Genomic DNA, 57,671 nt, shown 5'->3' with positions numbered 1-57,671 from the left:
AGCTTGCTGGGGGAGGAATTGGATTTATCGCCATCGCCACTATATAAGGCGCCAATCATCGATACAGGCGATCAATGGCGCAGACCACCTATCTCCCGACGCTCAAGCAGCTCCAATATCTCGTCGCGCTCAAGGATCATGGCCATTTCGGCCGCGCGGCCGAGAGCTGCTACGTCACCCAGTCGACGCTCTCCGCCGGCATCCGCGAGCTGGAGACGCTGATCGGCGTGGTGCTGGTCGAGCGGACGCGGCGCGTGGTGCGCTTCACGCCCCTGGGCGAGCGCATCGTCGAGAAGGCGCGGCGGGTTCTGCGCGAGGCGGACGAACTCGGCGACCTGGCCCGTGCTGCGGGGCGGCCGCTCTCCGGCGAGATGCGGATGAGCGTGATCCCCACCATCGCCCCGTTCCTGCTGCCGCGCATCCTGCCCAAGCTGCGCCGCGACTATCCCGATCTGAAGCTCTATCTGCGCGAGGAGACCAGCGGCCAGGCCTGTGAAGGGCTGCACCATGGCCGGACCGACTGCGTGCTGCTCGCCTTGCCCTATGCGTGCGGGGACGTGGAGACGGCGTCGCTGTTCGACGACCGGCTGTTCGTTGCCTTTCCCGATGGCGAGATGGATCCGAGCGCCTCGATCCGCCCGGCCGAGATCGACGAGACGCGGCTGCTGATGCTCGAGGACGGGCACTGCCTGAAGGAACATGCGCTGGCTGCTTGCAACCGCCCGGAACTGCGCGCCGAGGCGACCATGCTCGGCACCTCGCTTCACACCATGGTGCAGATGGTCGACAATGGGCTGGGCGTGACGATGCTGCCCGAGATGGCGGTGGATTCCGGCATCCTCGACCATACTCAGGTCACGGCGCGGCCGCTCGAGGCGGAGAATGCGTCGCGGCGGATTGCGCTGGTGTGGCGCAGGGCGTCGCCCCGCGAGCGCGACTTCCGGCTGCTGGCGGACGTGCTGGCCGAGGCGCGGCCCTGAACGACCGCCTATTCCACGATCACCCGCACCGGGAAATATTCCCAGCAGGATAGCGCGAGCGTCGAGCTGATGCTCCAATAGTGGAAGAACAGATTCTCGGTGCTGCCGATATTCGTCGATGGCGGATTCCTAGCGTGTCTGTCGCTATCCGGATCGTAGAAATAATAGCGATCGATCTGCCGGTCATATTTCCAACGGCCGGCCTTGGTCTTGTCGGACAGGCGCTCGACCAGTGCGGTACCCACCCGCTGCGGAAGCTTCCTTTGTACCGTGAACGCCTCGCCGCGCAGGATGCGGAATTCCTTTTCGTCGGGACGGAGGATGTCCTTCAGATCGGCGCGTCGTGCGCGGATCGGCGGCACGGCGTCGCAGGCGCGCTTTAACTCCTCTTGCGAGGGATGCGAGCCGATCCCGGTGCAGCCAGTCACGGCCCCCAGAAACAGCGCGACGGCCAGGCAGGCGCCCGTCGGCCACGCAAGAGGTGGATATCGGCCCATTGCCGTTCTCCTCAGCTTTCCCAGCGCATCGCCGCTTGCGCATCGCTTTGGCGCGGTTCGACCCAGCCGGCTTCCTCCCCCCGCCATTCGCGCTTCCAGAAGGGCGCGTCGGTCTTGAGCCGGTCGATCAGGAACGCGCAGGCCTCCAGCGCTTCGCGGCGATGCGCGGCAGCGGTGCCGATGAAGACGATGCGCTCACCCACTTCCATCCGGCCGACACGGTGGAGGATGGTCACGCCGAGCAGGTTCCAGCGGTCCATCGCCGCCTCGGCCAGGGTGCAGAGTGCGTCCTCGGTCATGCCGGGATAATGTTCGAGCTCCAGCGCCGTCACCCCGTCATCGCCGCGGACGACGCCGGTGAAGCTCGCCACCCCGCCCGCGCCGCGTTCCTCGAGCGCCGCCAGCTCCAGCGCCAGCTCGATCGGCGCGGGATCGATCGAGACGCGGATCATCCGCCCGTCACCGGCGGGAAGAGCGCGACTTCCCGCGCATCGCCGAGCGGCGCGTCGAACGGAACGAAGCGCTGGTCGATCGCGGCGCGGAGCCGCGCGGGATCGGCAAAGGCGGCAGCGTGGCCAGGGCTGCGGGCGGCGAGCCAGCGGACCAAGTCCGCAACGTCGCGCACCGTCTCGGGTGGATCGACGCGCTCCTGCCCTACCCCCACCGCCTCGCGGACCCAGGCGAAGTAGAGCAGGTCCATCAGCTGTCCATGTGCCGCAGGCCGACGCGCAGATAGTCCCAGCCGGTGATCAGCGTGAGCGCGGCGGCGAGCCAGAAGGCGGCGAGCGCAGTGTCCCACAGCCAGGCGAAGGGCAGCGCCCCGGCAAGGATCAGCCCGCCCAGCGCGACGAGCTGGAGCGTGGTCTTCCACTTGGCGAGGCGCGAGACGGGCAGCGAGACCTGGATGCCGCCCAGGAACTCGCGCAGGCCCGACACGGCGATCTCGCGCACCAGGATCACCAGCGCGGGGATCAGGTGGAGATCGGTGATCACGCCGCGCCCGGCGAGGATCAGCAGCACCGCGGCGACCATGATCTTGTCGGCGATCGGATCGAGAAACACGCCGAGCTTGGAGACCGTCCCCTGCGCCCGGGCGAGATAGCCGTCGAAATAGTCGGTGATGCCCATCAGGCAGTAGAGCGCGAAGGCGACGCCATAGCCCAGCCGCCATTCGGGCCACCAGAGGAACGCCGCGAGGAGCGGAACCGCGAGGATGCGCGAGAGCGTCAGGATATTGGGCAGCGTCAGCATCGGGCATGCTGTACCACCCCACTTACCCTTCCGTCATCCCCGCCCCTTTCGTCTTCCCGCCCCCTCCGTCATCCCGGCGAAAGCCGGGATGACGGAGGGGGGTTATTTCAGCAGCTTGAAGCGGATCGCCTGTCCGCCCCCCGGCGCAAGATCGAGATCGAGCGTGTCGGCGCTGCTCACCATCCGCTTCTCGATCGCATAGGCGACAGGATTCTTCACATAGTCGGCATCGGAGGCGTCACGGTAGACCTGCGCCTCGTATTTCCGGCCCGGCGCGAGGAAATCGAGCTTCACGGGCAGCTTGCGCGCCATCTCGTCGGTGATCGCGCCGAGATACCAGTCGCCGCCGCCGCGCGGCTGGCGGGCGACCACGACATAGTCGCCGATCTCCGACGCCAGCGTCCGCGTCGTCTCCCAGTCGGTCGGCACGTCGAGGATGAACTGGAAGGCGTCGCGATGCTTCTCGTAATTCTCGGGCAGGTCCGCCGCCATGTGGATCGGCGAATAGAGCACGACATATTCGGCCAGCTGCGCCGCGAGCGTCGACTGGTTGCGCTCGGTGAGCAGCGTCTTGCCATGCTCGAGATCGAAGATGCCCGGGGTGAAGTCCATCGGCCCGCCGAGCATGCGGGTGAAGGGGAGGATCGTCAGATGCTCGGGCGGGTTGGTCGGGCGGCCCCAGGCGTTGAACTCCTGGCCACGCGCGCCTTCGCGGCTCACCCAGTTCGGCCAGGTGCGGCGCAGGCCCGTGTCCTTGACCGGCTCATGCGTGTCCATCGCGATATGGCGCTTCGCCGCGGCCTCGATCACCTTGAGGTGATGCCGGACCATGAACTGGCCGGCGAACCACTCCTTGCCGCCTTCGCGATCGAGGATATCGCCCGAATGGCGGACATAGCCGGTCTTCACCGCCGGCACCCCGACCCTGGCGTAGAGATCGAGCGCGTCGTCGAGCTGGTCCTCATAGTTCACCACCGCGCCGGCGGTCTCGTGATGGCCGATCAGGTGGACGCCCTTCGACTTCGCATATGCCGACAGCATCGGCAGGTCGAAATCGGGATAGGATTTGGTGAAGCTGAACTTTTCGCCGTTATCGATCCATTCGCCGTCCCAGCCCTGGTTCCAGCCTTCGACCAGCACGCCGTCGAACCCGTATTTCGCGGCGAAATCGATATAGCGCTTCACATTGTCGTTGTTGGCGCCGTGGGTCGGCCCGCTGCCCCAGGTGGTGCGGTTGAGATGCATCTCCCACCAGACGCCGACATATTTGCCGGGCTTGAACCATTTGCCGATGTCCGGGAGCTTGCTCGGCTCGTTGAGGTTCAGCTCGATTCGACTGTCCGCCAGCGCGCCCGGCGTGGTGCCGATCAGCAGGGTGCGCCAGGGCGTGGTGAAGGGCCCGGTCTTCTTCGCGCCGACGCCGTCGGGCCAGGGCATCAGCCAGGCGGTGAGGCCGCCGGCGCCATCGCCCTGGAGCAGCATGCTCGGGAAATCGACCAGCGCGGCTTCGTGGAACGACAGATAGAGCCCGTTGTCGCCCTTCAGCGTCAGCGGCGTCTCGGCCAGCGTGATCCGGCGCGCGTCGGTCTGGGTATAGAGATATTCGTCGCGCTCCTGGCCCAGGCCCTGATACCACCAGGCCTGGTACGCGCCCTTGGTCCTGAACTGGGTGCGATCCGCCATGACACTCACCTGCCGGCCATCGGGGATGCCGGCATAGGAATAGCGAAAGCCGATACCGTCGTCGAAGATGCGGAAGGTGACCTGCATCGCCCTGTTCAGCGCGGTGTCGCCAGCGATCGTCACGGCGAGCTCGCTATGATGGTCGCGGATCAGGCGCTGCTCGCCCCAGGGCTGCTCCCAGCTCGTGTCCGCGGCGGCGCGGCGGGCATCGGTGATCGCGGTATAGCGCGCCTGGGGCTCGCCGGCGAAGCTGAGGCCGAGGTTCGAAGAAGCGATGACGAGCTGGTCGCCGCGCCTGACTTCGTAGCGCGCCGCCCCATCTTCGACCGAAACACAGACTTCGAGCACCTTGCCCGGCGACTGGGCACATTCGCGGCTCCCGGCAAAGGCAGTGCCGGGCAGCGCGAGCGCAAGGAGCGTGACGAGGGTACGAGAGGTCATCCGGTTTCTTTCCTGTGGGGAGGTCATGACTTGAGGAATGCGGCGCGCAGGCGCTGGCGGAGCGCGGCGCGTTCGCTCGCGCGCATCTCGCCCAGCGGCCCGCGCTGGGAGGGCGGGATATGCGCGGCGCCGTCCTCGGCGAAGACATGGGTTTCGAACATCGCCCGCCAATAGCCGCGCTCGGCGGGCGGCAGCCGGCAATAGGCCAGCAGCGCGGCGAGAAAGACGTCGTGCGGCTGCTCGACGCCCATGGCATCGTCGCCCCACCAATAGTTCACCATCGCGTTGAACGGGCTCAGCGAGGTGACGTGGTGCCACCAGTAGCGCGGCAGGAAGAGCGCATCGCCGGGATCGAGAAACGCGACCCGCGCCGTGGCCAGCGCATCGGCGAAGCGCGGGAAGCGGGCGAGGTCGGGCGCCTCCGGATCGACCAGCGAGAGCGGTGGCGGATTGTCGAGCGGACCTACATAGAGATTGGCCAGCTGATCGGGCGGGAAGAGCAGGAAGCGCCGCCGCCCGGCAAGCACGCAGGCAAGGTTGTGGTCGCGATCATTGTGCGTCCGGGTATGGACCGGGCCGCCGACCCACAGGCGCGGCGCGACGTCCGCCGGGAGCAGCGGCATCGGGTTCTGCGCGACGAAATCGGGCATCTGCACCGCCAGCGGCAGCATCTGGACCGCGACATGGGGCGCGCTGTCCTCGCCGGCGAGGCGCAGGATCCGGTCGAGCGCATCGCTCAGCCGGGCGCTGCGGCGGGTGAAGTTGAACTCGCGCAGGTCCGTGCCATAGCCGAACTTGCCCAGGGTGCGCGCGGGCGCCTCCATCACCGGCACCGGCGCGCCGCGATCGAGCCCCTTGAGATAAGCGGGCAGCTGCCCCGCCTGCCCGGCGGCCAGCGCCGGCCAATGCGCGAACAGGCCTTTCAGGACAACGGGCACCCCAGCGGCGATCAGGTCGGCCAGCCCCGCGGCCGGCGGCGCGGCGCGGGCCGAGACGCGCGGCAGGCCGTCGATCAGGCCCGGCTCGGCGGCGGCGCGGAGCGGCTCAGCCATGGGCAAGCCCGGCGAGATATTCCTCCTGGGTCGGCTGGCGCAGCACCTGCTCGCGCACGAAGCCGAGCATGCGGCGGAACTGGGCCTTCATTTCCTCCGGCGGCACCTGGTCGATCGCGGGCGGCCAGCTTTCGGGCTGCACGCCATGGCCAAGGAAGAGCGCCCGCCAGCTGTCGGGCGGCAGATTCTCCTCCTCGAACGGCGCGAGCTCGGCCCGGGCCCGGAACAGCCCCACGGCGTGGGCAAGATCGGGCGAGACCGTGCCGGCGCGCGCGGCATCCCAAAAGGGGCCGGCATAGCGGGCGAGCGCATAATGCGCGGACTGGAAATCGCGGATGCGGTCCAGCGCCGCGGTGGCCACGCGATTATATTCGTCGCGCTCGGCGGCGAAGCCGGTACGGGCGGGGAAGTTGGCGAGCAGCTGCACCAGCCCGGCCTGAAAGCCGAGCAGGTCGACGCCGTGCACCGGATCGAAGCTGGCGCCGAGCGTGACGACATTGCCGCGCCAGGGCAGGATCGGGCGGCCCGGAACAACCGGCCGAACCACGGCATCCGCAAGGGGCAGGCCCGATGCCGCAGCGGCAGCTGCGAATGCCTCCGCATCGTCGCCATGGGCACTCGACCAGCCATGGGTGACGAAGGTCGCCGGCCGGCCGGGATGCAACGCCGTCCATCCGGCGGGGCCGGCGCGGCACTCGGCATAGACCGGGATGTTCGCGAAGGGCGGCGCCGCGGCGGCGAGCACGCGATCCACGGGGAAATAGTCCCGCCAGCTCAGGAAATTGTCACCCTGCGGCAGCGCGCCGCCGGCATCGACGAGGAGATCGGCCGTCAGCCGGCGCCCTCCGTCCAGATCGAGCGCCGCAACTGCCCCCTCCCCCGGCACGACCACGGCCGAGACGGCCGGATGGACGACCACGCCGTGGCGCACCGCTACCTCGCGCAGCATCCGGGCATAGGGAATGGCCGGCAGGTGATAGCCATAGTCGCAGCGGCCGTAGATCTCGCTCTCTTCGTCGGGCAGCATCAGCCGGCCCTGGCGCGCGGCGGCGGCGGTGAGCGAGAAATCGTCCAGGGGCACGCCCAGGCCATGGGCCCGCGCCTTCACCCAATAGGCGAAGAAGTCGCGCCCGCCGATCTGGGTGCCAGCCGAGCCATAGGCATGAAGGAAGGGCACACTTGTTCCCCGGCGAAAGCCGGGGCCCAGGCTCGACGTCGCCTCGGTCGCGCTTGCCCTCTCCTCCAAACCACTTGCAACTGGGCCCCGGCCTTCGCCGGGGATCTGGTTGGGTTCAATCCGGCGAGGTTCAAGCTCAACGAAGTTCCGCCCCAGAGCCAGACTGCCGCCCGTCACCTGGAGCAGCATGGCCTCGTCGATGCGGAGCTGGTTGTGCAGCGCCTCCAGCGCCGGGAACGTCGCATGGGCGTCCGCCGGCGCGAGCGCGCTGGGCAGCTCCACTGCCTCCACCCGCACGCCCGAAGCGCCGAGCCCGCGCGCCAGCGCGGCTGCGGCGAGCCAGAGCGGGGCGTCGCGGCCCATGACGATCGCGGTAAAGGGCCGGCTCATGCCACCACCGCCTTGTCGTCCGCGGAACCGCGCGGGGCGGAGCAATAGCCATGGATGAACTCGGCATGCGCCGGCAGGGCGGCGGCGTTGGTGGCGATGCGCTCCCGCAGATCCGCCAGGCGCTCGGCCACTTCGTCGAGCGGCGCGCGGTCGGCCAGCCGGTCATGGGCCTGGGGCAGTATCCCCTGCCCCATCAGCACCGCCAGCCAGCTGTCGCGCGAGAACAGGCCGAGCTTGTAGTCCGGCGCGCGGCCACTCGACCGGAACAGCGCGATCTTGTGCGCCAGGCTATCCGGCAGCGCCATGTTGCGCACATGATCCCAGAGCGGCTCGCCGTGGCGCGCATTGGCCGTGTAGTGCAGCACCAGGAAATCGCGGGTGCGGTCGTAATGGATCGCGAACAGCCGGTTGAACTCGGCCGCCAGCCGCGGATCGGGTGGGCCGCCGCCGGGCGCGGGCATCAGATTGGCAAGGTCGGTGACCGCGGCCTGGATCAGGAAGATGCTGGTCGACTCCAGCGGCTCGAGAAAGCCCGACGACAATCCGATCGCGACGACATTCCCTTCCCAGCCCCGCGCCCGGCGGCCGGCCTGGAAGCGGAGCAGCCGGGGATCGGCGAGCGGCGCGCCGTCGATCGCGCCCAGGACCGTCTCATGCGCCTGCTCCTCCGAGCAGAAGCTGCTCGAGAAGACATAGCCGTTGCCGATCCGGTGCTGGAGCGGGATGCGCCAGGTCCAGCCGCCGGCCTGGGCGGTGGAGCGGGTGAAGGGCGTGATGCCCGCGACGCTGGCGCAGGGCACGGCCATGGCGCGGTCGCAGGGGAGCCAAGCGCTCCAGTCGTGCCAGGCGACGCCCATGCTCTGCCCGAGCAGCAGCGAGCGGAAGCCCGAGCAGTCGATGAACAGGTCGCCCGTGATCGCGGCGCCGGACTGGAGCGCGACGCTCTCGACCAGGCCGCTTTCGGGGTTGCGGGCGACGTCGACGATCCTGCCCTCGATCCGCCGCACGCCGCGCCGGGTCGCCCAGCCGCGCAGATATTCGGCATAGAGGCCGGCATCGAAATGATAGGCATAGGAGAAGGTCGAGCGGATCGAGCGCGGGTCCTCGTTGGGCAGGTCGAACACGCCTTCGCGGCACATCGCCACGGCGAAGCTATGGTCGAACCAGTCGCCGACATCATGGCCGGCGGCCCGGGCACGCAGCCAATGGTGCTGGAAGTCGACGCCGCCCCAGCGCTCGCCGAAGCGGCCGAAGGGGTGGACATAGCGGCCGCCGGGCCTGTCCCAGCCGACGAACTCGATGCCGAGCTTGAAGCTGCCCTGGGTGGCGCGCATGAACTCGGCCTCGTCGAGCCCGAGCATCGCGTTGAACTCGCGGATATGCGGCAGCGTGGCCTCGCCCACGCCGACCGTGCCGATTTCGTCGGACTCGATCAGCGTCAGCGCATAATCGGTCTGCGGCAGCAGGCGCGCGAGACCGGCCGCGCACATCCAGCCCGCGGTCCCGCCGCCGACGATGACGACGCGCAGCGGCGCCGGGGATGGATTCGACCTGGGCTGCATGGCACCCGCTCGTGAAATGGAAAAACTGGCGCCGCCGGGAATGAAGGGTACCGGCGGCGCCGAGGGGAGTTAGAATTTGAACCGGGCGCCGAACTGGAAGCGCCGGTCGACGCGGCTCCAGTTCGCGTCGCGGAACACCGGCTTGGCGTTGGGCGTGGCGCTCGAGTCGCCGAAGATCTGCTGCTGGAACACCGTGGTGGTGCCGAGCAGGTTCGATCCTTCGATCGACAATTCGACCCATTTGGCCAGCGAGACGCGCAGCGACCCGTCGAGGAAGCCCGCCGCCTTCTGGAACACCGGCAGGCCGATGCAGCAGTCGAGATTGTTGGTAAGGAAGCGCGAGCGCCAGTTATAGGCGAGACGCATCGCCACCGGGCCCTTTTCGTACAGCGCCACGGCGTTGAACGTGTGCTTGGAGATGCCCGCCAGCTGGTGCGAGTCGATCACCACGCCGCGGCCGCCGGAGACGTCGAGGCCCGCGCCGAAGCCGCCCGTGCCGCCCGAGTCGAGCGCGCCCTGCGTCACCAGGTTGGAATTGCTGATGCCCGACTGGTCGACAAAGGTATAGTTGAGCTGGGTGCCGAAGCCGCTCAGCACGCCGGGCAGGAAGTCGAAGAAGGTCTGGAACGCGACTTCGACGCCCTTCAGCTCGCCGCCGCCGGCGCCGTTGCGCGGCCCGCGCATCAGCACCGTCTGGGTGGAGCCGTTGTTGGTGAAGCTACGCAGGAACTCGCCATAGGCGATCGTGCCGTTCAGCTTCTTGTAGAAGCCGTCGATCGTGAACGAGCTGCTGCGGCCGAAATAATGCTCAAAGGTGAGGTCGAACTGGTCGGCCGTGATCGGCTTCAGCGCCGGGAAGCCCGATTCCGCGCGGAACACGAAGTTGTAGCCGGTCACCGTGCCCGCCCCGTTCTTCACCAGATAGGGCGAGTCCGGCCTGCCGTTGAGGTCCGGCCCCAGGATCGAGACGAAGTTGCGCAACAGGCCGAAGTCCGGGCGCGACATGCCCCGCGAATAGCCGAAGCGCACGAACGTCTTGTCGTCCAGGCCGAGGCGGAGGTTGAAGCTCGGCAGCCAGTTGTCATAGCTCGCCGTGTAGCTGTTGGGGCTGCCGCCACCGCTGGCAAAGGCCGCCACCGCCGGCGTGACGAAGCACATCGGGTTGACCACCCAGCCCGTGGGCAGCGGGCCGCCGCAGGGGACATAATTGTTGAAGGTGGTGGTGAGCGGATAGCCGACGCTGCCGTCCGACGCGATCTCGGTGCGCACGAAGCGCAGGCCGATATTGCCGCGAACGTTGAGCCCGCCGATGTTCATGCCGTCCCCGCCGAAGCGGAGCATCGCATAGGCGGCCTTGGTCTTCTCCTTGACGTGCATCACCTCGGACGGGAGGTAGCAGCCCTCGATCGTGGCATCGGCGCGGTCGCAGATCGGCTGCCAGCTCATCGGCGAATTCGTGGTCGCGCCGCTGACGCCCTGCACCAGCCGGGTCCGATCCATCAGCGTGGCGCGGTTCATATAGACCAGCGCCGGATTGTCGTAGACGCTGCCATTGTAGAAGCCGTCGCCAAGAGTGACCGACTCCCACATGCCCGCGCCATAGCCCTTGAAGGCCGGGTGACCCGCGTTGCAGCTCGGATAGGCACCGCCGGTGGTGTTGTCGATGTTGAAACCCGGGCCGTTGCAGTTCCACGAAGCGGCGACCGGGCTCCAGTTGAAGGTGGAATAGCGGACCGTCTGGCTGCGATCGGCATAGCGCACGCCGACCTTCAGCGAGTCGAGCCAGCTGCCCTCGTCGAAATCATAGGCGATATCGCCGCGGAACGCAGTTTCCTTGGCGTCATTATGCTCCATGTGCGCCTGGATGAACGGCATCCAGTAATTGTGCGGGTTGGAGAGGCCGCCAGTGGCATAGTTGACGTTCGAGCCAGGCAGCAGCTTCACCTGCGGGGTGCCGTCGCTGTTCGTGCTGTACTGCATGTTGGCCATCGAGCCGACCGCGACGAGGATGTCGTCATTGGTCGTGTTCGCCCAGATGTGCTGCACGTCGAGATTGATGTGCAGCTTCTCGGTCGGGTCCCAGCTGATGTTGCCCGACAGGTCCTGGGTTCGCTCGCGGTGATCGAAGTTGCGGGCCTCGTTCTGGAAATAGAGGCCGTCCTGCAGCGTCGTGCAGACCGAAGGCGCGGCGCAATTGTTGACGAAGGGCAGGCCCGGCACGGCCGAGCCGGTGTTGATCGCTTCCTGGGTGCTGTCCCAGCTCCCGCGCCAGCTGCCATGCGCCTGGGTGAGCGTGCCCGAGCGGAGCATGCCGTCCGGCCCGAAGATGAAGGCCGAAGTGCCTGGCGCGGCGCCGAGGAACGAGCCGGTGCGCGGAAAGAAGGACGGCTTGCCATAGGCGTCGCCCTGGAAGATCACATGGCTGGCCCGCTCGAGCCAGGCATTGTGATATTCGCTGTCATTGTACTGCGCGGTCATCCGGAAATTGCCGGCATTGTTCTCATATTGCGCCGCCGCCGAGATGCCGCGGCGGACGCGATCATAGTCGACCTGCGAATAGCGGATGCCGTCGGGGATATAGGCCCAGCCCGAGCCGCCGAACGGGTTCGAGGCGCAGGCGACCGAGCCGTCGGAATTGACGATGCCGCCGCCCGACGCATTGGTCGAGCCGGTGGTGCAGAAGGTGTCGATCTTGTCCATGATCACGCTTTCCGTGCGCGTGATGACATGGCTGCGGGCGAAGTCGGCGAGCAGGCCGAAGCGGCCGATCGCAGTGTCCCAGGTGTTCGAGATCAGGCCCGAGAACTCGCCGGTCCACTCCTTGGAGCGGCTGCCATAGGTCGCCTTGGCATTGCCGGCGACGACGAGGCCCTTCTGGTCGAACGGCAGGCGGGTCCGCAGGTTGACCGTGCCGGCCAGGCCGCCCTCGATCATCTCCGCCGTCTGGTTCTTATAGGCGTCGACGCCCGACATCAGCTCGGGCGACACGTCGTTGAAGTTGAGGCCGCGATAGCTGTCGGCCGAGAAGCTGTCGCGCCCGTTGAATTCGGTGCGCACGAAGGTGAGGCCGCGGATCAGCACGCCGGTGGGCTCGCCCGAGGGGTGCGTGGAGTCGTCGGTCGATTGCAGGCGCGAGGTAGTGATGCCCGGCACGCGCTGAAGCGCGCCCGACACCGAAGTGTCCGGGAAGGCGCCGATATCGGTCGCAGTGATCGAATCGACCACCGTGTCCGAATCGCGCTTGATCGTCTGCGCGGTCTCGAGCGCCTTGCGGACGCCGACGACGACGATCGCGGGCGAATTATCGTCTTCCTTGGCCGTTTCGGGTGCGCTGGCCGGTGCCTGGGCGGTTTGCGCCTGGGCGATGCCGGCAAGCCCCATCAGGGCCATGGCGGCAAGCGAGGCGCTGCCCCGCAAGATGGTGGTCTGCTTCATCTTTCCTCCCTCCGTCGCTCCTTTGCGGAGCTGTTGCACGCACGACGCCCCGGAGCCCCCGCCCCGTGGCGCCGCGTCAATTCCCTTGTCGGTGCGTGGAAATGCGATCGCGCGAAATGCGCGCGCGGCAACGCCCGGCGCTGCTGCGCGTGATCGCAAGCCGGCTATGCCGCGCTTCCCCCAAGACACCCTCCTTATGTGCCGGCGACGCTCCAAGGCGCCGCCATCCACTACGAGCCGCCCGCTCCGAAGGCATGAAACGCCGACGGCCTTGCCGGGAAGCTCTTTGCGTAACTTTGCGTAAATTGAGCATAACCGCAAGAGGGAAATTATCGAACAGCGAACTAAGGTTATATAATTATAAAATAACACTTTACCTGGTTATATCGCCAAAATAGATCCAAATTCCTCGCCCGCCCACGAGTCGCGCAATGCAATTTTGCCTTGCAATCAATGCAAGTTTTGCACAATCTGGCAATGCAATGCAAAGCAGAGCAATCTCGTGCGCGGCCCCGCCGGCGCTATTGCCGGGTGCCGGTATCGGCGCCGGAAGGGAGCGCGAGCGCGAAGCCGGCTGCGATCAGCAGCGCAGCGGCGGCGAGGACCAGCGCATATTCGGCCTGGCCGTGGAAGACGCGGCCGACCAGTGGGCCGAGCATCGTCGAGGCGACGAGCTGCGGGATCACCAGGAACATGTTGTGGATGCCCATGTACACGCCGGCCTTGCCCGGCGGGACGCTGCCGGCGAGCATGGCATAGGGCATGGACAGGATCGCCGCCCAGGCGAGCCCCACGCCGATCGTCGGCAGCCAGAGCGCCACCGGATCCGCGACGAGCAGGAAGCCGAGCAGCCCCGCCGCGCCGAACACCAGGCACAAGGCATGCGTCGCGCGGCGGCCGAGCCGCTCGCCGATCCCGGGCAGCAGCAGCGCGCCCAGCGCCGCGACGCCGTTATAGCCGGCGAAGAGCACCCCCACCCAGTCGGCGGCGGCGTTGTAGCCCGGCGAAGCGGGGTCCGCGGTGCCATAATGGCGCAGCGCCAGCGCGGGCACGGTATAGATCCACATCGCAAACAGCCCGTACCAGGTGAAGAACTGGACGATGGCAAGCCGCTTGAGGAGCAGCGGCATCGAGCGGATGTCCTCGACGATCTCGAGCATGCCGATCGAGCTGCGGCCGAGCCGGCGCAGGCGGACCACCACTGCCTGGAGCAGTCCGAACAGGAAGCAGATGCCGGCAACGACATAGATCTCGCGCTTCCAGCCGGCGAGCGCGGCGGCGCCGGCGATGCCGAGGCCCGCGAGCATCCAGGCCATGCCATGGCGGACCAGCGAGGCGGCGCGTTCGGGCGACAGGGCGTGTGGCGGCATCGCCGCTTCGGGCAGCCGCGCCGGCGCGGGGCATTCGCGAGTGGTGGCGATCGTCCAGCCCACAGCCGCCAGCAAGCAGAATCCTCCGATATAGAAGGCCGTGCGCACCGCTTGCGGGAGCATGCCCGGCTCGGGCCGGCCGCTCAACCCCGCCCAATGGACGAGCATCCAGGGCAAGGCCGAGGCGAACACCGCGCCGATGCCGATGAAGAACACCTGCATCGCGAAGCCGGCGGTGCGCTGGCTCTCGGGCACCCGATCCGCCACCAGCGCCCGGAACGGCTCCATCGCGATGTTGATCGAGGCGGTGAGCACCCACAGCATCAGGCTGGCGACCCAGAGGCTGGCAGCATTGGGCATCAAGAACAGGGCGAGCGCCGTGCACAATGCCCCCGCCAGGATATAGGGCCGCCGCCGGCCGAGCGGCCCCCGGGTGCGGTCGCTCAGATGGCCGATGATCGGTTGGACGAGCAGCCCCGTCGCGGGGCCGGCGATCCACAGGATGGCGAGATCGTCGAGCTCGGCGCCCAGCGTCTGGAAGATGCGGCTGGTATTGACGTTCTGCAGGCCCCAGACGATCTGGATGCCGAGCAGACCGAAGCACATGTTCCAGATCTGCAGCAGGCGGAGCCGCCCGCCCGCGGGCCCGGCACCGGACACGGCGTCACGCGCCTGGCTCGGCCGGCCTGCTTGCAAACTGATCCCCCCGATGCATTAACTCGGCCGTTTTCGGCTCTTCTCCAGCTTGGGCACAATGGGCAGCAGTAGCAACAACAATACGACGCTGCAGGATCTCGCGCAGCTGGCCGGCGTATCGATCTCGACCGTCTCGCGGGCGCTCAACGATCACCCGCTGATCAGCGCGCGGACCAAGCAGAAGATCTGGGCGCTGGCGCGTGACCATGACTATCCTTTCCGGCCCTATATGCCGGCGGCGCCGGTAGGAGCCGAGGGGACGATCGTGATCGTCACGCCCTTCATGCGCGGCCGGCCGCTGCCGCTCTCGCACCCCTTCTTCCTCGAGCTGCTCGCCAGCATCGGCGAGGCGGCGCGCGCGCGCGATTGCGATTTCACGGTGAGCCACACCACGCCGGCAAACTATGAGGACCTCGTCGCCACCACCACGACGAGCCGGGCGAGCGGGGTGATCTTCCTCGGCCAGTCCATGCTGCACGACGCGTTCAACCAGCTGACCGAATCCAACGCCAATTTCGTGGTGTGGGGCGCGCAGATGGCCGGGCAGCTCTATTGCTCGATCGGCTCGGACAACCAGATCGGCGGGCGCCGCGCGACCGCGCACCTCGCCCGGCTGGGGCGCAAGGCCATCCTGTTCCTGGGCGGCACCGATCCGGAATCGATGCAGCGCAAGCGCGGCTACAACGAGGCACTCAAGGAAGCCGGGCTGGAAATGGACCCCAAGCTGGTGGTGCCGGTGGATTTCGAGCTGGAATCCGCCGATGCGGCGATCAGCCGGCTGTTGCGGCGCCACGTCCATTTCGACGGGATCGTCGCCTCGTCGGACCTCATCGCACTCGGCGCGATCCGCGCCCTGCGCCGGGCGGGCGTATCGGTGCCCAGCGACGTATCGGTGGTTGGCTATGACGACATGCTGCTCGCCCGGCTCTCCACGCCCGCGCTCAGCACCATCCGCCAGGACACGTTCGAGGCCGGCCGCCAGCTGGTCTCGCGCATCCTCGACCCCTCCCCCGATCCCAGCGCCGAGCGGCTGCCGACGGACCTGATCGTGCGGGAGTCGTGCGGGGCCTAATCTCGGCCGTCATCCATGCTTTCGCCGGGAGGGCGGCTATTGCCTTGCCGCCATGCATGCCGCTCGGCTATGCCCACGCGTCAATCGGCGGGAAAACCCGCGTTCAGAGGTGAAGGTCAGCTTATGCACGGTGCGCTCGGTTTGATGCGGGAGCGCCGATTCCTGCCGCTGTTCGTCACCCAGTTCCTCGGCGCGTTCAACGACAATCTGTTCAAGAACGCGATGATCTTCTTCGCGACCTACCAGATCTTCAACTCGGTGGAGGACGAGACCCGGTTCAGCGCGATCGCGACCGGCATCTTCATCCTGCCCTATTTCCTCTTCTCCGCGCTCGCCGGCCAGCTCGCCGATACGTACGACAAGGCGAAGATCATGCGGATCATCAAGGCCGCCGAGGTCGGCATCATGCTGGTCGGCGCCGCGGGCATCTTCCTCAAGCATCTCGAGCTGATGCTCGTCGCGCTGCTCGGCATGGGCATCCACTCGGCCTTTTTCGGCCCGATCAAATACGCGATCCTGCCCCAGCACCTGGAAGAAGACGAAGTGCTGGGCGGCACCGGCATGGTCGAGGCCGGCACCTATATCGCGATCCTGTGCGGCACGATCGCCGGCGGCGTGATCAGCGCGAAGGCCGCCGCCTTCGCGGTGATCGGCGTCGCGGCGGTCGGCTGGTTCGCCTCGCTGCGCATTCCCTCGGCACCGCCGATGACCACGCTCAAGATCGACTTCAACATCTTCCGCGCCTCGTGGCGGCTGATCTCGGCCACCATGCACATCCGCCGCCTCTATCTCGCGATCATCGCGATCAGCGTGTTCTGGACGATCGCGGCCGTGCTCGGCGTGCTCTTCCCACCGCTCGTCAAGAACGTGTTCCACGCCCAGAAGGACGTGGCGAGCGTGTTCCTCGGCATCTTCTCGGTGGGCATCGCGATCGGATCGGTGATCATCAACCGGCTGCTCAAGGGGCATGTCTCGGCGAAATATGCCGTGCGCTCGGTGCTGACGATGATGGTGTTCGTGATCGGCTTCTATGTCGTCGCGCGCTTCTGGCCGGTACATGACGGGCCGCTGATCAAGACCGCCGAGTTCGTGATGATGCCGCTGGGCTGGGCGGTGCTCGGTTTGCTGATCGCGATCGCGATCACCGGCGGCATGTTCGTGGTGCCGCTCTACGCCTTCCTGACCACCACCGTCGAGAAGTCGCAGACCGCGCGCACCGTGGCGGCGAACAACATCGTCAATTCGGGTTTCATGGTGTTCGGATCGGTCGGCATCTTCGGGGTGAGCAAGATCCCCGGCATGGGCGTGGCCGAATGCATCCTGGTGGTGGTGGTGCTCTGCCTGGCTTCGGCCTGGTGCGCGAACCGGCTCTACAAGGCCGAGGATGCGCCGCACGCGCCCGACGTGCTTCCTTGATGCAGCTCAGCCGACGCTGAACCCGGGCGGCACCGGGCCGGTGCCGCCGCCGTCAGGCAATGAACGTGAAGAAGCAGACGAAGAAGGCAGTGAAGCTCAGCGCGAAGAGCTTCACGTCGCTGTCGTCCCGCAACTTGCGCTGCTGCGCCACGGCGCGGCGGACATGGCGGCGGAACGGGTGGCGGCGGGGCGCGTAGCCCTCGATGACGAGCTGGCGTTGCATGGCCAGCAGTTAACGACTTCTTAACCTTTGCCGCCAGCGTTACCTATGGTTAACCACTGTCCGGCGGCGGGACAGCCCTTGGTTACCGCGCGGCCGGGCCCGTGCTCGCCCGCACCACCAGCTGATGATCGAGCGTGACTCGCGGCTGGGGCGTATTGCCGCCCAGGATCAGCTCGGCTGCGGCGGAAGCGAGCTCTTGCACCGGCTGGCGGATGGTGGTGAGCGGCGGCCACACCGCCCGCGCCAGATCCGAATCGTCGAACCCCGCGATCGAAAGCTGGCCCGGCACGTCGATATCGCTCTCATGCGCGACGGCGAGCGCGCCGGCAGCCATGTCGTCATTGCCGGCGAAGATCGCGGTGGGCCGCTCCTTGCGTGCCAGCAGCTCGCGCGCGGCCGCGGCGCCCGAGGCGAAGTCGTTCTCCGCGGCGACGACGAGCGACGGATCGAAGGCGATCCCGTGCGCCGCAAGCTCGGCCTTGTAGCCGGCGAGGCGATCCGCCGAGGAGGCATGGCTGTCGAGGCCGCGGATCATCGCGATGCGGCGATGTCCGAGCCCGATCAGATGCCCGACCAGCTCGCGCGCGGCAGCGATGTCATCCATCGACGCGGACATGCCGGCATCCTTGCGCGTACCCGGCGCGATGCGGACATAGGGCAGCCCGCGCCGGTCGAGCTCGTCGAGCAATGCTGTGGCCTCGGTCACCGGCGGCGAGAGGATCAGGCCGTCGAGATGCGTCTCGTCGATCAGCGCGAGCACGTTGGAGACGAGATCGGGCGACTGACTGTCGATCGGCTGGAGAAGCAGGCGATAGCCCAGCTCGGTGCAGCGCTGCTGCGCGCCGGTCTGCACGTGATAGATGTAATAGGGGCTGGGATTGTCGTAGAGCAGGCCGACCTGGAACGACTTGCGCCCGGCAAGCGTGCGGGCGGCATGGCTGGGCCGGAAGTTGAGCCGGGCGACGACTTCCTCGACACGGCGGCGCGTCTCTTCGCTGACATGCTTCTCGTTGTTGAGCACGCGGCTGACGGTCTTGAACGACACGCCGGCGATCTTCGACACTTCCTTGATCGTGGGACGGCTGGACATCACTTTCCCCGCCGGGAAGCAGCCCCGGCCTGTGCAAGCCATATTTGACAGCGCTGGCAGTGCGCAAGCTAAGAAGCAGATCGATGGACATCGCGCAGCCTCCCCCCGCCGCGGCCGAGATCATCGCCGCACGGCTCCGACCTGGCGCGCGGAGGCCCTTCGTGCTCGGCATCGCCGGCGCCCAGGGCAGCGGCAAGTCGACGATCGCGCGCGCCCTTGCCGCCCGTTTCGGCTGCCCGGTGCTGTCGCTCGACGACCTTTATCTCGACGGTGCCGCCCGGCAACGGCTCGCCGAGACCGTGCACCCGCTGCTGCGCACCCGCGGCGTGCCGGGCACCCATGACGTCGCCGCCGGGCTGGCGGCGATCGAGGCGCTGGCGCACGGCCCTGCCCTGCTCCCCCGTTTCGACAAGGCACGCGACGAGCCCGGCAGGCTCGAGCGCGTGGCCGGGCCGGCCGAGATGCTGATCCTGGAAGGCTGGTGCCTGGGTGCACAACCACAGGACGCGGCGGAACTCGTCACGCCGATCAACGATCTGGAGCGCATGCACGATGCGGACGGCCGCTGGCGGCGCTGGGTGAATGCGCAGCTGGCCGGCCCCTATCAGGCGCTATGGGCCCGGATCGACCAGCTCGTGTTCCTCAAGGCGCCCGGCTTCGACGTGGTGGCCGATTGGCGGATCGAGCAGGAACGCGCCGCGCACGGGCCGATGTCCGATGCCGAGGTCCGGCGCTTCGTCCAGCATTATGAGCGGCTGACCCGGCACATGCTGCGCCACGGCCATGGCTGGGCCGACCTGACGCTGCGCCTGGACGCCGATCGGCGGCCGAGGGATTGATCCAGGTTAATCGGCGCCCGCAGGCGCCGGGCCCGTTCTCGCTGGGCGCCGCGGCTCGCGCGGCGCCCGCCCCCCCGAAAAGGGCCGAGAGCCCGCGCGGCCGGACCGCGCGGGCTCTCTTGCTACTTGTCGCCGTCGCCCGCGCCCTCGCGCTCGCCATCGCCCTCGAGATTCCGGGAAGGGTTCTGGTTGAGCGAGAAGCCGCCGCCGACGCCGAGTCGCAGCATTCTGAGGGCGTCGCTGGCATCGGCGCCCGATTGGGTGAAGCTGATCACGAGCGTGCCCGGGATCACGGTGAGCAGATAATTGGCCGACAGCGCGAGCGTCCCCTGCCCGATCGCATAACGGCCCACCTGCTCGCCGGCGATGCGGGCCAGCGCGCCGGTGAAGCCGTCGCCGCTCACCAGCGAGCCGGCGGAGACGGCATAGCCGAACACCGGATCGGGCTGGCCGAACAGCTTGGTCGCGTCCTGCGCCGTCACGGTCACCGCGCGGCGGCTGATGTCGGCGATCACCGGCGCGCCGGACAGGCTGACGGCATAGTTCCCCGCGTCCGCCCCCGCCAGCGCCAAGCCGCTCACCTGCACCGCCCGGCCGGTGCCGACATTGGCATCGGCGAAGCGGTAGGTCGCCGTGCCCGTCACCGTGTCGCCCGAGATCACGCCGGCAAGCGCGATCCGGCCGGTCGTGCCGGTGGTGCCGTCATAGGCGCGGCTGTCCGCGGTCGCCGTGGCGGTAATCGCGCGCTGGGCGATCGTCGCGGTGCCGGTGGCGGTGCCGCTGATCGTGTAGTTCGCCGCATCGGCGCCGTTCAGCGCCAGACCGCTCGCGGTGGCGGTGCGATTGCCGGCATTCTTGCTGTCGAAGGCGATGCCGCTGGCGGTCACCCCGACCTGATCACCCAGGACGACCCCGCTCAGGCCCAGCGTGCCGGTGGCGGCGGTGGTGCCGTCATAGACGCGGCCATTGGCGGTCAGCGTGGCGGTGATCGCCTTGGCCAGGATGTCCGCCAGGTCGGTTGCCGTCGCGGCGACGACATAATTGCCCGCGTCGGCGCCCGAGAGGCTGATCCCGCTCGCCGTGACCGTACGGGTGCCGGCGTTCTTGCTGTCGAACGCCATGCCCGTGCTGTTCACCGTCACCGCGTCGCCCGCTACCACGCCGTTCAGGCCCAGCGTGCCGGTGGCGGCGGTGGTGCCGTCATAGGTGCGGTCGTTCGCCGTCAGCGTCGCGGTGATCGTCCTGGCGATGATGTCCGCCAGCGCGGTCGCCGTGGTCCCCGTGGTGTAGTTGCCCGCATCCGCGCCCGAAAGGGTGATGCCGCTCGCCGTGACGGTATGGCCGGTGCCCGCATTCTTGTTGTCGAAGGCGTAACTGCCGTTCGCGGTCACCTGATCGCCGGCGACCACGCCGTTGAGCGCCAGGCTGCCGGTGGCGTTGGTGGTGCCGTCATAGGTCCGGCCGTTGGCGGTCAGCGTAGCGGTGATCGCCTTGGCGAGGATGTCCGCCAGCGCAGTCGCCGTGCCGCTGACCACATAATTGCCCGCATCCGCGCCCGAGAGAACGATGCCGCTCGCCGTGACCGTGCGGGTTCCCGCGTTCTTGGTGTCGAACGCCAGCGTGCCGTTCGCCGCCACCTGGTCGTTGCCGATCAGGCCGTTCAGCGCCAGCGTGCCGGTGGCATTGGTGGTGCCGTCATAGGTCCGGCCATTGGCGGTCAGCGTAGCGGTGATCGTTTTGGCGATGATATCCGCCAGCGCAGTCGTGCTGGTGCTAGCGATCACGTAATTGGCCGCGTCCGTGCCCGAGAGCGTGATGCCGCTCGCCGTGACCGTGCGGGTGCCCGCATTCCTGCTGTCGAAGGCCAGGACGCCGCTCGCCGCCACCTGGTCGCCGCTTACCAGGCCGGTCAGCGTCAGGCTGCCGGTGGCATTGGTGGTGCCGTCATAGACGCGGTTGTCCGCGGTGAGGATCGCGCTGATCACCCGGGGATCGACCACTACCGTGCCCGCGCCGAACGCGAAGGCATAGTTCATCTCCGAGGCCAGCGTGCCGAGCGCCGAATAGACGGCATAGGTGCCGGCATCGCGGCCCGCCCCGCTGAGCGCGGCCGCCCCCGACCAGGCGCCGCTCGCGCTGTCGCCGTTCACCAGCCCGGTGATCGTCGCGGTGAGAACCGGGATGGCGCCGTTATAGGTCACGTGGAAACTGTCCGGCGTGACCGTCAGCAGCGGGCGATAGCCATAGACGAAGCGGTTGCCCGCATTCGGCGCGGTGGCGAAAGTGCCGGCGCCGAAATCATAGAAGTCGCCATAATAGCTGGTGCCCGCCAGCCCGCCGAAATTGTTGTTCGGATCGGAATGGCCGAAATTGCCGCCGGTCTGGGTGTAGATCAGCCAGCGGCCGGCCGAGGCGGCCAGCGCATCGGCGCCCCGTGCATTGGTGAACAGCCCGTCCGAGGCGAGCGTGATCGCATCCCCGCCCGCCGACGACAGGATCCGGCCATTGGCCGAGATCGTCATGCCGCCATGCGAGGCGATGGTCACCGCGCCGCCATTGCCCTGGACGGTGCCGTCGATCGTCAGGCCGATATTGCTGGTGAGCTTCAGCCCGCTGCTGGAGAACTGGCCGAGCGCGGCGATGCTGTTGCCGCCCGTCAGCAGCGCCGCGCCGGTGGCGCCGCCCTGCAGGCGATCGGCGATGATGTAGTAATTGTTCTGGGTCAGCGCCCCGGCGACCTGGAGGTCCAGCGTGCCGTGCACCTCTACCACGCCGTCCAGGCCCAGGTCCTGCAGGTTGCGCAGCTTGAAGCCGCCATTGTTGACGGTCACCATGCCCAGGCTGGCGACATGCGAGCCGCTGCCCCCCTGGTCGAGGTCGACATTGCCGTTCACCGCCACCACGCCGAGCGTGCCGGCCGAGACGCTGGCACCGGTGATCCCGCCCGCGACCGCGAGCGCCACGTCTCCGCCGACGAGGTTGCCGAAGCGCAGGCTGCCCGTGCTCGCCCCGAGGTTCACGACGAAGCGGCCCCAGATGTCGCCGGTGGTGACGTCGCCCTGACCGGCGATGTTGATATGGCCGGCATTGGTGGTCACGTCGCCGAGCGTGAGCGTGCCCGTCGGTCCGGCGATCGCGATCGCCCCGACCGCGTTGATATCGCCCATGGCGAGATTGCCGGTGAGCACCCTGGCCTCCACCGTGCCGCCATTGACCGCACCGAGCGCGTCGGCCTGGTATAGATTGATCGCGAGCTCGCCATCGGCATCCAGGCTCTTGCCCGCCAGCAACGTGCCGGCATTGGCGAAGGTATTGCCGCTGGTGATCGACGCGGCATCGGCGGCGCCGAACGTCAGGTTGCCGCCCGCGCTGAGCGAGAACGCATTGGCGCCGGTGCCGGTCAGCGCGGCCCCGGCCAGCGTCAGGTCGCCGCCCGCGGCCAGGCCGATCGCGTTGCCCGCCTGGACGTTGCGGACGTGCAGCTGGCCCTGCGCGGCACGGATCGAGACCGAACCCGCAGCCGCGAAATCGGTCGAGCCGAAGTCGAAGTTCCCTGCCGTGTCGGTGATGCTGAGCGAGCCGCCCAGCACGCCGAGCGATGCGAAGCTGTTGCCCGCGAAATGGCCGGCGGTGAGCGTGTAATCATGCGCCACGACCGGCGCCAGGTTCAGCTCGATCGTGCCGGTGCCGGCGTTGAGCGTGACATCATGGCCCTGGAGGAAGTTGATCCCCAGATTGCCGGACTGGATGGTGACGCTGCTGTTGCCGTCGGACTGGATCGCGTCGAACACGCCGGTCAGCCCGAGCAGGTTGATCGTGACGTCGCCGCCCAGCGAGACGACCGTGCCGCCACCGGTGCCGCAGCCGCAGCCGCCCAGAGTGCCGCCGGTGGTGACCGAGTTCTCGGCATCGATCGCCGCCGCCGTATCGGCCCCGAGCGTGACATTGCCCTGCGCGACGAGCGCGAAGCCGTCGACCGCGGTCAGGCCGCGCACCGTGGCGCTGCCGCCCGCGGCGAACTGGCCACCGCCCGCGAGCGAGACCTGGTTGATCGCAAGATTGCCGGCGGAGATGATCGAGGCGTCCCGGGCAGCGTTCAGCTCATCGATCGTGATCGCGCCGGTGAAGCTGTTCACCACCACATCGCCGCCCGAGCCGAGCGAGGCCGCCCGGACTTCGCCGCCGTTGATCTCGAGATAGCGGTCGGCCGTCAGGATGGAGACGGCGGTGGTGTCGACCAGGTTGCCGCCGGTCAGATAGAGGTCATTGGCGGTGATGCTGCCGCCGCCCAGGATCAGGTCGCCGTGCCGGGCCTTCAGATCGACTCTGTCGCCCAAGGCCGTGTTCACGGTGAGCGCGCCGTCCTCCAGATAGGCGTTGGCATTGCCGCTACCGGCCTTCAGCTCGCCGATCGACAGGTCGCCATCCAGCACGTTGACCGCGGCGCTTGCTCCCGTGACCTGGGTGAGCGCCGCCGAGTGGTCGAGATTCACATAGGCGCCGCTGCCGCCGAGGACCTTGGCCGTACCGGTGGAGCCCGCAGCGCGCTCGAAATAAAGGTCGTCGTCGATGCCGGAGTAATCGTCCGCGCCCAGCACTGCGTCGCCGGTGGTGCTCTGCACCACGAGGTCGCCGGCCGTACCCGTGAGCTTCGCCTGACGCAGGATCGCGTCCCCGCCCTGCGCATGGAGCGTGATGTTGCCGCCCGCGCTGGCATAGCCGGCGGTGATGCCGCCGCTGCCGCTGGAGAGATGCACGTCGCCGCCAGCTTCGATGCTGCCGGTCAGGTTGAGGGCGCCCGCGCTCGCGATATGGGCGCCGCCAGTGCCGCCATCGACACGGAAGGCCTCGAAGCCGCCGACCGTGGTGGACACATCGACACCCGTCGCGCCGAGCAGCGCGTACACGTTGATCGCGTCCGCGGCACCGTTCACCGAGCCGGAAAGCGAGCGGATCGTGCCGTTGCCGAGCAGGCCCGCGACCGAGAAGTTGACGTCGCCATCATATTCGAGCGTGGTGCCGCCCATGTCGAGGGCGCCCCGGCTGGTCAGGGTCCAGGTGCCCGCCCGGGGGCCGCCGGGCGCCAGCGCGCCGTTCAGGAGCGAGCCGCCGCTCAGCCTGTAGTCGCCGGCGACATAGACAGTACCGATATCGACGGTGCCGCTGCCCGCATCGAGCACGACATTGCCGGAGCTGCTGCTCGCCCGGCCGAGCGCAATGCCCGTGCCGGTGATCGAGAGCGTGCCCGTGCCGACGTCCACCTGCCCGCCGGTGATGTTGCCGACCGCCGAGATGGTGAGGTTCCGGCTTGCGCCGAACGCGGCCGGCAGGGCCAGATTGCCCTGGGTGTCGGTGACGAAGACATCCAGCGGGACGCCGCCCGCAAAGGTCAGCGCGCCAAGGTCGATGTCGCTGCCGGTAACCGAATAGGTGCCCGGCGTGGCGATCGAGCTCGCCTGGACATCGGCATCCGCGGCCAGCGTGACGTTCGCGCCGGCGACGGTGCCGAGCAGCAGCCGGCCGAGCGACCGCGCATCGACATCGCCCGCTGCGGAGATGGTGACCGCCGCATTGTACATGGCATCGACGCCCAGCGTCGCGTTGCCGGTGGCCTGGACCTTGACCGAGCCCGGCGTGGTGCCGACGCCATAGTCGACGACGTTCGCGCTGGTGATCGCGCCGGGCGCCGCGCCGAGCGTAACGTTGCTGCCCGAGATCAGTGCCTTGAAGCCATCGCCCCCGACGTCGTTGTTGCTGTACAGATAAAGCGAGCCGACCGTGACGTTGCCGGTGCCGGTGACCGAGACATCGTCGCTGGTGGTGATGGCACCGATGTTCAGGTCGTTCGCGCCGCCATTGAAAGTGACATTGTTGCCCCAGAGCTCGCGTGCATAGCCGCCTTTGGCGGTGATCAGGATGTCGCCATAGGTACTGATGCCGCCATTGGCGGTCAGGTTTCCGTCGATATCCAGCGTGACGTCGCCGGAGCCGGGATTGCCGATGAGCCGCAGGTCCTGGGCATTGGTGAAGCTGAACGCGGTGCCGTTATTGGCGGCGCCCTGCAGCCTCTGGACCTGGTTCTGCCGGTTGGCCGCGACGCCATAGCCGTAGAGCGCCAGCAGCTCGACCGTCAGCGCACCCGCCGACTGGGTGATCTGGCCGGTCGCATCGATCACCGCCCCCATGGTCACGACGATATTGCCGGTGAGGTCGATCGCGCCGTCATTGTACAGCTGGAAATTGCTGGCGCTCACGTCACCGAGCGCGCTGAAGCGGATGGTGCGCGGGGACATCGGCGTATTGTAGAAATTCGCCCAATGCCCCGGCGTGGATACGTTCAGCGTGCCGCCGCTGATCGGATCGGCGCCGGTGACGTTGATGTCCCCGCCCGCGATCAGCGTCATGGCCGAGCTGGCGCCGGCAGTGAGCGCGCCGGCGATGTTGAGGGCACCGCTGGTCTTGAAGGTCAGGTCGCCGCCCGCGCTCAGCCCGTTGATCGTGCCGATCGTGTTGCCGCCGCCGAGCAGCAGGTCGCCGGTCGCCGACCCCGCAACGCTCGCGGCGCTGATGAGCGAGCCGGCGGCCTGAGTGGCCGAGCCGTTGGTCGCGGCCACGCTGAAAGCGCCCGCCGCGACGACGTTGCCGGTCAGGCTGACATTCGCGGCGCTGATCGAGACGGTGCCGCTCCCCGCCGAGAGATTGCCGAACTGGCCGATGCGATCGGTGCCGAACAACAGGCTGATATTGCCCGCAAGGGCCGTGGCGCCGAGCGTGCCGCTGATTGCGGTGCCACCACCGCCACTGGTGACGCTGGTGCCGCGGACGAACAGATTGCCGTCCACGGTCGCGCTGTTCAGGGTGACCGCGCTGCCGGTCGCCGAGACCGTCGCATTGCCGTTGAAGTTGAAGTTCAGCTCGAGCGGCCCAGCCCCGGAGATGTTGTTCAGCGTTGCCGTGCCGGCGGTGCCGGTGTTGCTCAGGCTGATCATCGGCGTGGTGATCACGCCGCCGCTGGCCATGGTCAGCGCGAAGTCGGTCGCCAGCGCCGAGCGGACAAAGGCGACGCTGCCGGTGCCGTTCAGCCAGCCGGTGATGTCGGTCGTGCCCACCGCCAGCGAAATATTGACGCCGGAGAGGTTGCCGAGATGGGCGATGACGTTGTCGCCGGTCAGCTCGATATCGCCGCCGGTGGCGTCGATATTGAGCAGGTTCGCCTTGACCGAGTTGGCGGTGATGCGGCCGACCGTCAGGTCCACCGTGCCGTTCCCGGCGGCGATCCGGCCGGCATTGAAGATATTGGAGCTGGTGGTGAGCGTGATGTCGCCGTTCTGCGAGGTCAGGCTGTCGATATAGTTGAAGCTGCCGCCGAGCAGCTCGACGCTCCCCGCCGCAGTGACGTCGAGGATGTTGGCGGTGAACAGGGCGCCGGGGTTGGTGACGCTGCCCGTGTCCGAATAGAGGCCGAGCTTGCTGCCGGCATGGACGGTACCCCACAGCGCGATGTCGCCGGCATTGCGGAAGAGGAAGTCGCCACTGGTGGTGACCGTACCGAGCCGGCCGACCGCATTGGCCTGCTGCAGGTCGGCGCTGTCCGCGTCGACGCTCAGCGTCTGCCCGGTGATCGTGCCGCCGGTCTGACTGATGCCCGCGGTGCCGTTCAGCGTGACGCTGGTTCCGGCGGAGACGTCGTCGGTCAGATCATAGGCGGTCGCGCCGGTATAGGTCAGTTCGGTGCCGGCACTGAGCGCGCCGACGGTGCCGATCGCATTGCCCTGGTTGAGCGAGAGCGAGCCATGCGCGGAGGCCGTGATCGAGCCGCCGCTCATCGCGCCCGACTGCCAGATATTGCCGTTGGTCGAACGGACGTCGATCGCCCCGCCATTCGCCGCGGTGATGCCGGCGATGGTGAAGGTGCCGGTGTTGACGAAGGTGACGTTATCGCCCGCCAGGATCACGTCGCTGCCGGCGTCGATCTGGTTGGCGCCGCCCAGATCGATATCGCCCGCTGCATTCACCCTGAGCCAGCCGGTATTGATCCGGCCGCCCGTCTGGCGGACCGCGCCGCCGGCATTCAGCGTGAAGGTGTCGTCCACGTCGATATCGGCGGTCAGCGTGACGGCATCCAGGCTGGCGATCCTGACATAGCCGTTGGGGCTGTTCAGCGTGCCGAGCGAGGCGATGTGGTTGGTCGCGCCGTTCAGGTCGACAAAGCCATAGCCGGTGGCGATCAGCTTGTTCGCGGTGATCGAGCCGGAGGTCTGGCGGACGAAGCCGCCATTCGCCGTGCCGCCGAGCGTGACGGTGTCGCCGCGGATATCGCCCTGGATATCCAGCAGGGTGGAGAGGATCGACACGTCGCCCGTCGTGGCGGTCGCGCCATAGACATAGCTCATATTGCCGGTGAGCGAGATGCCGGTCGCCGCCTGGGCGGTGATCCCGCCGCTGTTGACCGCCCCGCCCGCCATCGAGATCGAGCCGCTCTGGCTGGTCAGGATGCTCTGGTACATCCCGTTCTGGATCGCGCCCGAGATGGTGAAGCTGCCGGCATTGGTGAAGGAGAGCTGCCCCCCGCTGAACCCGCCGAGCGAAGCGACATGGTTGGCGGTGGTCAGGTCGACATAGCCGCCGGTGAGGTTCAGCGTCAGCGTGCCGGCGGTGATGTTGCCGCCGGTGAGATTGTCGCCATTGTTGATCGTGACGTTGTGGCTGCCGGCGTCGATCGCGTCGATCTGCAGCGCCACCCCGTTGCGCAGGTTGAGATTCGAGCCGGTGGCGATCAGGCCGATGCGGCTGATCTGGTTGCCGCTATTGTCGAGCACGACATTGGTGCCGGTGGCCGAGAAGGTGCCGGCGATGATCGAAGTGCCGGCCTGCTGGGTGACGGCGCCGCCGTCCGAGATCATCTCGACGATATGGCCGGCCGCGCTGATGTCGCCGAGCGCGAAATCGCCGGTATTGCGGAAGCGCAGGTCCTTGCCGTTCGAGTTCAGCGTCGCCAGCGCGACGTCGTTGCGGTTCAGCAGGCTGATGCCGTTGGCCGCACCCGCGCCGCTCGTCGCCTGAAGCTCGCTCGAGCGGATCACCCCGGTGCCGGTCTGGGTGAGGTTCCCGGCGGCGGTTAGCTTCACCAGGCCGGGCGCCGAGATATTGCCGTCGAGCGTCAGGTTGCCGCTGGCGTTCAGCGTGAAGCGGCCGTTCGTGGTGACGTCCTTCACCGTGCCGATCGCATTGGCCTGGTCGAGCAGGATATCGCCGTCCAGCGAAGTGACGGTCAGGGCGCCGGCGGAGATGGCGACGGTCTGGTTGATCCCGCCGGTGTCCGAGGTGAGCGAGAGCAGGCCGGGCGTGCTGACGGTGCCGAGCCTGATCGAGTTCGCCGAACGGAAGCGGATGTCGCCGGTGGTCGATACGAGCTCGATGCTGCTGAAGGGGTTGGTATTGTTGGCCGCGCCAAGGGTGATCGCGCCATCCGCATGCGCGATCAGGTTGTCGCCGGTCAGCGTGCCGCCCTGCTGCAGGATCGCGCCGCTGTTCGAATAGAGCGCCAGCTGCTGGCCGAACGCGCCGACATTGTCGGTCAGGATCAGGTCGCCGGCATTGGCGAGCGTGATGTCGCCGCTGGAGCCGAGGTTGCGGACCGCGCCGAAACGGGTGATCGCGTTGGCGTTGCTGTCCAGGCGGATCCCGCCATCCGCGGTGAGCGTGGCCGTGCCGCCCACCGTCAGGATGGTGCCGACATTCTGGCGGATCGCGCCGCTATCCGAGAGCAGCGTGAGGTTGCCGCCCACCGTCATGTTGGTCAGCGCGATATCGCCACTGTTGCGGAAGCGCAGATTGCCGCTGGTGGTGCCGAGCCCGCCCAGCGCGGTGGCGTTGTTGGCCCGGAACAGGTCGAGCCCGGTGCTGGCATAGGCCGAAAGGCTGGCCGTGAGGATCGCGCCGCCGGCCTGGCTGATCGCGCCGTCGGTGGAGCTGAGCGTTACCGAACTGCCCGAGATGGTACCGAGCAGCGTAAGATCGTCGCGCACCGTGAAGCTGGCCGCATTGCCCGCGGTCAGATCGCCGAGCTGCCCGACCTGGTTCACCCGGGTCAACAGGATCTGGTTGCCCGCGCTCGCGTCCAGCCGGGCCGCGGTGATGATGCCGGCATTCTGGTTGATCGAGCCCAGGGTGGCGTTCAACGAGACGGCATTGCCGCCGCCGGCCGTGATGTCACCGCCCAGCGCGAAGCCGCTGTTGCTGGAATAGGAGATGCCGCCATTCTGGGTCGCCAGGCCATAGATCGTCCCGACGCTGTTGTTGGCGTTCATGGTGATCGCGCCGGCGGCGGTCACGTCGAGCCCGCCCGCGGTGATCGCGCCGCTGAGCTGGGAAAGCGTGCCGGCCGTGCCAAGCGACAGGCGGCCGGTGCCGAGGTTGATCGTGCCGTTGACGGTGAGATTCGAACTGGAGCGGAAGGATGCATCGCCGCCCGCGGTGACGTTGCCGAGCGTGCCGATCCGGCCGCGCAGGTCGATGGTGCCGGAAGCGTTCGCCGTCAGCGTACCGACGTCGATCCCATCGGCGCCTACGCTGAGATTGCCGCCGGCGACGGTCAGCGAGGTGGCGCCGCCCGAGACATAGGCGAGATTGGTGTTTCCGCTGGAAACGGCGGTGACGTTGCCCGCCCCGCTCCAGGTGATCAGGCCGGCTCCCGTGAGCTGGTTGGTGGCGCTGGTCAGCGAGATATTGTCGGCGCGCAGCTCGAAGAAATTGCCGCCGGGATTGCCCGAATCGACATGGCCGGCGCTCTGCGTGATGTTGCCGGCATCGGCCCAGAGCTCGAAATAGGGCGAGTAGATCGTGCCGGTCAGCACGACATTGCCCTCGGTGTAGATCTGCGCGGCGGTGTTGACGTTGCCGACGCCGGCGATGTGGTTCCAGTTCCCGCCGCCGACGCCGCGCAGGTCGAAGGCCTGGCCGCCGCTCAGATTGACCGTGCCCGCGGTGACCAATCCGCCGTTCTGGCGGACATTGCCATTGGCATTCACCACCGTGAGCGAAAGCGCCTGGCCGCCCATGGCGTTGATGTCGCCGGTGATTCTGAAGCCGTCGGCATCGGTATAGGCGATGCCGCCAGAGGCGGCGTTGGTCAGGCCGGCGATATTGACGACATTGTTGGTCGCGCTGGTCAGGGAAAGGCCGGTGGACGCCGTGGCGCGCAGCGTATCGGCGACGATCCCGCCGCTGCTCTGCGTCATCGCGTGCCCGATGCTGACCAGCAGCACCTCCTGGCCCGCCGCCGAGATGTTGCCGGCCAGATCCAGGTTCGAGAAGGTGGCGAAGAGGATGCCGCCGCTGATGCTGTTGGTCAGCCCGGTGATGGTGCCGATGGCGTTGCCGGCATGGCCGAAGGCGATGCCCGTCGCCGCCTTCGCGAAGAAGCTGCCCGCGGCAATCGGACCACCCTGGCTGATCGCGCCGGTATCGGAGGTCAGCGAGAGTGCATTGATGGTATAGCCCGGTATCCCGCCGAAATCGATGCTTCCCAGATTGCGGAGCGTGACATTGCTGCCGTCGCCATAGGCGAAGCTGGAGCTGGCGCCGGTGAAGTCGTTCGCGCCGCCGAGGATGAGGTCGCCGCCCGAAGTCACGTTCAGGCTCGGCGCCACGATCTTGGCGCTGCCGCTCTGCACCACCGAGCCGTTCACGGCGCCGAGCGTCGCGCTGGCGGCGGAGATCGTGCCGGCAGTCTGGGCGATCCCGCCGCTCGTCGCGGTGAGCGTCGCGCCGTTGGTGGCGGTAACGTTGCCGTCGAGGGTGAATCCGGTGCTGGCGAAGGCGATGCTGGTGCCGCTCAGGCCGTGCACCGTCGCAATCTGGTTGCTGCTGCTCGTCGCCGAGAGCTGGCCGCCGGCATTGGCGGTGAGCGAACTGGCCTGGAGCCCGAAACTGTTGACGGTGATGTCGCCCGCCGCGCTCAGGGTGACGTCGCCCGCAGGGTTCATGAACTGCAGGTTCAGCGCGTCGCCGTTCAGCCGCACGGTGCCAGGGGCGCGGACGACGGTGGGCGTGGCGGCGCCGAAGCTGTTGTTGCCCATCAGGTCGAGATTGGCGCCCGTCAAGACCGATGCATTGGCGTCGACGCGGCCCGTGCCGCTCTGCACGATGTCGCCGCTGCCGCGCAGGGTGACGTCATTGGCCGAGATCGTGCCCGCCGTCTGCGAGATCCCGCCGCCATTGGCCACTAGATTGACCGAGCGCAGCCCCAGCTTGCTGGCGCTGACATCGCCCGCGACGGTGAAGCTGCCGGCATTGGAGACGAGGACGTCGCCATAGGTGGCGACCAGCCTGGCGAAGCTGTTCACGTCGACGCTGTTGGTCAGGTCGATATGGCCGGCGGTCATCGACAGGCTGTCGACGACGATCCCGCTCGAGGCGAGATTGCCCCCGACGGTCACCACGGCATTGCCGGTGGTGTTGAGCCCCACGACGATCCCGCCCGAACCGCCATTGTTGAGGGTAATGGTGCCGCCGCCGGTCGAGGTGCCGATGAAGTTGGTGAAGCGGTTGTCGCCGCCGAGCGTGATGTTGCCCGCCGCGCTCATGGCGCCGGTGGTGACGTTGACGGTCCCGCCGCTCTGGGTGATCGCGCCGGCCGTGGCGATCAGGCTCGTCCCGATGGCCGTGAGGTTGCCGGTCAGCTCGATGCCGCCATCGGCGGTGAGCGTGAAGCCGCTATTGACGCCGACGCCGCCCAGCTTGATGTCGCCGGCCGCCGCCAGCGTGGCATTGGTGCCGACCACGCTGAGCGTGTCCGCATCGATCTTGCCGCTGGTGGTGGTGATCGCCCCGGTGGTGCTGAGGAAGACTGTGTCGGCCGCGGTGATGTTGCCGTCGATGGCCAGGCTGCCGGTATCCCGGATCCGGACGTCGCCGGCATCCGTGGCCAGGCCGGCCAGGCGGGTGAAGTTGTTCGCGCTGCTGTTGAAGCCGATACCGGTCGCGGCCCGCGCGATGAGCGTGTTCGCGGTCAGGGCGCTCGTCTGGCTGATCGAGCCCGTGTCCGAGGTCAGGTTGAGCGTGCCGATCGCCGTGCCGTTGCTCGGCAGCAGCAGGTTGCCGCGATTGCGGATGGTGATGTCCGCACCCACGCCATGGCCCATGTCGGACAGCGTGCCGAAATTGTTCGCGCCGCCGATCAGCAGGCTGGTCCCCGCGCCGATCGCCAGCCGGTCGGCGGTGATCCCGCCCCCGCTCTGGCTGATCGCGCCGCCGCCGGCATAGATCTGGACGCCGCCGCCGGAGATGTTGCCGCTCAGGCCCAGTGCGGTGGCGGTGTAGATGTTGATGTCGGTGCCGCCGGTGCTCTTGGCGGTCAGGTCGCCGAGCCCGCGGATCTTGTTGTTGCCATAGGTGAAGACGATGCTGCCGTTGGTGGCGGTGGCGGTCAGCTTGTTGGTCTCGACATAGGTGCCGGTGATGTTGCCGGTGTCCGAGGTCAGCGTGAGGTTGCCGTTGTTCGTGACCTGGTTGCCCGCCCCGCCCAGGTCGAGCGTGCCGACCGTGCGCAGCGTGAAGTCGCGGCTGATCGAATAGGCGTCGAGCGCGCCGATCTCGTTCGCTTCGCCCAGCGAGACGTCGATGCCGGCGAGCGCCAGGGTGTTCGCCACCACCTTGGCACCGCTTGACTGGGTGACATTGTTGACGGCCCGGAGCTGGACATTGTCGCCGGTGATCGTACCGCTGTTCTGCAGAATCGAGTTCTGGCTCGAATAGAGGCGGATAAACTGGCCGGGGGCGTTCGCGGTGACGTTGCCGTCGAGCTTGATGTCGCCCTTGTTCTCGATGTCGATCGCGCCGCTCGACGAGGTAAGATAGCGATAGCTGCCGACACCGATGGTGACGGTCTGGTCGTTCAGATAGATTCCGCCGGCCGCGTTGATCCCCACCGAGCGCGCGAGCACGTTGTCGTTGTTGCCGGCAATGCCACCGGCATCGACGGTGAGGTCGCCGGTGGTGTCGATCTTGAAGAAGATGTCGGCATTGCCGGTAAGGTTGATGCCCCCGCCACCGCTCGAGCTCGCCCAGATCAATGCGTTGCCGGTGCTGTCGAGCGTGATGTCGCCTGCCGCGGTAGCATTGACCTGGCTGGCAGAGATGGTGCCGCTGCCGCTGCGCCGGATCGCGCCAAGGGCCGCGGTCAGCGTGGCGGTGCCGCCATTGGTGTTGAGCGTACCGGCAACCGTCAGGTTCTGATCGGTGTCGATCGCGAAGTTGCCGTTGGTGGTAACGGTGCCGAGCCGGATATCGCCGCCGGCGACCAGGTTTGCGCTGGCTGCCGACACGTCGAGCAGGCCGCCCGCGACGACCAGCCCGCCATTGGTGGTGATCGCCCCGCCCGAGGTGAGCGAGAGCGCGCCGGCCGCGCGGACCTGGCCGGTCAGGTCGAAGGCATCGGCATCGACGATGGTGACGTTGCCGCCGGTGCTGCGGATCGCGCCGAGATGGTCGAAGTCGTTGCCCGCCTGGTCGAGGACGATATCGCCCACCGCATTGGCCTTGAGCGTGCCGGCGGTGATGACGCTGAAGCCGGTCTGGCTGATCCCGCCCGTGTCCGAAGTCAGCGTGACGGTGCCGCCCGGCGCCTTGATCAGATAGTCGAGCACGATCGCGCCGGCGTTGCGCAGCGTGATGTCGTGGCCGGTGCCGCTGTCGTAGCGATCGGTGTCGAGCCGGCCGACCAGGCCGATCTGGTTCGCCCCGGTCAGCGAGATACTGCCGGAGGCGATGGCGTTGAGCCGATCGGCAGTGATGATGCCGCCGCTCTGGCTGATCCCGGTATCCGCGTAGAGGCTGATGTTCCGGCCGGTCACGTTTCCGGTCAGGTCCATGACGCCGCTATAGGTGGTCAGCAGGATGCTCTGGCCGGCAGTGATGGTGCCGAGCGAGGCGATCGTGCCGGCGAGGCTGATGGACCCCGCCGCCGACGCGGTCAGGCGCGAGGTACTGGGCCCGGTGTTGGTGCTGAGGATGCTCCCGGTATCCGAGATCAGGGTGAGCGCGCCGCCCGAGCCGTACCGGCCGGTGCCCCCGAGAATCGGGCTGAGATCGATGGTGCCCCGGTTGCGCAGCGTCAGGTCGCCGCCCACCGCGAGATCGGTGAGCGTGGTGAAGTCGTTGGCCTCGCCCAGCGTCACGGTGCCGCCGCCGAAGAGCGACAGGCTGGTGCTGTGCAGGCTCGCGCCGGTGCCCTGGCTGATCGTGGTGCCGGCATTGAGCGCCATGGTGTCGGCGGTGAGCGTCGTGCCCGCATTCTGCGTGATCGCGCCGCCGTTCGACGTCAGGTTCAGATGAGCGCCGGTCATGTCGATCGACTGGGTGACGTTGAAGCTGCCGGCATTGGCGAAGCTCAGCCCCGCCCCGCTCATCGCGCCGAGATTGCTGACCTGGTTGGCGCCGCTGACATTGATGCCGCCGGTCGCCGACATGTTCAACGTGTCGGCGGTGATCACGCCCCCGGTCTGGTTGATCGGGCCTTGGGCGTCGGAGATCGACACCGTCTGCCCTGCCGCGCTGATATTGCCGGTGAGGCTGGTGCCCAACGCGCTATAGTTGACGATGTTGATGCCGCCGCTGGTCGTGTTGGTGATCGTGCCGAAATTCTGGATGCTGTTGTTGCCGGAAGGGGAGCCGCCCGGCATGTTGATGCCGGTGACTGCGCTCAGATTGGCCGTGCCCGCCCCGAACGAGCCGTTGATGCTCTGGGTGATCGCCCCGCCCGAGCTCAGCGAGATCGTGCTGAAATAGACAGACTGGTCGATCAGGAGGTCGGTGGTGCTGTTGAGCGAAAGCGTGCCGTTGCCCGAGATGGCGATGAGCCGGTGGATCCGGTTCGCCTGGTTGAGCGTGACCGTGCTCGTGCCGGTGGTAACCACACCGAGATAGTCGACGTCGATGATTCCACCGCTCTGGGTGATCGACCCGGCACCCGCGGTGCGCAGTGCGAGACCGCCATTGGTCGCATTCGCAGTGATGTTGCCTGCAATGTCGAAGCCATTGGCGTCGCGATAGAGGATGCCACCATTGGTGCTCGTCGCGCCGCCAAGCGTGGCGATGTCGTTGCTGGTGCTGTTGAGCAGCAAGTCACTGGCGCCGCTCAGGAAGAGCTGGTTCGCGCGGACATAGATGCCGGCGCCGGTGTTCTGGGTGATGCCGCCGGTGTTCGAGGTCAGCCTTAGCGTGCCACCCGTGGCATCGACCCGGCCGTTGAGAATGATGTCGCCATCGTTGCGGAAGGTGATGCTGTGCCCGCTGGTGAACAAATTGGCGTTGAGCCCGCTCACCGTGGTGATCGCATTCGCCTGGTCGAGCGTGATGTTGTTGTTGGCGGTGGCGTTGAGCGTGTCCGCAGTGATCTTGGTGCCGGCGTTCTGGGTGATCCCGCCATTCATCGCGAGCAGAGTCACATTCGTGGCGGTGATGTCGCCGGTCAGGGTGAATCCGGGGAGATCGGTGCCGATCTCGATGTCGCCGCCCGCCTTCAACGTGCCGAGCGAACCGATCAGATGACCGCCGCCGCCAAGCCGGATCGACCCGTTCACCGCCGTGGCGGTTAGCTTCGAGGTGGTGACGACATTGCCGGCACTGATGTCGCCGGTGTCCGAGGTCACGGTCAGCGCGCCGCCCAGGGTGGCGCCGCCGCCGGTCGTCGGATCGAGATCGATGCTGCCCAGGTTGCGCAGCGTCAGGCCGCCACCGATCGAGAGAGCGGCGATGCTGGTGAAGTCATTGGCCTGCCCCAGCGTCACGGTGCCGCTGCTGGTGAGCGACAGCGCGCCGCCGTGCAGCGTCGCGCCGCTGGCCTGGGCGATGCCGGCGCCACCGCTCAGCTTGATGATGTCGCCGGTGATCGTGCCCGAATTCTGCAGGATGTTCTGGCCCGAGATCAGGCTGACCGTGTTGCCCGTGCCGCCGGCGGTGACGTTGCCGGCGAGCTTGATGTCTCCCAGGAGGTCGACGCTGACCAGGCCGTCGTCCGTGCTGAGTTGGCCGAAGCTGCCGATATCGACGGTGAAGCCGGTATTGACCAGGTTGATCCCGGTGCCCGCGGCGATCGCCACCGAATGGGCGACGACATCGCCGCTGTTGTACGCCTGCCCCCCGGCGTCGACGGTGAGGGCGCCGGTAGTGCTGACCTGGAAACCGACATCGCTGTTGCCGCTGAGATGGATGTCGCCGCCGCCACTCGATGTCGCCCAGAAATTGGCGAAGCTGTCACCGACCAGGCTGATCGCCCCCGTGGCGTCCGCGGTCGTCATGAAGGCCGAAACCGTGCCGCCATTGCTGGTGATTGCGCCGTTGGTCGTCGCCAGGATCAGGTTGCCGGTGCCGGTTCTGACGGCGCCGGTCAGCTCGATATTGCCGTCGCTGCCCAGGTAGAAATTGCCGCCGCCGCTCGAGGTGGTCACCGCGCTCAGCTTGATGTTGCCCGTCACGTCGAACGAGGCGCCGTTGCGGGCGGACACTTCCAGCGTACCGGCGCTGAGATGGCCGCTGCTGGTGGTGATGGCCCCGTTGGTGCCGAACTGGACCAGCCCGGCCCCGCTGATGTTGCCGGCAATGTCGAAGCCATCGTCTTCGATCAGGGTGATGGTGCCGGCGGTGCTGTTCAGCTCCTTCACCGTGCTGACGCTATTGTTCGCGCCGCCGCCGTCCAGCCGGATGCCGGTCGCCGCCCGGACGGTCAGCGTGTTGGCCCGCAAGCCGCCGAACTGGGTGATCGCGCCGCTGTCGGAGATCAGCGTGAGATCGGTGACGGAGGTGCCATAGGCGGCATATTTGAAGTCGCCGACCGAGCGGATATGGACGTTCGCGTTGGTGCCGGCGGTAAGGAACGGCGTCTGGTAGCCGAGGTTGTTCGCGCCGCGGAGCAGCAGGTCGCCGGTCGAATGCCCCTCTAGCGAATTGCCCGCCAGGATGCGCGCGCCGATATCCTGGTCGATCGCGCCGGCCGAGGCGTTGAGCAAGATGTCGTTGCCCGAAATCGTCGTGCCGGCGCCCTGGCCGAGCGACCGCGCGGACAGAGACACGGTGGAGCCGCCGCCGACATCGCCCGTCAGCGAGAGCGCGCGGCTGGAAGAGATCGAGACCGAGCTGCCGCCAGTCACCGCGCCCAGCGAGTCGATCGCGCCGTTCAGTTCGATCGCGCCGGCGGCCGAGGCGATGAAGCGCGATGCGGTGACAGGGTTGGTACCGGTGACGTCGCCGGTGTCGGACGTCAGGTTCAGCACACCGCCCGAGGTGTAGCCGCCGCTATTGAGCGGATTGAGATTGATGGTGCCGGCATTGCGCAGCGTCAGATTGCCGCCGACGGCGAGATCGCGGAGCGAAGTGAAGTCGTTGGCGCCACCGAGCGTGGCATTGCCGCCGCTGGTCAGCGACAGCTCGGTGCCGTGGAGCGCGGCAGTGCCGGACTGGCTGATGGCGGTGTTCGCGTTCAGCCGGATCGCGCGGGCGCTGATCGTGCCGGCGCTCTGGTTGATCGCGCCGCCGGTCGAGGTGAGCGACACGGTGCCGGCCGGATCGGCGGTGATGCCGACACCGAGATTGATCGTCGATGCGTTGGTGACCGAGACGCTACCGGCCGCCGCCGACAGGTTCGTGTAGCTGCCGATCGATTCGGCGCTGGTGTTGATGGTGATGTCGCCGCTGTCGGTCGCGACATCGAGCGTGCCGGCATGCAGCACGCCCGAGGCAGTGACGCCATATCCCGCGCGGATGGTCACGGCACCGCCGGTATCGACCTGGAAATCGGGGTTATAGGCGAACAGGCTGATCGCGCCATTGCCGGTCGACGTGCCGACAAAGCTGGTGATGCTGTTATTGGCGCTCTGCAGGTCGATCGCACCGCTCGCCGTGGCGGTCAGCGTGTTCACGCCGCTGAACTGGCCGCCGGTCTGGGTGATGTCGCCGGCGGCGGCAGCCAGGGTGAGATTCTTGCTGTTGCCGGCGATCATGCCGCTGAGCGTCAGGCCGCCATCGGCCCGGATCGTCGTGTCGTCCCCGATGCCGACCTGGAGCAGGTTGGTGCTGCCCAGCACATTGATCGTGCCGCCGCTCTGAAGATCGAGATATTGCTGGGGCGCGGAGAGCTTGCCGGCGCCCGACACCGCGCCGCGCGACGTGAAGATCACGCGGCTCGTCGAGCTGATCGTGCCGTCGATCGAGAGCGGATTGTTGGCGCCGACACGCAGCCGGACTTCGCCCGTGCTGCTGCTGACATTGCCGAGATAGGCGATCGCGTTGTTCGCCGCCGACCCGATGTCGATGTCCTGCGTCGCGCTGGCCGAGAAGCGGTTGGCGGTGAAGGCGGCACTGCCCTGGCTGATCGAGCCGTTGTCGACGATCAGGTTGAGCGCGCCGATGGGGGTGCCCGTCGACTGAAACTGGATGCTATAGGCCGAGTGATAGGTGACGTCCCTGCCCGAGCCCCAGCCGAGCGTCACGTCGGCAAAGTCGGCGAGCCGGTTGCTGCCGGCCAGGATCAGGTCGCCGCCCGCCCGCACCGTGCTTCCGACGAAGCCGGTGCCGCGCATCACGGCCGCCTGGTCCTGCAGGATCGAGCCGCTCGCCGTGACGTTGATCGTCTGGCCGCGGATCGTCGTGCCGGCCGCCTGGGTGAGGTCGCCACCATTGGCATGGAGCGCGACCGTCGCGCCGGTGACGTCCCCCTCCACCGCCAGCCCGGTGTCGGTCGTGACCGCGGCGGTGCCGCCCGCCGCCAGGGTGCCGAGTTCGAAGATGCTGGTGCCGGAGCCGCTGAAGTCGATGCCGCCGGCTGCCGTGGCAGTGAGCCTGGAAGCGTTGACGTTGTTGCCGCCGATGATGCTGCCGGTATCCGACGTCAGGTTCAGCGCGCCGCCGGAGCCGTAAAAGCCGCTGACTGCGGTGCGGAGATCGATATTGCCATGGTTGCGCAGCGTCAGGCCACCGAACACGGCGAGGTCGTTGATGACGTTGAAGTTGTTGGCGTTGCCCAGCGTGACGTTGCCGCCGCTGTTCAGCGATATGCCATTGGCCCGGAAGGTGGCGCCGTTGCTCTGGCTGATCGAGCCATTGGCATTGAACTTGATCGTGTCGCTGTTGATGCTGCCAGCGACCTGCTTGATCGCGCCGTTCCGCGAGGTGAACGTGCCGATGCCGCCGGGCCCCGCCTGGATGGCGCCGCCAAGCGTGAGATCGCCGTCCATCGCCAGCGTGATGTTGCCACCCGCCTGCAGGTCCCCGAACGCAGCGTCGCCGCCGTTGGAGCTGAGGTTGATCGCGCCGCCCGCGGTCACGTGCAGACCTCCGGCGATCAGCGCGTTCGCGCCCGAAGATGTCGCATCGCCCCCGACGGTGAAGCGGGCGGTCGAGAAGGTGTTCACCTTGAAGTCGAGATTGCCCGTCGCGTTGACCGTGATGTTCTCGCCATCGGTGGAAATGGCCGTGAGGCTGGTGAAGCTGTTGGCCCTGTTGAGGGTGATCTCGCCAAGGGCGTTGGCGACCACGCTGCCGACCAGCCCGTCGCCACCGGTCTGGCGGATCGAGCCGCTCGCGGCATTGAGGATGACTTTATAGCCGAGGTCGTTCGCGCTGCCGTTCAGGCTAAGCTTCAGATCGCCGGTGCTGTTGACCGTGAGGTCACGCGTGATCGCATAGACATATTCGAGCGTGGCGCCGCTATCCAGGTTGTAGGCGCCGCCACCGGCCAGCATGGCGCCGCTGGCACGGACGATGCCGCTGCCACTGGCCTGGCCGATGTTCAGGTTGACGCGGCCGGGCGAGACGATGTCGCCGGCAATCTCCGTGATGCCGAGGCCATTGTAGAAGCTGATGTCGCCACCGGCGGTGAGGCCATTCACCCTGTCGATTGCATTCGAGCCGCCGAACTGCATCGAACCGCCGGACCGGGCCGTGAACGTGTCGGTGGTGATCGCGCCGATATTGCTCCAGAGCACCCCCTCGGCGGCAAGGTCGACCGTGCCCCCGGCGGCGTTCATGTTGGTGCCGACCGTGATCGAGCCGCTGGAGAGCATCGAGATCGCGGGCGCGGTGAAATCCATGAAGTTGCCGCTGGCGAGATCCGCGCCGCCATTGCCCGCAACGGCGGCCGCATCCGCCGCTCCGTTCACGATATTGTGCCCGGTGGTGAGGACGATCGCGCCGGTCTCGTCGAGCGCCGCGGTCGTCGCGGTCAGGTTGCCCGTGAGCAGCAGGCGGGACATGACGCCGGTCTTGGAGACGAGCGCGGCGAACACCCGGTTGCCGCTCGTCGCGCCGCCGAGCGTGAGGGCGTTGGCATCGCCGGTGCCGTCCGCCCCGCTGGCCACTTCGAAGCTGAGCAGGTCGAGATCGTCCGCGCCGGTCTGGCGGAAGCTGATCTGGTATTTGGCCGCCGCGCCATAGAGCACGTTGCCGCCGTCCTGCGCCGAGATGCTCGATCCCGCCTCGGTGGTGACCACCGGCGCCACCAGCGCGATCGCGCCGCCATGGCTGGTGATCTGGGCACCGTTCTGCACCATGATGCCGGTGCCGCTCGAAGCGCCGGTGAAGCCGAAGCTGGTCGAAGCGCCGTCGAGGAAGCCGCCCGGGCTGGCGTCGGTGGCGCGGTCCACCGCCGCGGTGGTGACGAGCAGGCCGCCGGTGCTGATCCGGGCATTGGCGCCGATCACCACGCCGTTCGCGTTGTAGATCCAGATATTGCCGCCGGCCGCGCCGCCGGCGCCGATCGTGCCGTTGAGGTTGCCGTTGATCGTGCTCGAGGTCGCGCTGTTGACGCGGTTGAGCACGATGTCGTTGCGATTGGCGAAGACGAAATTGGCGGTGTCGCCGCTGTTTATGTCGAACCGGCTCCAGTCCATCACCGTGCGCGAGCCGTTCAGCGTTACCGTCGTGGTGTTGGGCACCGACTGGTCGACCACCGGGGCGCCGCCATTGCCGGTCGCGCCGGTCTGGACGAGCTGCGCATGCGCGGGCGCCGCCCAGAGCGCGGCGAGCGCGAGCGCGCCGAAGGCCGAAGTGGTGAAGAGGCGGCTGCGGCGGCGGGGGGCGGACATGAGCATATCCCTCAGAAGATCGAGGCGGAGAGGCTGACGAGGATGCGGTCGGCGGGCTTGGGCGCCTTGGGGGCGACCCGGTCGAACGGATGCGCCCAGGCGAGATCGAGCGAGAACCACGGGCCGATCTGCGCACGGACGCCATAGCCGGCCGAGCGCAGCGTCACCTGGTCGGCGCCGGGGCCGATATTGGTAAGCCGCACCGCATCGAGAAACGCATAGGGCCGGAAGGCCGAGCGCTTGGCGAAGGCGAAGGGCGCGGTGCTGATCTCGAGGGTCGAGCCCAGCGCGCGATCGCCCGAGGCAGCCGAGGGATCATAGCCCCGGCCGATCGAGAGATTGCCGGCGGCAAACTCCTCGTACGAGAGCAACGGCGTGTCGGTATATTGCCAGCTGGCCGAGACGCTGGCGGTCACCGGACCGATGACCCGCCCGCCGACCGAGAGATCGGCGCGGACCACCGTCGCATCCGGACGCCCGCCGAAGCGCGAGGCGACCCGGTTGCCATAGGGCGTGGCGCCCAGCCCGTTGATGCCCTTGCGCAGCTCGAGCGAGCCGGTGGCGGCCACCGAGTGCGAGGCCAGCTCGCGCGGCGCGAGATGGCCGTCGAGCCGGGCGAAGAGCACGCGCAGCTTGTCCTCGGTCAGCGTGGCGACGCCGCCGCCGAACTCGACCTTCTGGTCGATCCATTCCAGCCCGCCCGAGAGGTTCAGATTGTAGCGGCGATGGCGCAGCAGCGGATAGGTGAGCCGGGCATTGCCGGCGAAGCTGTTGCCGAGCAGATCGAGCGGCTTGAGCGCGGCGCCCGGCCGGGTTCGCGCGAACGAGCCCGACAGGTCGAGCTGGAGGCCCTCCCCGCCCAGCTTGACGCTTTCGGTCAGCTGGATGACTCGCTGCTCGGGGCTGGAGATCGTGCCATAGCCGACGATGGTGGTGCGCTCGCCGAACGGCGTGAAGCTGTTATAGTCGACGCGCGCAGTGGCAAGGTCGCGGCCGATCGAGTCCGAACCATAGTCGTTCACCGCGAAGGTGGCGGTGACCGGCGTGCGCGAGACGGCGATGTCGAGATCGACCGCGCCGTTGCCGCCCGGCGACTGCTTGAGCGAGGCCTGGACGATCACGCCGGGAATGTCCGAGGCGAGCAGCAGGTAGCGCTGCGCGACGTTGAGATCGAAGGGGGTCATCCCCTTCAGCTTGTCGAGATAGCGCTCGACCTGCCGCTGTGCCGGGCCGACATCGCCGTGATAGCTCACCGAGACCACATGCGCCTCGACGACCGAGAGGATCAGCTTGCCGTCGGCGATGCGCTGCTGGGGGATCTCGACCGCCGCCAGCACGCCGCGGCGCAGGTAGAGCGCCGCCACCCGGTCGCGGATCGTGCAGATCGTGGCGATGGGCACTTCCCTGCCCAGCAGGTCGGCATAAGCGAGACGGAGCTTGTCCTCGCCCAGCGCGAGGGCGCCATTCGCGCCCTGGAACGCAACGTCGGTCAGCGTGACCTTCAGGTCGCTGCCGGCAAAGGGGCACGGCCCCGCTTCCATGTCGCGGAACAGCTCGCCGCGCGGCGCGGCGGGGATCGGCGTCTGCTGGGCGGGATTGAGCTGCTGGCGCGTGGGCAGCACCTGCGCGGCTGCGGGCAAGGCCAGCACGGTGCCCCCGAGGAGCAGGAACATGGCAAGCGTCTTCCGCCCGCTCGGGAGATGCTGCACGGCAACCTTCGGCATCGCTCGGCCTTTTTTTGTCTGGAACTGGGGAACCCGGAGGCCGCTTCGCCCCACGACCCGGGCAAGCGATCCTGCCTGCGGATCGTACCGCAGGCGGAATTTTCCGTCTGTCGCTACTAATAGTGACAGGCGAATGACGTTGCGAAACCGCGGCATCGCCGCCCCATGTTCCCCCCTTCGCCCCCGTCCCGCACGCAAGTCACGACAGGAAAACACCAGCTTCATCGACACAGGCCCCCGACCGCGATCATGCGCACACGATCCGGAATGGAGTTGCCTAGGCAGGCGCACCGGGAGCGAATAGCTCCCATATGGTAGTGGTTTAGGCGCGGTTCATCTTTGCGGGGAAACCGGCCGGTGCGCGCCCTATCCGAGTCGGACGGTGGGCACCGACATGGCCAGGCGCACGAGATCGAGCTGGCGGTGGCAGCCGGTCTTGGCCTGGATGGTCTTGAGCCGGGTGCGCGCGGTCGAGAGCTGGATGCCGAGCTTCTCCGCCGCCTCGTTCAGCGGCACGCCGGCGATCACCGCGTCGGCGAGCTTCTCTTCCGCCGGGGACAAGGCGAAGCGCCGCGCGATCCAGGCGACCGCGCCGGGCGGCGTGTCGTCGGGATCGGATATGACCAGCAGCACCTGCCCGGGCAGGCTCGGCAGGCCGAACTCGGCCGCCGTGGCGATGGGCCAGAGCATCGCGTGCAGCGGCACCCCGCCGCTGCGGCGCGGCAGCATCACGCCGGAAAGCTCGCCGCTCGCCTCCATCGGCGTGTCCGCGCTGGCGCGGCAGGCGGCGAAGGCAAGGTCGAGCGCGCGGCTGCACTTGTCGTCGAAGCTGCGCGGCTGGCCGAAGCGATTGAGCACGACCCCCTCGCCCCGCGCGACCAGCGCTTCGGCGCGGCGGTTCATCGTCATCACCCGGCCTTCGCGATCGAGCACGAGGGCGGCGTGCATCCAGCCGTCGAACACTGCCTGCGCGGCCATCCCCGCCATGCGCGCGTCCATCAGCGTGCGGCGCAGCTTGAACGCGCGGCCGAAATGCGGGGCGAGCAGCCGGAGCAGCTGCATCTGGTGCTCGCGCCGCGCCGTGTCGTTCCGCCGGTCGGCGAAGGAGAGCGAGGCCCAGCCGCCCGGCTCGCGCTCGAGCACCATGCCGGTGCCATGATGGCCGATCCGGTGGACGCGCATGAAGTCGTTGTAATGCTCGGTGCGGAACAGCTCCTCGTCGCGGATGATCGCCTCGGTCCGCACCGGCTGGCCGACGCCGTTGTGCGGCACGAAATCGACATAGGGGCTGTTGGAGAAATAATGGGCCGCATAGTCGCGCATCGCGGCATCGGAATAATTGGCCGTCACCGTCAGCGCGGCCGCCGGGAGATGGCTCTCATGGCTGAACAGCGCGACAGTGATTTCGGGGTAGATTTCCTCGACGCGATCGACCAGCCGCTGCCACAGGCACGGATCGAGCGCGGCTTCGTAGATACCGCCGACCAGCTCCGCCACCAGCAGGGGCGTCAGGGGTTCCGGGCTTGGCATGAGGCGACTCTCGTTTGTGCCCGACCTGGGAAATGCGACATTAACCGGGGCAGGGCTCCGGAACAAATTGTAACGAGCATGAAATATTGCGTATGTCGCTATTTCTAGGGACAAGCCCGGGGCGGTTCGAATGGTAAGAGCGCGAAAACCGGGCGCCGCCGCGCGCCCATCCGATCGCCGCCACGGCCACGCCCCGGGAAGCGGGCCGCTCCAGGATGTCCCGATGCCCGATGCCGCACCGCCACTGCTCAAGGTCGCGCTGGTGGAGGACGACATCGCCTTCCAGAACAGCTTCGCCGCGGCGGTGCGCAGCTCGACCGACATGCAGCTGATCGGCATGGCGCACAATGTCGCCCAGGCGCGCAAGATGCTGACCGGCGATCCGCTCGACGTGCTGGTGGTCGATCTCGGCCTGCCCGACGGATCGGGGATCGACGTGATCCGCGCCGCCCATGCCAGCTGGCCCGACTGCGGGATCATGGTGAGCACCACCTTCGCCGACGAGAAGCACGTGATCGCCTCGATCGAGGCGGGGGCGGCGGGCTATCTGCTGAAGGACAGCTCGGCCGAGAAGATCGCGGACGAGATCCGCGCCCTCCATGCCGGAGGCAGCCCGATCAGCCCGCGCATCGCCCGTCAGATCCTGCTGCGCTTCCGCCCGGCCGAGCCCGCGCCCCAGGTCCCCACCGCTGCCGCGCTGGCGACGGCGACTCCGATCGCTTCCCCGCTCTCGCCGCGCGAACGCGAGGCGCTCGAGCTGATCACCAAGGGCTTCAGTTATGACGAGATCGCCGAGCTGATGCTGGTCTCGCGCAACACGGTGATGACCTTCGTCCGGCGAATCTACCAGAAGCTCGAGGTCACCTCGAAGGCGGAAGCGATCTTCGAGGCCCGCAACCATGGTATTCTCTAGGTCGCTGCGGACCTTCCTCGTCTATGCGGGGCTGGCGACGCTGGTCCTCATCGCCCTTTATCTCGGATCCCGGCCGCAGGGCATTCACCTGACCCGCGCGCAGCTGCTGGTCCAATATACCCAGGGCTATCCCCCACCGTCGCGCACCGCCGACTGGCGCGCGCTGCCGGGCCGGTGGCAGGACGTCGCCCTGCCCCATGCGCTCCGGCCGCGCATGCTGCCGGGCGCCGGCGACGCCGGGCTGCTGCCTACCCAGACGACCTGGTATCATTTCACGCTCGGCTCCGCGCAGTCTGCGCCGAGCGGCGCCTATCTCTACATCCCGCGCTGGAAGACGGATGGCGAGCTGGCCATCTATGTCGACGGGCGGCTTTTCTACCAGACGCACGCCAATCTCCAGTGGAACGGTTCGAACCGGCCGCTGTGGATCCCGCTTGAGGAAGCCGCCGAAAGCGCCCCGCCCAAGGATCTGCTGATCCGCATCCGCCACGTCCGCGGCATCGGCGGCGCGCTTTCGACGCTGTGGATCGGCGACTATCGCCAGCTCGCCGCAGCTTACTACACCCGCGCCTTCTTCCAGGCCGAGCTGCCCTATATCAGCTCGGCGATGTTCCTCGCGACGGGCGCGTTCGCCTTTCTCGTCTGGCTGCGGTCTCGGCGCGAGACGCTCTACCTCCTCTATGCGCTGATGACCGTCGCGACGTTCCTGCGGGTGATGCACGCCTATATGGGCGCGGATCGCCTGCCCATCTCGGACGCATGGTTCGGCTGGATCACGGTCAATTCGGTGGGCTGGACCGTCCTGATCGCCCATCTCTTCCTCACCGCGCTGCACCACCATCATGCACGCTGGCTGACCGCGGCCATCACCGTCATGTGCCTGGGCTTCGGCGGAATCACCCTGCCGCTGTTCGAAGGCACGGCCGACGCCACCATCGTCTCCCCGCTGATGTACATCACCATGGTGAGCATGGGCACCTTCACCTTCATCGTGCACATCATCTGGAGCCGCCGGGCGGGCACCATGGAGGGTATCGGGCTGGCGATCTGCGGCCTGCTCTCGTTCATCCTGGGCGGGCGCGACATGCTGCTGCAGAACAACATCATCGACATCGAAAGCCTGTTCGTCTCCTTCTACGCGCAGATCGCGCTGATCATCGCCTTCTGCCAGATCATGCTGAGCCGCTACATCCGGGCGATGCACGCGGTGGCCGAATCCAACCTGGTGCTCGCCAGCCGGCTGGCCGAGCGCGAGGCGGAGCTCAACGCCAGCCACCAGAAGCTGCGCGAGATCGAGCGGCGCGAAGTGCTCTTCCAGGAACGCCAGCGCCTGATGCAGGACATGCACGACGGGCTCGGCTCGTCGCTGGTGAGCACGCTGCGCATGGTCGAGCACGGCCATATCGACGAGGCGGACATCGCCCAGCTGCTCAAGGGCTGCATCGACGACCTGAAGCTCACCATCGATTCGATGGAGCCGGTGGAGACCGACCTCCTGCTGCTGCTCGGCACCCTGCGCTTCCGCCTCCAGCCGCGGCTGGAGGCGACGGGCATCCGCCTGCGCTGGGACGTGCGCGACGTGCCGCCGCTCGCCTGGCTCGACCAGCGCCATTCGCTCCACATCCTGCGCATCCTGCAGGAGGCCTTCACCAACGTGATCAAGCACGCTGCCGCCAGCGAGATCACGGTCACCACCGGCGTGCGCGACGGCCAGGTCTGCGTGGGCGTGGAGGACAATGGCCGGGGCTTCGACGCGACCATGGCGGCGCAGGGCCGCGGGCTTGGCAATCAGGCCCGCCGCGCCGAAGTGATCGGCGGCAAGGTCGCGCTGGAGTCGACGGCCGAGGGGACCCGCTTCACCCTGCTGCTCCCGATCGAAGGCGCCCGCACCCAGCCCGCCTGACCCACGGCCCCGGGGGTTTCGCGCGGGCCAATATTTCCTTTGCTGAAAGTCCCATCGGATTAGGGGATGTTGACCGCACGCACCACGAGGCAGCTTTCATGCGTTCGACACCGCCCAGCCCCGCCCCAACCGCCTCCGCCCCAACCGCCTCCACCTTCGCGACCGAGATCGCGGGCACCGTCTCGGCGCTCAACGCCGCGCGATCGGCGTGGCGGACGCGGCAGCCGAGCCGCGGGAGCGTGACTCGCTTCCCTTCCCCCTTCGGCCTGGCGCGGGTCGTCGAGCATCTCTCGGCGGCGCTTTTCCCCGCCCGGCTGGGCGGCTTTCGCGGTGGCCTGGCACGCGAGGACGATTTCGTCGCGGAGCAGCTGGGCAGCGCCCTCACGCTGCTGCGCGAGGAAGTGGCGAACGAGCTCGATTATTGGCAAGCCGAGTCCGACCAGCTCTTCGAGCCCGATCAGCCCGACGCCATCGTCCGCCTCTTCACCGCGACGCTCGCGGACATTCGCGCGCTGGTCGATGCCGATGTCGAGGCCGCCTTTGTCGGCGATCCGGCCGCGCGCAGCGCCGATGAGATCCTGATCAGCTATCCGGGCGCGCTCGCCATCCTCCACCACCGGATCGCGCACCAGCTCCACACGCTGGGGGCCGTCATCGTCGCGCGCGTGATCTCGGAGCTGGCCAATGCGCGCACCGGCATCGACATCCATCCCGGGGCGACGATCGGCCCCAGCTTCTTCATCGACCACGGCACCGGCGTGGTGATCGGCGAGACCGCGATCATCGGACGGGGCGTGCGCCTCTACCAGCACGTCACCCTGGGCGCGCGCAGCCCGCTCGGCCTGGCGCCCACCGGTCCGCGCAACCGGCACGCGCGCCATCCGATCGTCGAGGACGACGTCACCATCTATGCCGGCGCCACCATCCTGGGCCGGGTGACGATCGGGCGCGGCAGCGTAATCGGCGGCAATGTGTGGCTGCTCGACGACGTACCGCCCGAAAGCGTGGTGGCACAGCCCGAGGCGATCCGGCTCGCCCCCGCCGCACGCGCCGCGCTGTCCGAGCGGCTGGCGGAGCACGGCGCATGAGCCCGCTGATCGGCGTCCTTTGCTGCAACAAGATTGCCGACCGGCCGATCCAGGCAGTCGCGACGCGGTTCATCCGCCCGCTGGCCGAGATATCCGGCGCCACCGTGCTGCTGGTGCCCGCCATTGCCGGCGGGTTCGACGCGGCCTCACTCGCCGCGCGGCTCGACGGCCTGCTGCTCACCGGTTCGCGCTCGAACATCGCGCCGCGCCGCTATGGCAGTGACGGCCCTGCCCAAGGCCCGCTGGACGAGGAGCGCGACGAAGTGGCGATTGCGCTGGCCGGCCGCATGATCGATGCGGGCCGCCCGGTGTTCGGCATTTGCCGCGGCCTGCAGGAGCTCAACGTGCTGTTCGGCGGCACGCTGACCGACGATCTCGCCGCGCACCACCGTGAGGGCGAACATCTGCCCTATGAAGCGCTGTTCGACCATGACCACGACGTGGACCTGCGCCCCGAAGGCCTCCTCGCCGCCATTACGGGCGAGCGGCGCATCCGCGTGAACTCGGTGCACCGGCAGGGAATCGAGCGCCTCGGCGACGGCCTTGCGCCCGAAGCCCATGCCGCGGGCGACGGCCTGGTGGAAGCATTCTCGGCTCGCCCCGCCGGCGCGCCAGTGCTCGCCGTGCAATGGCATCCGGAATGGGACGCGGCGCGCCGGCCCGAAAGCCGCGCCTTCTTCCGCTTCGTCGGCGAGGCGATCGCCGCCTGAACCTGCCGCCAGGATCGGGAACCCTCATTTCGTCATCCCCGCTTTCGCGGGGATGACGATTTGCCGATTGGCTCCGGCCCGCAGGCCGGCCGGGCTCAGCCCCCGCGCAAGCTGTCGGGAACCACGCCGCCATTCTCGGCGAGCTTCGCCATGACCGCCTGGTGCAATGCGATGTTCTGCTCGGCGGTGCCGGGCTCGCCGGCATGCACGTCCAGCTCGTCGGCGAGCTGCTTGCGCGCATCGAGGCTGGAATCGAGATCGAGCAGCTTGAGCAGATCGACGATCGAAGTCTGGTAGTTGCCGCCGCCGCCCTGCATGCTCGCCATCTCGGACAGGACGGCTCCGACATCGACCGGCGTCGCGTCCGCGGCGGGAGCCGGTGCCGCAGCCGGAGCGGCCTCCGCTTCCGCGGGCGCGGGCTCGGGCGCGGGTGCGGGTGCGTCCGCCTTGTGGCCGAAGATCTTGCCCATGATGCTGCCGAAAATGCTCATTCAATCCTCCCGTCCCATGCGATGAAGCGCCCTGCGCTCCCGCTCCAAACGCACGCTCCGCCAAAAGGGTTCGGGCGGAACGGGCAATAGCGGCAGGCGTTCACGCCATGGTTCCGCACCAGGAGCCCGAACAGGAGGTAAGGATGCAGGTTCTTCGCTGGATGATGCTGGGGGCCGCCGGGCTCGCACTCGCAGGCTGTGGTTCGAAGACCGAAACCACCAAGACCGACACGACCACCGTCACCACCAACACCGATGGTTCGATGATGTCGAACGGGATGGACATGGCGCCCGCCGCCGCGTCCGCCGGCCAGGCCTTTGCGAACGCCGCCGCGGCGAGCGACGCGTTCGAGATCGAGACATCGAAGCTCGCCCAGGGCCAGTCGCAATCCGCGGCGATCAAGAAATTCGCCGATGCGATGATCAAGGCGCACACCGAATCGACTGCCAAGCTCAAGACGGCGGCGAGCGCGGCCATGCCCGCCATCACCCCCGATCCGGCGCTGACCGCAGCCCAGCAGCAGGTGCTGGATGCGCTCAAGCCGCTCAAGGGCGCGGAGTTCGACAAGGCCTATGCCGCTGCCCAGGTCGACGCGCATCGGAAAACGCTCGATGCGGTAAAGGCGACTGTCGGCAACAAGGACGTGCCGCAGCAGCTGCGCGATTTCGCGACCAAGCTGATCCCGACCGTCACTGCGCATCTCAACATGGCCAAGGGCCTCAAGGCCTAGGTTGAGAACCTAAGCAAGTATTTGATTTTCCACCGTCACCTCGGCCTTGCGCCGGGATCCCGCTTCTTCTTGCGCTGGCGAGACAGCGGGGCCCGGCGCTAGGCCGGGGTGACGAAGGAGGGGGTATGAGTCCTAACCCAGGGCCAATGCCCTCACCCAGGCCCCACCCATCCCGCGCCGGCCCCATGTTACATTTTTTCGGCGGGATCGGCCCCTCCCTGCGTCTCACGGAATGACACCGCAATCAGCGCGGCAGGGAGGGACAATATGCGAAACCGGGGGGTGTTCTCGATCCATGGCTCTTGCTCCGCGATGGCGGCGGCCTTGTGTTTATCCGTCGCTCCGGCCGCGGCGGCGCAGCAGGCCCGCAGCTTCAACATTGCCGCCGGAGACCTGGGCAGCGCGCTGAACGCCTTTGCCCGGCAGGCGAACCAGGAGATCATCTTCTCCAGCGCGATGGTGGCGGGCAAGCGGACCAGGGGCATTCATGGCAGCCTGGCGCCGCGCGACGCACTGCGTGCCCTGCTCGAGGGGACCGGCCTGAGCGTCGAGGGCGGAAGCGTCCTCACCTTGCGCAGGATCGCGCGGCCCGAGGAAGCACGCCGCCAGACGGCGAGCTTCGAAACCCCGCCCGCCCCGGCGCGCGGCCAGGACCGTGCCGCCGACCAGACGCCGTCCGCCCAGCAGGAAGCAGCTTCGGAAGGCGCCGAGCTGATCGTCACCGGCTCGCGCATCGTCCGCAACGGCAATGACGCCCCGACGCCGACCACGGTGCTGAGCGCCGAGGACATCTCGGAACGCAACCCGACCAACATCGCCGACTATGTCAGCCAGCTTCCCGCGATGGGAACCGGCAACACGCCGCGCACGACCACCCTGTTCGCCAATGCCACCGGCGGCGCGAACCAGCTGAGCGCCCGCGACCTGGGCGTCACCCGCACGCTGACCCTGCTCGACGGCCGCCGCGTCGTCGGCTCCGGCATGTCTCCCGCGGTGGACATCAACATGCTGCCGCAGAACCTGGTGCAGCGCGTCGACGTGGTGACCGGCGGCGCTTCGGCCGCCTATGGCTCCGACGCGGTGGCGGGCGTGGTGAACTTCATCCTCGACACGAAGTTCACCGGGCTGAAGGGCGGCTTCAACTTCAGCCAGACCGACTATGCCGACGGTCGGGTCGTGACCGGTGACCTCGCCTGGGGTGCCAGGTTCGCGGGCGGGCGCGGCCATGTCCTGCTGAGCGGCAATTATTACAAGGGCGACCGGATCGACTTCTACCACCATGTCCGCGACTGGTATCAGCCGGGCCTGCGCCTGATGAACAATCCGGCATGGACGGCGACCAATGGCGAACCCGGCCAGATCGTGCGCACCGATGCCGGCTATAACAGCACGCCGGGCGGCGTGATCGCCACGGGCCCGCTGAAGGGCATGTCCTTCGGCCCGGGCGGCACGGTCGGCACCTTCGTGTTCGGGCCGATCCAGCAGGGCCAGGTCCAGGCCGGGGGCACGGTGGAATCCATGCCCATCCGCGGCGCGCTGATGCCCGACGACAAGCATTGGAGCCTCTACGGCCGCCTCAGCTACGAACTCACCGACGCCATCAACGCGATCGTCGAGGCAAGCTATGCCGGCAACGACACGATCAACTGGTCGGCCGTCTACAACCGCCAGGGGACCACGGCGATCACCGTCGCGCGGGACAATCCCTTCATCCCCCTGGCGACGCGGCAGGCGATGGACTCGGCGCAGGTCACGTCGTTCCAGATGAACCGCCTGTTCTACGACATGATCAACACGCCGGGCTCGCATATCGGCGAGGCGGGCTATAATCGCCGCCAGGATCGCGTCCTGCTCGCGCTGGAGGGCAGCTTCCTGACCAGCGGCAAGTGGCGCGCCTATTACCAGCGCGGCCACAGCAAGGTGTGGTACACTCGCGACAACAACATCATCCTCAGCCGGTTCAACCAGGCGATCGATGTGATCGCCAATCCGGCCGCGGGCGGCGTGGCCGGAGTGGCGGCGGGCACGCCGATCTGCCGCTCGACGCTCGCCAATCCCGGCAATGGCTGCGTGCCGATGAACCTGTTCGGCGAGGGATCGCTCGGCGCCGCCTCGATCGCCTGGGTAACCGGTTATGCCGACGGGCTGCGGACCCGCCAGGACCTGGACTTCTATCAGGACGTCTGGTCGATCGACGCGCAATATAATCCGTTCTCGACCTGGGCGGGGCCGGTCTCGATCGCGGCGGGCTTCGAATATCGCAAGGAGTCCTTCGTCTCGACGGCCGACAGCTATTCGCTCCAGTCGCTGTGGAACGTCGGCAACTTCAAGGGCGGCAGCAACGGCTATAATGTGAAGGAGTTCTTCGGCGAGGTCCTGGTGCCGCTGCTGAAGGATTCGGCCATCGCGAAGAGCCTGGAGCTGAACGGCGCGATCCGGCGGACCGACTATTCGACGAGCGGCCCGGTGACGACCTGGAAGGCGGGGCTGAGCTGGGAAGTCGTCGACGGCCTGCGGCTGCGCGGCACCCGCTCGCGCGACATCCGAGCGCCGAACCTCAACGACCTGTTCGCACCCGCCAGCCAGTTCGTGAACGCCTATCTGGACCGGACCCAGCCGGGCAGCCCCCAGGTGCCGAACACCACGCTGAGCGGCGGCAATCCCAACCTGACGCCGGAAATCGCCGACACCTGGACCGCCGGCGGCGTCTACACGCCGCACTGGCTGCGCGGCTTCAGCTTCTCGGTCGACTGGTACAAGATCGACATCAAGAACGCGATCACCGCGGTCGGCGCCCAGCAGATCATCGACATGTGCTACGGCTTCAACCGTCCGGTGAACCCGGCGGCCTGCGGCTCGATCGTGCTGGCGCCGGGCGCGACCAACCTGGTGAACGCCACCATCTATACCAGCGGCATCAACGCGCAGAACGTCGCGGTGGAGGGCATCGACTATGAGGCGAGCTATCGTGCCAACCTCAGCGACATCTCCGCGAAGCTGCCGGGATCGATCAACCTGCGGCTGCTGGTCTCGCAGCGGCTGAAGGACGAGACCAACCTGCCCGGCGATGCCGCGCCGCCCATATTGGGCACGTTCAGCAGCCTGAAATGGCGCGGCCTGATGACCGCCACCTATGCCGTCGGCCCGAGCCGCACCACTTTGACGACGCGCTATCTGGGGCCCGGCCGGATCACCAACCAGCCGGAGGCGAGCCGGACGGGCATTCCCGACGCGCTGAACCATGTCGATCCGGTCTGGTATTTCGAGCTTGCCCAGAATGTCGACATCAAGCTCGGCAGCCGCAAGGTCACCCTGTTCGGCGTGGTGGAGAATCTGTTCGACCGCGCGCCCGAACCGATCCCCAGCAGCGGCACTTCGTTCGGCACCTCGGCGCCCTATGACATGATCGGCCGCAGCTATCGCATGGGCTTCCGGTTCAAGTTCTGAAGTACCCGCCGCCATCCCGGTTCGAGCCGGGATGGCGGTTTCCTGAGCGCGATAAATAACCCGTGCGGACCTGTCCGCACGGGTTCCCGATTTCGGCGGAAGCTTCCCTCAGCGCGGCGCGCGACGAGGGGCGCGGCCGCCAAAGGTGACGAGGCTCTCCGCGCCGTCCGCCGACAGGGCGGAGACGCCGATGAACACATCGTCCACGATCACGTCCTTCAGCACCGTCTCGCCAGCCGAGGCGGGCACGTCGCGCTGCTCGGTCCAGTCCTGCTTGTCGTTGCGCCGCCAGCGGACGCGATAGCCGGCCGCATCGGGCACCGGGGCCCAGGTCACGGTGGTGTTCATCCCGAGCGCGCCGTTAAGGCTGACCTGCGCGGGCGCCGCCGGCGCCGCGGCGAGCCGCGCGATCGTCGCGGCGTTGATCGCCGTCACCTTGGCGAGATAGGGGAAGTCCATCTTGTCGACGGTGTCGCCATATTCGATGCCGCCCTCGGTGCGCAGATCCTGGTGCTGCTGGTTGTAATTCTCGATGCCCACCGAGAAGCGCACCGCCGGATAGCCCAGCTTGAGGAACGGCTCATGGTCGCCGCCGCGGCCGAACCGGTCGTTGCGGCGATCGACGAACACGTCGAGCCCGCCCGGTATCCCCTGCGCGACCTGGTCGATCGCCTTGGCCAGGGCGCGGCTGGGGCCGTCGTCCTCGCCGCCATTGACGCGGCGCGCCATCTGCCCGGCCAGGTCCTCCGACGCGCGAATCCCCTCGGAAAAGACCCGCACCCGGTCCGCCACCCGCGTGCCGTTCTGGCCCATGGTATTGCCGACGATGTCGTTGTTGAGCACCGCCGTGACGTTCCAGCCCCGCTCCTTCGCGGTCTCCGCGAGCAGCGTGCCGCCCAGCAGCCCCTGCTCCTCGCCCGAGAGCGCGGCATAGACGATCGTCGCCTTGAACTTCTTCCGCGAAAGCAGCCGTGCCGTCTCGAGCACCAGCGCCACGCCGGACGCGTCGTCATTGGCGCCCGGGGCGTCGCGCGTGATGTCCATCACGTCGCTGACGCGGCTGTCGATATGGCCCTGCACGATCACCACGCGGCTGGGATCGCTGCCCGGCTGGACGGCGAGGACGTCGACGACGTTGACGCCGGCCGGCGCGCGCTCGTTGGTGAACACCCGCTCGATCGTGGAGACCTGGATGCAGCCGCCGCAGCGGGCGGCGGTCTTCTTCATCTCCTCGCCGAACCAGCGGCGGGCGGCGCCGATCCCGCGCTTGGGATCGTCGGGCGAGGACAAGGTGTGCCGCGTGCCGAAGCTCACCAGCTTCTCGACATCGGCCTTGAGCCGGGCCGGATCGGGCTTGTCCTGCGCGGCCGCAGTGGCCGGCAGCAGGATGGCGGCGAGAGCGAGAGACGAGTAGCGCATGGTTTCCCCCTTGATCATTCGGCCATCGGTCCAGGCCGTTTCGAGACGTATATTCGACCCTCGCCGTCGTGGCGCACCTCGACGGGAAGCGTCACTTGCAGCGCCTCGAGGAAGCCGGCCTGGTTGCTCGTCCGGAACATGCCGTTGATCCGCAGGTCCGCCACCGTGGGATCGACGACGATCTTCCGGCTCGAATATTCGTTCATTTCCTCGACCGCGCTGGCGAGCGGCTCGTTCTCGAAGAAGACCTGCCCCTCCGCCCAGCTCATCGCGCGCTCGGTGTCGACGGTGCGCAGCTTGGGGAGCGCGTCCCCGGCAGCCGCCACCAGCTGCTGCCTGGGCTGCAATATCTGCTGGGTGGAGCCGCGGCGGAACTGCACCGGCCGGACCGCGACGCTGCCCTCGGCCAGGGTCACCCGCAACTCGCCCTTCGAGAGATCGACGTCGAACACGGTGCCGAGCGCGGTGATCGTCCGCTCCCCCGCCTTAACGACGAAGGGCCGCCGCGGGTCCTTGGCGACCTGGAACAAAGCCCGCCCGGCCAGCAGCGTGACGTCGCGCCGCGACGCGCCGAGCAGCACCGAAAGCCGCGTGCCCGAATCCAGCGTCACCACCGAACCGTCTGCGAGCGTCACCTTGGTCCGCTCGTTCGGCGAGGTCACATAGACCGAACCGCCCTGGAGCTGCGCCACGATCTCCGCGCCGCGCTCGGTCTGGGCGCCGATGGCCACCATCACCACCAGGAAGACCGCGGCCGCTACCGCAAGGATCGATGCAAGGCGGCGGCGCCGGATCGCGTCGACGCCGTTGCGCGCCTCGTCCCGCAGCGCGCTGAGCTCGGGCAGCCGCGCATGGGTCCGCAGCTCGGCGAGCGCCACCTGCAACCGTTCATGCGTGATCCGGTGCAGCGGATCCTCCTGCAGCCATGCCTGAAAGGCCTGGCGGTCGCTGGACGTCGCCGTGGCGCCGCGCAGGCGCGCGTCCCAGGTCGCCGCCGCTTCCTCCACCTTGTCGAGGGAGGTGCTCATCGGGCTTTCCGGAGGCGGTGGAGCAGGTGCCCGTTCGCCCTGGCCATGTGCTTCTCGACGGTGCTGAGCGACAGGCCCGTGCGGCGCGCGATCTCCACCTGCGCAACGCCGTCGAAATGATATTGGCTGAACACCACGCGCACGATTTCGGGCAGCTCGTACAGGGCGGCGATCATGATCTGCAGCGCCTCGCGGCTCTGCAGGATGCGTTCGGGAGAGAAGCCTGCCTCGTCCTCGACGTCGAAGCCCTCGGGCGCCGGGCTCATGATGCTGCGCACGCTCGCGCGGCGCGCCCTGTCGCGCAGGACGTTGGCGGCGACCTGGAAGACATAGCCCTGGACATTGGCGATGGCGGCGAGATCCTGGGCCGCCAGCCGGCTGAAAACGTCCTGCACCAGATCGTCGGCATCCTCGAAATGCTCGACCCTGCGCTGGAAGAAGCGCAGCAGCGGCACCCGATATTGCGCGACGACTTCATCCAGCCCCGGGTGCCTGGCGGCATCTGGCATGCAAGATCCTCCCGACCCCTAAGACGCAAGCCCTTGCCCATCCCGTAAAGGAAAAGTCGAGCCGCCCGGCTTTGTCGCACCATTTCGGGGGCTTCGGCGCAAGGGCCGGGAAAGGATGGTCGAGAGATGCGATCGTTGGGAGGCGAATCCGCAGGGATCCGGCGGGAAGCCGATCGCCCGCTAGGTTGAGGCCGTATCTTCTGCTTTCGTCGCCCCAGCCTTGAGCCGGAGTCCTGCTACCCTACGGAGGGAGAAAGAAGCGGGATCCCGGCTCAAGGCCGGAATGACGTCTGAAATCAAATACTTGTTTGGGCCCTCAGCCTAGGAAGCGGCGCCGGGTATCTCCGTCGCCGCCTCGCGCATCAGCCAGCCCACCCATAGCAGCACGCCGAGCAGGCCGCAGATCAGCACCGGCACGGAAAACGCTTCCCCGATGCGCGCATGGCTGGCGATCGCGCCGCCGAGAAAGGCCGTCAGCAAGGCGCAGCCCATCGCCGCGAACCTGCGGGTAAGGAACCCGCAAACGCCGAGGATTAGGATGCCCGCCAGATAGGGAAGCTGCCCTGGCGGATAGCCGATATGCTCCTGGGGGGCGGCCAGCACGCCCGGTGCCAGCAGCATGACCAGCGCATCGGCCAGCAGCAGCGCGCTGGCCAGGATCGAGCATATCCAGCCGATGCGCGGCCGGGCGGAGGCGAGAAACGGCCTGGAGAGGATAGGCACCGGGCAAATGTCCCTTCTGAAATCGGAAACGGGAGAAGGCTTTGATGGGCTCGAACGCCGGGTCGAAGACCCGGACGGATATCCGGTTGCCATCGTCATCCCCGCCCCCTGGCCGGGATGACGATGGAAGGACAAGCCGGCGCGATCAGAACGCGATCGAGAGGCCGGCATTCACGCTGTGCCGGGTGACATCTCCGAACTT

31 protein-coding genes (1 of these 31 running past the window's edge) are annotated in these 57,671 nt (G+C 67.8%); 10 read left to right on the top strand and 21 right to left on the bottom strand.

Annotated features, from left to right (window positions below):
• Positions 1–74: 74 nt before the first annotated feature.
• Entirely contained in the window at positions 75–980 is a 906-nt protein-coding gene (locus ACIQCS_RS02140; protein WP_345850746.1) for a hydrogen peroxide-inducible genes activator, read from the top strand.
• 8 nt (positions 981–988) lie between these two features.
• On the opposite strand, the gene ACIQCS_RS02135 is transcribed toward ACIQCS_RS02140, so the two are convergent.
• The 10 genes from ACIQCS_RS02135 to ACIQCS_RS02090 all read right to left on the bottom strand — a co-directional run bounded on the left by ACIQCS_RS02135 (position 989) and on the right by ACIQCS_RS02090 (position 14,534).
• Complete coding sequence (locus ACIQCS_RS02135) at positions 989–1,477, bottom strand: hypothetical protein (RefSeq protein ID WP_345850744.1); 489 nt, start codon at positions 1,475–1,477, stop codon at positions 989–991.
• Between the two features lie 11 nt (positions 1,478–1,488).
• The gene (locus ACIQCS_RS02130) at positions 1,489–1,929 is read right to left on the bottom strand and encodes a molybdenum cofactor biosynthesis protein MoaE (RefSeq protein WP_345850743.1); all 441 of its coding nucleotides are present in this window, start codon (positions 1,927–1,929) and stop codon (positions 1,489–1,491) included.
• On the bottom strand, positions 1,926–2,177 hold the full coding sequence (moaD, locus tag ACIQCS_RS02125) for a molybdopterin converting factor subunit 1 (protein ID WP_345850742.1): 252 nt from the start codon (positions 2,175–2,177) through the stop codon (positions 1,926–1,928). Before moaD ends, ACIQCS_RS02130 begins: the two co-directional genes overlap by 4 nt.
• Positions 2,177–2,728, bottom strand: a complete 552-nt coding sequence (gene pgsA / locus ACIQCS_RS02120; RefSeq protein ID WP_345850741.1) for a CDP-diacylglycerol--glycerol-3-phosphate 3-phosphatidyltransferase — start codon at positions 2,726–2,728, stop codon at positions 2,177–2,179. Before pgsA ends, moaD begins: the two co-directional genes overlap by 1 nt.
• A 102-nt stretch (positions 2,729–2,830) precedes the next feature.
• The gene (locus ACIQCS_RS02115) at positions 2,831–4,852 is read right to left on the bottom strand and encodes a glycoside hydrolase family 97 protein (protein ID WP_345850739.1); all 2,022 of its coding nucleotides are present in this window, start codon (positions 4,850–4,852) and stop codon (positions 2,831–2,833) included.
• 23 nt (positions 4,853–4,875) lie between these two features.
• Positions 4,876–5,904, bottom strand: coding sequence for a cupin-like domain-containing protein (locus ACIQCS_RS02110; protein WP_345850737.1), 1,029 nt, complete (start codon positions 5,902–5,904; stop codon positions 4,876–4,878).
• On the bottom strand, positions 5,897–7,471 hold the full coding sequence (locus ACIQCS_RS02105; RefSeq protein WP_345850736.1) for a tryptophan 7-halogenase: 1,575 nt from the start codon (positions 7,469–7,471) through the stop codon (positions 5,897–5,899). Before ACIQCS_RS02105 ends, ACIQCS_RS02110 begins: the two co-directional genes overlap by 8 nt.
• Positions 7,468–9,033 (bottom strand): tryptophan halogenase family protein, encoded by a 1,566-nt coding sequence (locus ACIQCS_RS02100; RefSeq protein ID WP_345850735.1) that lies wholly within the window; start codon positions 9,031–9,033, stop codon positions 7,468–7,470. The genes ACIQCS_RS02105 and ACIQCS_RS02100 overlap by 4 nt, the downstream gene beginning before the upstream one ends.
• 69 nt (positions 9,034–9,102) lie before the next feature.
• Positions 9,103–12,468, bottom strand: a complete 3,366-nt coding sequence (locus ACIQCS_RS02095; RefSeq protein ID WP_345850734.1) for a TonB-dependent receptor — start codon at positions 12,466–12,468, stop codon at positions 9,103–9,105.
• 521 nt (positions 12,469–12,989) lie between these two features.
• Positions 12,990–14,534 (bottom strand): MFS transporter, encoded by a 1,545-nt coding sequence (locus ACIQCS_RS02090; RefSeq protein WP_345850732.1) that lies wholly within the window; start codon positions 14,532–14,534, stop codon positions 12,990–12,992.
• Between the two features lie 58 nt (positions 14,535–14,592).
• Here ACIQCS_RS02090 and ACIQCS_RS02085 point away from each other — a divergent pair, with 58 nt between their 5' ends.
• Both ACIQCS_RS02085 and ACIQCS_RS02080 read left to right on the top strand, forming a co-directional pair.
• Complete coding sequence (locus ACIQCS_RS02085) at positions 14,593–15,606, top strand: LacI family DNA-binding transcriptional regulator (RefSeq protein ID WP_345850731.1); 1,014 nt, start codon at positions 14,593–14,595, stop codon at positions 15,604–15,606.
• Positions 15,607–15,729: 123 nt separating this feature from the next.
• Positions 15,730–17,022, top strand: a complete 1,293-nt coding sequence (locus tag ACIQCS_RS02080) for an MFS transporter (protein ID WP_345850729.1) — start codon at positions 15,730–15,732, stop codon at positions 17,020–17,022.
• A gap of 52 nt (positions 17,023–17,074) precedes the next feature.
• Here ACIQCS_RS02080 and ACIQCS_RS02075 read toward each other — a convergent pair whose 3' ends face one another.
• Both ACIQCS_RS02075 and ACIQCS_RS02070 read right to left on the bottom strand, forming a co-directional pair.
• The gene (locus ACIQCS_RS02075; RefSeq protein WP_167298047.1) at positions 17,075–17,245 is read right to left on the bottom strand and encodes a hypothetical protein; all 171 of its coding nucleotides are present in this window, start codon (positions 17,243–17,245) and stop codon (positions 17,075–17,077) included.
• A gap of 82 nt (positions 17,246–17,327) precedes the next feature.
• Complete coding sequence (locus ACIQCS_RS02070) at positions 17,328–18,335, bottom strand: LacI family DNA-binding transcriptional regulator (RefSeq protein WP_345850728.1); 1,008 nt, start codon at positions 18,333–18,335, stop codon at positions 17,328–17,330.
• Positions 18,336–18,418: 83 nt separating this feature from the next.
• Between ACIQCS_RS02070 and ACIQCS_RS02065 the strand changes: the two genes are divergently transcribed.
• Complete coding sequence (locus ACIQCS_RS02065; RefSeq protein WP_345850727.1) at positions 18,419–19,174, top strand: kinase; 756 nt, start codon at positions 18,419–18,421, stop codon at positions 19,172–19,174.
• A gap of 122 nt (positions 19,175–19,296) precedes the next feature.
• On the opposite strand, the gene ACIQCS_RS02060 is transcribed toward ACIQCS_RS02065, so the two are convergent.
• The 3 genes from ACIQCS_RS02060 to ACIQCS_RS02050 all read right to left on the bottom strand — a co-directional run bounded on the left by ACIQCS_RS02060 (position 19,297) and on the right by ACIQCS_RS02050 (position 44,507).
• On the bottom strand, positions 19,297–41,253 hold the full coding sequence (locus ACIQCS_RS02060) for a YDG domain-containing protein (protein ID WP_345850726.1): 21,957 nt from the start codon (positions 41,251–41,253) through the stop codon (positions 19,297–19,299).
• Positions 41,254–41,264: 11 nt separating this feature from the next.
• On the bottom strand, positions 41,265–42,977 hold the full coding sequence (locus ACIQCS_RS02055; RefSeq protein WP_401529928.1) for a ShlB/FhaC/HecB family hemolysin secretion/activation protein: 1,713 nt from the start codon (positions 42,975–42,977) through the stop codon (positions 41,265–41,267).
• A gap of 366 nt (positions 42,978–43,343) precedes the next feature.
• Positions 43,344–44,507, bottom strand: a complete 1,164-nt coding sequence (locus ACIQCS_RS02050; RefSeq protein ID WP_345850724.1) for a hypothetical protein — start codon at positions 44,505–44,507, stop codon at positions 43,344–43,346.
• Positions 44,508–44,730: 223 nt separating this feature from the next.
• Here ACIQCS_RS02050 and ACIQCS_RS02045 point away from each other — a divergent pair, with 223 nt between their 5' ends.
• The 4 genes from ACIQCS_RS02045 to ACIQCS_RS02030 all read left to right on the top strand — a co-directional run bounded on the left by ACIQCS_RS02045 (position 44,731) and on the right by ACIQCS_RS02030 (position 49,121).
• Complete coding sequence (locus ACIQCS_RS02045; protein WP_345850723.1) at positions 44,731–45,420, top strand: response regulator transcription factor; 690 nt, start codon at positions 44,731–44,733, stop codon at positions 45,418–45,420.
• Positions 45,407–47,323 (top strand): sensor histidine kinase, encoded by a 1,917-nt coding sequence (locus tag ACIQCS_RS02040; RefSeq protein ID WP_345850722.1) that lies wholly within the window; start codon positions 45,407–45,409, stop codon positions 47,321–47,323. Before ACIQCS_RS02045 ends, ACIQCS_RS02040 begins: the two co-directional genes overlap by 14 nt.
• Before the next feature lie 98 nt (positions 47,324–47,421).
• A complete protein-coding gene (epsC, locus tag ACIQCS_RS02035; RefSeq protein WP_345850721.1) occupies positions 47,422–48,411 on the top strand; it encodes a serine O-acetyltransferase EpsC in 990 nt (329 codons plus the stop codon).
• Complete coding sequence (locus tag ACIQCS_RS02030) at positions 48,408–49,121, top strand: gamma-glutamyl-gamma-aminobutyrate hydrolase family protein (RefSeq protein WP_345850720.1); 714 nt, start codon at positions 48,408–48,410, stop codon at positions 49,119–49,121. Before epsC ends, ACIQCS_RS02030 begins: the two co-directional genes overlap by 4 nt.
• 95 nt (positions 49,122–49,216) lie before the next feature.
• Here the strand turns inward: ACIQCS_RS02030 and ACIQCS_RS02025 are convergent, their stop codons facing one another.
• Positions 49,217–49,612: a DUF3597 domain-containing protein gene (locus ACIQCS_RS02025; RefSeq protein WP_345850719.1), complete on the bottom strand. Its 396-nt coding sequence runs from the start codon at positions 49,610–49,612 to the stop codon at positions 49,217–49,219.
• 143 nt (positions 49,613–49,755) lie between these two features.
• On the opposite strand from ACIQCS_RS02025, the gene ACIQCS_RS02020 reads away from it, so the two are divergent.
• Both ACIQCS_RS02020 and ACIQCS_RS02015 read left to right on the top strand, forming a co-directional pair.
• Positions 49,756–50,343: a DUF4142 domain-containing protein gene (locus ACIQCS_RS02020; protein ID WP_345850718.1), complete on the top strand. Its 588-nt coding sequence runs from the start codon at positions 49,756–49,758 to the stop codon at positions 50,341–50,343.
• 324 nt (positions 50,344–50,667) lie between these two features.
• Positions 50,668–53,790: a TonB-dependent receptor gene (locus ACIQCS_RS02015; RefSeq protein ID WP_345850717.1), complete on the top strand. Its 3,123-nt coding sequence runs from the start codon at positions 50,668–50,670 to the stop codon at positions 53,788–53,790.
• A gap of 108 nt (positions 53,791–53,898) precedes the next feature.
• Here ACIQCS_RS02015 and ACIQCS_RS02010 read toward each other — a convergent pair whose 3' ends face one another.
• The 5 genes from ACIQCS_RS02010 to ACIQCS_RS01990 all read right to left on the bottom strand — a co-directional run.
• The gene (locus ACIQCS_RS02010) at positions 53,899–55,209 is read right to left on the bottom strand and encodes a M20/M25/M40 family metallo-hydrolase (RefSeq protein WP_345850716.1); all 1,311 of its coding nucleotides are present in this window, start codon (positions 55,207–55,209) and stop codon (positions 53,899–53,901) included.
• 14 nt (positions 55,210–55,223) lie between these two features.
• The gene (locus ACIQCS_RS02005; protein WP_345850715.1) at positions 55,224–56,237 is read right to left on the bottom strand and encodes a FecR domain-containing protein; all 1,014 of its coding nucleotides are present in this window, start codon (positions 56,235–56,237) and stop codon (positions 55,224–55,226) included.
• Positions 56,234–56,746: an RNA polymerase sigma factor gene (locus ACIQCS_RS02000; RefSeq protein WP_345850714.1), complete on the bottom strand. Its 513-nt coding sequence runs from the start codon at positions 56,744–56,746 to the stop codon at positions 56,234–56,236. Before ACIQCS_RS02000 ends, ACIQCS_RS02005 begins: the two co-directional genes overlap by 4 nt.
• A 321-nt stretch (positions 56,747–57,067) precedes the next feature.
• The gene (locus ACIQCS_RS01995; RefSeq protein WP_345850713.1) at positions 57,068–57,469 is read right to left on the bottom strand and encodes a DoxX family protein; all 402 of its coding nucleotides are present in this window, start codon (positions 57,467–57,469) and stop codon (positions 57,068–57,070) included.
• 145 nt (positions 57,470–57,614) lie between these two features.
• A protein-coding gene (locus ACIQCS_RS01990) for a hypothetical protein (RefSeq protein WP_345850712.1) crosses the window boundary here: on the bottom strand, positions 57,615–57,671 show its end. Its footprint extends 7,584 nt past the window's final position; the window shows 57 of its 7,641 coding nt (coding positions 7,585–7,641); the start codon falls outside the window, past its right edge; it ends in the stop codon at positions 57,615–57,617.

This window comes from Sphingomonas sp. NPDC092440 (assembly GCF_044754985.1).
In the GTDB taxonomy this organism is placed as follows: Bacteria; Pseudomonadota; Alphaproteobacteria; order Sphingomonadales; family Sphingomonadaceae; genus Sphingomonas.
The sequence above is the reverse complement of the archived record's forward strand: the minus strand, read 5'-3'. Positions and strand labels throughout refer to the sequence as shown.

Excerpts from the sequence above, each read along its gene's own strand:
- ACIQCS_RS02140 (WP_345850746.1), top strand. The coding sequence starts at position 75 with ATGGCGCAGACCACCTATCTCCCGACGCTCAAGCAGCTCCAATATCTC.
- ACIQCS_RS02135 (WP_345850744.1), bottom strand. The coding sequence starts at position 1,477 with ATGGGCCGATATCCACCTCTTGCGTGGCCGACGGGCGCCTGCCTGGCC.
- ACIQCS_RS02130 (WP_345850743.1), bottom strand. The coding sequence starts at position 1,929 with ATGATCCGCGTCTCGATCGATCCCGCGCCGATCGAGCTGGCGCTGGAG.
- moaD (WP_345850742.1), bottom strand. The coding sequence starts at position 2,177 with ATGGACCTGCTCTACTTCGCCTGGGTCCGCGAGGCGGTGGGGGTAGGG.
- pgsA (WP_345850741.1), bottom strand. The coding sequence starts at position 2,728 with ATGCTGACGCTGCCCAATATCCTGACGCTCTCGCGCATCCTCGCGGTT.
- ACIQCS_RS02115 (WP_345850739.1), bottom strand. The coding sequence starts at position 4,852 with ATGACCTCTCGTACCCTCGTCACGCTCCTTGCGCTCGCGCTGCCCGGC.
- ACIQCS_RS02110 (WP_345850737.1), bottom strand. The coding sequence starts at position 5,904 with ATGGCTGAGCCGCTCCGCGCCGCCGCCGAGCCGGGCCTGATCGACGGC.
- ACIQCS_RS02105 (WP_345850736.1), bottom strand. The coding sequence starts at position 7,471 with ATGAGCCGGCCCTTTACCGCGATCGTCATGGGCCGCGACGCCCCGCTC.
- ACIQCS_RS02100 (WP_345850735.1), bottom strand. The coding sequence starts at position 9,033 with ATGCAGCCCAGGTCGAATCCATCCCCGGCGCCGCTGCGCGTCGTCATC.
- ACIQCS_RS02095 (WP_345850734.1), bottom strand. The coding sequence starts at position 12,468 with ATGAAGCAGACCACCATCTTGCGGGGCAGCGCCTCGCTTGCCGCCATG.
- ACIQCS_RS02085 (WP_345850731.1), top strand. The coding sequence starts at position 14,593 with ATGGGCAGCAGTAGCAACAACAATACGACGCTGCAGGATCTCGCGCAG.
- ACIQCS_RS02080 (WP_345850729.1), top strand. The coding sequence starts at position 15,730 with ATGCACGGTGCGCTCGGTTTGATGCGGGAGCGCCGATTCCTGCCGCTG.
- ACIQCS_RS02075 (WP_167298047.1), bottom strand. The coding sequence starts at position 17,245 with ATGCAACGCCAGCTCGTCATCGAGGGCTACGCGCCCCGCCGCCACCCG.
- ACIQCS_RS02070 (WP_345850728.1), bottom strand. The coding sequence starts at position 18,335 with ATGTCCAGCCGTCCCACGATCAAGGAAGTGTCGAAGATCGCCGGCGTG.
- ACIQCS_RS02065 (WP_345850727.1), top strand. The coding sequence starts at position 18,419 with ATGGACATCGCGCAGCCTCCCCCCGCCGCGGCCGAGATCATCGCCGCA.
- ACIQCS_RS02060 (WP_345850726.1), bottom strand. The coding sequence starts at position 41,253 with ATGTCCGCCCCCCGCCGCCGCAGCCGCCTCTTCACCACTTCGGCCTTC.
- ACIQCS_RS02055 (WP_401529928.1), bottom strand. The coding sequence starts at position 42,977 with ATGCCGAAGGTTGCCGTGCAGCATCTCCCGAGCGGGCGGAAGACGCTT.
- ACIQCS_RS02050 (WP_345850724.1), bottom strand. The coding sequence starts at position 44,507 with ATGCCAAGCCCGGAACCCCTGACGCCCCTGCTGGTGGCGGAGCTGGTC.
- ACIQCS_RS02045 (WP_345850723.1), top strand. The coding sequence starts at position 44,731 with ATGCCCGATGCCGCACCGCCACTGCTCAAGGTCGCGCTGGTGGAGGAC.
- ACIQCS_RS02040 (WP_345850722.1), top strand. The coding sequence starts at position 45,407 with ATGGTATTCTCTAGGTCGCTGCGGACCTTCCTCGTCTATGCGGGGCTG.
- epsC (WP_345850721.1), top strand. The coding sequence starts at position 47,422 with ATGCGTTCGACACCGCCCAGCCCCGCCCCAACCGCCTCCGCCCCAACC.
- ACIQCS_RS02030 (WP_345850720.1), top strand. The coding sequence starts at position 48,408 with ATGAGCCCGCTGATCGGCGTCCTTTGCTGCAACAAGATTGCCGACCGG.
- ACIQCS_RS02025 (WP_345850719.1), bottom strand. The coding sequence starts at position 49,612 with ATGAGCATTTTCGGCAGCATCATGGGCAAGATCTTCGGCCACAAGGCG.
- ACIQCS_RS02020 (WP_345850718.1), top strand. The coding sequence starts at position 49,756 with ATGCAGGTTCTTCGCTGGATGATGCTGGGGGCCGCCGGGCTCGCACTC.
- ACIQCS_RS02010 (WP_345850716.1), bottom strand. The coding sequence starts at position 55,209 with ATGCGCTACTCGTCTCTCGCTCTCGCCGCCATCCTGCTGCCGGCCACT.
- ACIQCS_RS02005 (WP_345850715.1), bottom strand. The coding sequence starts at position 56,237 with ATGAGCACCTCCCTCGACAAGGTGGAGGAAGCGGCGGCGACCTGGGAC.
- ACIQCS_RS02000 (WP_345850714.1), bottom strand. The coding sequence starts at position 56,746 with ATGCCAGATGCCGCCAGGCACCCGGGGCTGGATGAAGTCGTCGCGCAA.